Raw genomic sequence first — 55,403 nt, 5'->3', positions numbered from 1 at the left:
GTGGAACCGGAGGTACAGGTGAAACGGGTGGAAGTGATTTAGTAACAGTTACACAAGATGCAGTGAATAACTTATCTGATGATACTGCGATACAACCAATTTCAGTTTTACTCAATAACTTAATTAATCCGAATACTGGAACTTTATCTGGTGTCACAAGCATTCTTGCTCAATTAACAGAAACAGATCAGCCGATCACTGGTGCTTTAACTGAATTGGTAGATAGCCTTACTGCCGCAAGTAATAATGGAACAGAAAACTTGGGTGGACTCATTCATGCTTTAAATTCAATTATTGCATTTCTTGGTAGTGGAAGCCCATCAGATCTTGAGGGTATTAAAGAGTCGGTCAATAGTTTATTAAATGCTGAAAACGCTGCGGATACGTTAAGTGGTATTTTAGAGACTACAGTTGATGGTGTTGATCAAACAGTAGGCGAATTACTACAAGGTGCTTTAGGTAGTAATATTCAAGTAGTCGATCTGAGTGAACTACTAGATCAAACACAGCTTACTTCGCTTGTAGAACAGATACTTACAGGTGTAGGCGACTTACTTACTGGTTTACTAGGTCCTTTAGGCTTAGATTCAACAAAACTTACTGATGCTTTATTTGAAACACTTAAAGACGTATTAACTGGCAATGAAGTTATAGAAAATGGCTTAGGTCATGTGACGGGTGAACTTGATAAGACTGTAGATGGTTTATTAGATAATACGACAGATTTAGTTACACAGTTATTAGGGAAGCTTGGGTTAGGAGAAATCGCAACTGGATTACTAGGTCCTTTGACCAATAGTTTATTAGAACCACTCATTGATTCCGTTTTAGGTTTGGTGGATCAAGGAGGAAGTATTCTATTACCACCTGCACCAGAAGATGGCGAAGGAAATAGCACGACTGGATTAGTCAATATTGTCGCAGATATTGTTAGAGACTTAACTGGATCAGAGACAACACTTTCGCCAGTTAGTGATTTGCTTGATAATTTAATTAGTAATAATGGTCCAGTTGGAAATATCTTGGCCTCATTGAATGCATTAACCGCAGAAGATGGTGGTGCTTTGGGCATTTTAACTGAATTGGTTCAAGCATTTTATAATGCAGAGCTTCCAGTTGGAACAAATCTCGAAGATCTTGTGCAAGGACTTGGTGGTATTCTTAATGGTCTATTGGATGGAGTTGTAAAACCAATCGTAAGTGATTTAGGTTCAGAAATTAGTCAATTTATTCCAAATGTACTGACCCTACAACTTGAACATGATACAGGTATCAGCAAAACAGATGGAATCACATCTGATGGAACTGTATTAGTCAAAGGCCTACATGAAGGTCAAGCTTGGGAATATAGTATTGATGGTGGAAATACTTGGACAACAGGTACAGGAAGCAGCTTTGAATTAGCACCAAATACTTATGCTCAAGGTAACGTTTTGGCACGTGTTTCCAGTACCGGTGAAACACAAGTCAATATCTCGACTGCGCTTAAACCAGTGACAATTGATCAAAGTAATCCAGATGCACTAACGGCTGCGTTATCTACCGATACAAGTATTGCTGGTGATCGTATTAGTCAGGATGGCACAATCAATGTTACTGGCTTGGAAGAGGGAGCAAAACTTCAATACAGTCTTGATAGCGGTGCGACATGGAAAACTGTAGTTAGTGGCATTAGTTTTACTTTAGTAGAAGGTACATATGCTAATGGAACTGTTCAGGTTCGTCAGGTTGATACGGCAGGTAATGTGGGCAATGCCACAAATCTTGGTCTAATCATCATTGATAAGACCGTACCGAATACGCCTGAGGTTATTAGTTTTAGTCCTGATGGCACAACTTTATATGGTCATGTAGCGGGTGAGGTTGCTGGAACGACGGTTAATGTTTTTGTAGAAGGGAATACTACTCCTATTGGTACGGGTATAACTGATGCAAATGGTAATTTCACTATTTCATTAGAAGAAGGTAAATACACAGATTTAGACTTTAAACTTCAGGCAGAAGATATCGCTGGAAATGTGAGTGCTTTAGGAGATGGCAGTGGAAACTATGGACTGGTGACAGTTCTACAAAATATCGTAGCTAACTTGACTGACAGTACGATGATTGAACCTGTTTCAACCTTATTAAATAATCTAGTTGATCCTGAAACAGGAACTTTTTCTGGCATTACAGGTATAGTCGAAGCACTCACTCTAACCAATCAACCTTTACTTGGTGCCTTAACAGAAGTCGTCAATGCTCTAACAGATGCTGATACAGGTGGTGACGCAAACTTTGGAGTCGTTATTAATGCCTTAAATACATTGATAGGATTCTTGGGTACGTCTGATACAGGTTTATTGGATAATGCGAATAATGCATTGGAAAGTTTGTTGAGCGGAACAAATGCCGAAAGCATTCTCGGAAACATTCTTTCAAATCCTTTAGAAGTAAATGGGGAAGTGAGCCTAGGTGATTTTTTAAATGGTTCAGTCGGAACTAATATTAACTTGGTTGGTCTTGATGGCTTGGTTAATTCAACTTTATTAACTAATACGATATCAGGTTTAACCACTGGAGTAGATGCTCTCCTTTCACCTATTACTGGTATTTTATCTGAAACTTTAGGACTAAATATCAGTCTTACTGCAATTACGAATGCAGTAACTGGTTCTATCAATAGTTTGCTTGAAAATGAAAATGGTATTGCAAATGGTGTAGCTCATCAGCTTGGTGAATTGGATCAAACAGTAAAAGGTCTTCTTGGCAATAACGCTTTACTAAATAATGTATTAGATAATCTAGGATTATCAAATATTTCTGGTTTACTTCAAAATGTATTGAATCAACCTCTTTTGGGACCACTTAATCCATATACTTTAGCAACGAATGCCATAAATACTGTAGTAAATGGCATTGTAAAACCTCTTGTAAATGATGTATTGGATATCGTAAATGGCGATGGAATCTTAAAAGATCCTATACCTACCGATGGTGATGGTGCTAGTACACTTGGTTTATTGGATGTACTTTCTGATATTGTGCATGACCTTGCGGGTGAAGGTTCATTACAGCCGATAAGTACATTAGTCGATAACATTATTCGTAATGATGGAGTGACAGGTGATTTGCTTTCTGCAATTAATGGATTGACTGATGTGGAAAGTGGTCAGTTGGGTATTTTAACCGAACTGGTCAAAGCATTGTATACGGCGGAGCAGCTTCCAGAAAATGCAAGTCTTGAAAATCTTGTTCAGGGAGTAGGTGGTCTTCTCAATGGTCTATTAGATGATGTGGTTAAACCAATTGTTGATGGACTAGGAAGTGAAATTAAATTACCAGATTTATCTGGTGCTAGTACTTTGATTAGTGGGCTTACAAATGAAGTATTCGCAGGCGGAGCTGGAGAAGATACACTCCTCTTTAAGGTATTAAATAACACCTTAAGTGATGCGGGTAATGGTCATGACATCTGGAGTGATTTCCATGTAGGAAAAGTCGGTGTAGATGTCAATGCAGATAAAATTGATATAGGTGCATTACTTGTTGATTATCATGGTGATGGTTCAGCAGCTTCATTAACTGGATATCTGAATGTTAAGACCGTAGAAGATCAACAATCGGGTTTAAGTACTATTATCACTATTGACCGCGATGGTGCAGGCAGTGATGCCTATCATTCGGTAGAGTTGTTAACGCTTAAAAATGTAGATACAACGTTGGATGATTTGCTGAATAATGGTCAAATTATTCTTTAAATAGCTGAAAAGAGAGCTTTCGGGCTCTCTTTTTTTATTTGATTTATATGAAAATATTATAAATTTTAAGAGATGTATTTCATTATAATTTTAAAGCAAGAAGGGATTTTAAATATGACTTCAATTTGTTTAAACATGATTGTTAAAAATGAAGGAGAAATTATTCAGGAAACATTAGAAAATATTTGTAACTTTATAGAAATAGATTATTGGGTGGTTTGTGATACAGGCTCTACAGATGACACTGTAGAAAAGATACAAAATTTCTTTGATAAGAAAAATATTAAAGGTGAAATGATTTACGAACCTTGGAAAGATTTTAGTTATAACAGAAATATTGCATTAAAACATTGTGTCGGAAAAAGTGACTATATTTTAGTTTTTGATGCAGATGATTTTTTTGAAGGATCATTTAAGCTTCCAGAGAAATTAAATAAAGATTGTTATCTCATGAATATCTCAAGTGAAAATAGATCTTTACATTATCAAAGAAAACTTTTACTTAAAAATAATCAAAAATTTTATTGGCGTGGTGTTTTACATGAATTTATTGATCAACATGGAGAAATTTCAGTCGGTTCAATTAATGGCGAATATCATATTATTTCGGGCAGAAAAGGAAATCGAAGTAAGCAAGAGAACAAATATTTACGTGATGCAGAAGTCTTAAGTAAAGCTTTTTATGAAGATAAAGATGAGGATTTAAAACCACGTTATGCTTTTTATTGTGCCCAGTCTTATCGTGATGCTGAACAATTGGATCATGCAATTCATTGGTATGCCAAAAGAGCTGAAATGAAAGAGGGCTGGAAAGACGAGATTTATACAAGTTATGAACAAATGGGACTTTTGTACGAACGTAAAAAAATGGATATGCAAGCTTTGTATGCTTGGCAATGTGGTGTGTCAATCGATCCAGAAAGAGCTGAATGTTGGTATCATTTGGCAAGATTAAATAATTGGCGAGGAAATTATCATTTGGCATATTGTTATGCAAAAGAGGCAGTAAAACTTAAAATTCCTTCAGGAAATCGATTATTTGTTAACTTGCCTGTTTATCAATATTGGTGCGATTACGAATTATGTTTAAATGCCTATAAGTTAAAAGATTATATTAGTAGTTATGCAACATATAAAAAATTAATTGAAAATGGTCCAGATGATTTGATAAAACGCTTATTACATCACCTTGAACATTATAAAGATATGCTGAATGTTGAGAGTTTAGAAAATATTGTGAAAATTTATCAAAGATTTAGAAGTTTAAATGAAGAAAAAATATTAATAGATATCCTTAATATAAAATTAGAATTTTAAAAAGAATAATATGAAGCTCATTAGAGTGAGCTTCATAATCAAAAATATCAATTTAAATTCGAAGTTATCTTTTTCAAGATACCTAAAATCACATCAAACTCACTTTGAAGTGGCGTACTTTTACGAGTGATCAATGCAAGTGTACGACTTGGAGCATCTTGAAGTGGTTTGATTACTAACTCATCATTACCCTTTAACATATGCGTTTCAATCGCGATCGCAGGCAATAAAGTAAAGCCTAAGTTTGAAGACACCATTTCAATTAGGGTAGGTAAGGAGCTAGCTTTAAGGCGATTATCATTTTTACGCTCCCCAATCGGGCAGGCACTTAATGCATGATCACGTAAACAATGACCTTCTTCCAAAAGCATTAAACGTGATAAATCCAAATCATCTAGAGATTGAGCATTTAAAGAATGTTTATCATGTCTATTACAGATGAGATATAAGTTTTCTTTAGCAACCTCAGAAACTTTTAAACCTCGTGTATCAAATGGCAGTGCCAGTACTACCATATCCAGATTGCCGTGCTCAAGACGTTCTACAATCTTTTCACTTTGTGCTTCATGTAAGTGTAATTGAATTTTAGGAAGCTGCTTATGAACCTCTTCCAGAAGCGGTGTTAAAATGAATGGCGCAATGGTTGGGATAATTCCCAAATGAAGATCACCTGTGAGAGGCTCACTCATCTCTCGGCTTAAACGCATCAAATCCTGTGCATCTGCCAATAAGACACGGGCTCGCGCAACCACCTGTTCGCCAAGCGGAGTTAAACGTACATTTTGGCGGTCACGTTCAACCAATACGCCACCAAGCAAACGCTCAAGTTCCATAATCCCACCCGACAAAGTCGATTGAGTAACGAACGAACGGCGTGCTGCTTCTGTAAAGTGCAACGTTTCCGACAGCGTAACTAAGTAAGATAGCTGTCTTAATGATGGTAATGCAGCCATAGTGTCCTAATGTGATGATCTAAAGTGGTTTGCAAATAAACCGCTAAGTTGAGGAATAAAGTGAGCAGGGATATCATGCCCCATTCCTTCAATTAATTCAAACTTAGCACCAGGGATTGCTTTCGCAACAGCCTTGCCGTGGCTTGGTGGAAGTAATCGATCTCTAGAACCATGTACCACAAAAGTAGGTTGTGAGATCTGTTTATCCAGTTGTAACAATGAGCCTGTACATAATATTGCTAAAAACTGTTGAAGTACACCCGCAGGATGATAATTCCGTTGATACAGTTTACGCGCAGTTTGCATCGCTTCCATTTGATTGACATAACCAGGCGAGCCAATAATGTCATACAGTTTTAAACTATGACTAATAATACCATCTTCATCATTGGATTTGGGTTTACCAATAAGACTAAACAGTTGTTTTGGGAATGGGGGCGGAAGTAAGGCCTGATTATTACTGGTAAATAGTAATCCTAATTTTTTTACTTTGTCTGGGTATTTTGCCGCAACAATCTGGGCAATCATACCGCCCATAGATGCGCCAATCACATAAACTTTACCTAGACCCATTTCATCAATCAGCATCGAAACATCTTCGGCCATATCATAAAGCGTATAAGGTGCTCCCTGATTGCCTAAGCCGAGTGCAAAACGTCCCATCAGCTTAATCGTATTTAATCGCTTGCCTTTATGGCGAATTTTTGAGGAAAGACCGATATCACGATTATCAAAGCGAACAATGTGAAATCCCTGATCAATCAGGGATTTACAAAAAAAATCTGGCCAAAACAGCATTTGTGCGCCTAGACCCATAATGAGAACAATAGTGGGGTGTTCAGGATTTCCACCCACTTCGACGTGAAGTTCAAGCCCATTACTTAGCTTAACTTTGGTCTCATGCATAAATGAGGTATAAGGTGAAACTTTAAATTCCAATGCACTGTTCATTTTTATTTTCATTCCCCAAAAGGCATTTAATACATGTTAAATGCCTAAGATTATTTAAACCTTAAACTTGAGCAGGAATCAAGTCTGGAACGAGTTTTGTTAAGGTTAAGCGTTGTTTTGCTGCTGTTGGGCCAAGTAATACGAAACCTCTTAAAGTGCCTTCGTTATCAGCTGCTTTGGCAAGCATTCCATCTTCAAGTTCTTCTGTTTCCCAGTTAACTTCGACATCTATAGGCGCAGGAAGCACAGTAAGTGGTGCAGCGGGTGTTTTAACTGCAACAGGCATGGCAGGATAATGTACATGAGTGGTTTGACCACTTAATGTTTTAGCCAGTGCGCGGGCTTGTTGCATAATTGGCATGACATAAGGTAATAACGTTCCGTTCACTTCTGCACAGTCGCCAATTGCAAAAATATCAGCTTGAGTGGTTTCGAGTAAACTATTGGTAATCACTCCACGACTGGTGTGAATATCTGCCGTTTTTGCCAATGAAATATTGGGTTGTAAGCCAATTGCGGAAAGTACAATATCCGCTATTAAGGTCTGACCATTGGCGAGCGTAACAGCATAGTCCTGTCCATTATTAACCTTTGTGACTTTTTCAACAGTGGTTGAAAGTACAAAATGAATCCCGCTTTCTTCAAGATTTTGCTGGAAAGCTTCTGCAACGTGTGCGGGAAGTAAACGACCTAAAGGTCGTGGAGACAAATCAATGACAGTAACATCATGACCTGTATTTTGAAGGTCATTGGCAAATTCACATCCAATAAGCCCCGCACCCAATATCACCACACGTTTGTCATTACATTGCGCTAGATTTTCACGGAAGGCGCGATAATCAATCAGTGAGTTTACGACATGAATATCGTCACTACCATCACCCGCAATGGCAAGACGGATCGGGTTTGCTCCAACAGCTAACACTAATTTTGAATAAGGTTGAATCTGCTGTTGCCCATTTTTTTCTGTGAGTAATTCATGACGATCTGCATGAATTTCCTTGACCCACGTATGAGTCTGAATTTGCATCTTGAGCTGAGTCGACATTTTCTCAGCGTCACCCAATGGAATTTGCTCAGGAGCTTTATTTCCAACAAGTGCATTAGATAAGGTGGGTTTGGCATAATTTACTGCATCGTCAGCACAAATCATCAGAAGTTCATGGTCTGGGTTTAATTTCCTAAACTCGCGAGCCAAAGTATAACCTGCCATGCCTGATCCGATAATGACGATAGGATGCATTGAGTATTCTCCATTCACAGTAAATTATTGATTCATTCTAAGTAAAAAAGACCATGAATTGAGCATGGTCTTAATTGATCAAATTAAACTTCGATCATTTCAAAATCAGCTTTTGAAACGCCGCAATCTGGGCACGTCCAGTCATCTGGAATATCTTCCCATTTTGTCCCCGGTGCAATGCCGTCTTGTGGCCAGCCTTCTGACTCGTCATAAATCCAACCACACACGATGCATTGATATTTTTTCATTTGATTCTCCAACCCGATAAGTTCGCTTCAGCGGCCTGTCGTAAAACTGATCCATTCTTTGATATAGATTCTGATAATAAACACAAAGCAGTTTATTCAGTTTCTGATTTTTACGCAGTTCTACATCTAAGTAAAGCAATTAAAGGAGTTTAATCATTCAGAATAAAAGCGGAATGGCAGCTTGGGACAAAAGTGGGGTTATTTGGGCAATGATGCCAATTCATTTTTATTTAAAAATATAATTTTGTTTATTAACAATTGCTTATATATTGGTTTTATGAGTCGAATAATACATTATTCAATAATTTTTACTTTTGTTCATTTACTGGTCTTAAACATAATGACCGCGTAGAATAAATGTACAATCTGCTACTGCCAATGATTAATATGACTTCACTTCGTCAGACGTTATGGTCGCATATCCGTACGGTGCCTGATTTTCCTAAAAAAGGCATTTGTTTTTATGATTTGACTCCATTATTTGCAAAAGAGCTAGATTTGCTTACAGATGCGTTGATTGCTGCTTTGCCAGAAGATCATTTACAACGCGTTGAAAGCTTTGTTGCGGTTGAAGCGAGGGGATTTGTTTTAGCTACATTACTTGCTCAAAGATTACAAAAGGGCTTATTACTTGTGCGTAAAGCAGGTAAGTTACCACCGCCTGTAGAATGTGTCAGTTATAGTCTGGAATACGGAGCAGATCAATTGGAAATGTCTGCGCAAATTGAAGCACAAAAAGTCATTTTGGTGGATGATGTTCTGGCGACAGGTGGAACTTTAAAAGCAGTCAATCAACTGAGTCAAAAATGTGGACATCAGGTTTTGGGTGCAGTTGTTTTACTCGATTTACCAGATTTACATGCAGATTTGGGCTTGGTTGTTTGGCATGTTTTAGATAATAAATTTTAAAAAGTATCTTCAAAAATCAAATGCATAGAAAAGAGAATAGGAAATGAAAGTTTTCTTATTCTCTGTTGGCTAAGTTTTCAATTTATTTAAAATACTGTTTCTGGATATGTTGAATCAGATGATTGATCTTTTCGGGCTGTTCAAGACGATGGTGGCCACCTTCAACCGCATCGATCAGCATATAATTTTCCAGTTGTGATTGGACTGCTCGCATATCAATAACTTCATCGCCTAGCTCAAGATAAGCCAATCTTGGAATATCATTATCCAGATCTTCAGGCAAAATTGGGGGATAGTCATCACGAAAATGAGGGGTTAAACTTGGGTTGGCGACAATTGTTGCCAATTGATACTGGCTAGAGAGTTTAAGTGCCCAGTAGCCGCCTAAACTATGTCCAATCAAAATATCAGGTCGAATGCTTTGAATAATGTTCTGATAAAAACTTGCAACGGTATCGTAGTTTAAGTTGCGATAATCTACATCAATACAAAACTTGTTTGTACTTTGAATGGCATGAAACTTGGTTGATTCACGAGAGGAGTCCAAGCCATGCAAAAATAATATTTTCAATTGATTTTGCAACATTTTTAATTTAAACCAGTATCCAGAATAAACTGGTCATCCATGTCCACAGCTATTCATTTTAAAAGCACTTCAATGTTTAATTATCTTACTGTGAAGTACGGAAATTGAATCTTAGATTTTGGTCTAAGGGGGCTTGTCTAATAGATTAAAAATTTAGGATTCACATGAATTTCAACGATACAGCAGAAGAAATCATACGAAAATCTGATGACTTCTGCTAAACTCTACGACTTCATTTTTTTACTTAATCGAGGCAGAGATGACGCAACAAAACGCTCAATCGACTTCTGAACCCATTATTTCCGAAAACGATTTAATTGCACAGCGTCATGCCAAGTTAAAACAAATCCAGGACAATGCAAAAGTAAGTGGTCAAAGCCCGTGGCCAAATACATTTAAGCGTGAACATTACGCTGCTGATTTACAAGAACAATTTAAAGATCAAGACAAAGCACAGATCGAAGCTGCCGAACATATTTATGTTAAAGTTGCTGGTCGTGTGATGCTCAATCGTGGATCATTTATGGTGATTCAAGATATGACAGGTCGTATTCAGCTTTATGTCGATCGTAAAGGGCTACCAGCAGAAACTTTAGAAACCATCAAAAGTTTAGACCTCGGTGATATTATTGCAGCCGAAGGATATATTGGTCGTTCAGGCAAAGGCGATTTATATGTTCACTTGGAAGGTTTTGAGTTACTCACAAAGTCTTTACGTCCGTTACCTGATAAATTTCATGGTTTAACCGATACCGAAGCCAAATATCGTAAACGTTATTTGGATTTGATCGTCAATGAAGAAACACGTAAGACCTTTGAAATTCGCGCTAAAGTCGTTGCAGGGATTCGTGCATTTTTGACCAATGAACGTTTTATGGAAGTGGAAACTCCAATGATGCATATCATTCCGGGCGGAGCTTCAGCACGTCCATTTGAGACACATCATAATGCACTGGATATGCCTTTATTCTTACGTATCGCACCTGAGCTTTACTTAAAACGTTTGGTTGTAGGTGGTTTTGAACGTGTATTTGAGATTAACCGTAACTTCCGTAATGAAGGGGTATCGACACGTCATAATCCTGAATTTACCATGATTGAATTTTATCAGGCCTATGCAGACTATAAAGACCTGATGCAGCTCACTGAAAATATGCTGGAAAAATTGGCTCTGGATATTTTAGGAAGCACAGACGTTCCGTATCAAGATGAAGTATTTAGCTTTAAAGGGCCGTTTAAAAAGATTTCCATGTTCGATGCAATTTTGGAGCATAATCCAGAATTCACGCCTGAAAATGTGAATGACCGTGAATTTTTGGCTAAATTCACTCAAGATGTTTTAAAAGAACAAGTTAAACCTGGTTTTGGTTTAGGCAAATTACAAACGATTGTGTTTGAAGAAACCGTCGAAACCAAATTACGTCAGCCAACATTTATCACTGAATATCCTGCCGAAACTTCACCACTTGCACGTCGTAATGATGACAATCCACATATCACGGATCGTTTTGAGTTTTTCATCGGTGGTCGTGAACTTGCTAATGGTTTCTCAGAGTTAAATGACCCGATTGATCAAGCAGAACGTTTTCAGGCACAGGTTGCAGAAAAAGATGCAGGTGATGATGAAGCTATGCACTATGACGCAGACTTTGTCGAAGCACTAGAATATGGTTTACCGCCGACAGCGGGTGAAGGTATCGGAATTGACCGTCTTGTGATGTTGTTTGCTGATGCGCCAAGTATTCGCGATGTGATTTTATTCCCGCATATGCGTCGTAAAGATTAATCAAAACGATATTATTCAAATAAAACCACTTTAAAGTGGTTTTATTTTGTCTGTTAATATGTATACAACGTAAATGTTACGTTTAAAGATTGCAAACTTTTGATAAAAAATTTAAGGTGTGGCAGAGAAATAAACTTGAGAAAGACACACTAATGTTTTCGAGAAAAACACTGTTATTGGCAATATTGACCGCAAGCTCTTCTTCTTTATTCGCACAAGGTCTTGTTCTGAATGACCAAAATTTAAGAACTGATCTAAATTGGCTCAATCAACAAGGCGTAATCCAGATAAGTACGTCGACTTGGCCCTTAAGTGGTGATGAAATTGAGCGAGCACTTTCTCAAGCCAATATCTCTAATCCAACTCAAGAAAAAGTAATTAACTCAGTTCGAGCTGCATTAAAAGCAGATAATCATCCAGTAAAAGTTGGCTTATTTGCAGAAACTGACCAAAAAAATATTCCTCAAGCATTTGGTGATAAACAAAAATCACAATATCAGGGTGCATTGGAATTTAATGCGGGTGGTGAAAACTGGGATGCTAAAATTCGTGTAAACGCTGAAAAAGATCCACTGATTGATAGTGGACATGATGTCAATGTTGAAGGTTCTTATCTTGCTGGAAAACTATGGAACCAATGGGTTGTTGCAGGGCAGATTCCGACATGGTGGGGACCTGGGCACGATGGCAGCCTGATTCGTGGAGATGCAAGTCGTCCCGTGTATGGTGTGACGATGCAACGTGCAGTGCAGAATGCCTTTGAAACAAAATGGTTATCCTGGATCGGGCCGTGGCAATATCAGTTGTTTGCAGGACAGCTAGATGACTATAAAGCAATTCCTGATGCAAAATTATTAGGTTTACGTATTATAGCACAACCATTGCCTTATCTTGAATTAGGTGCTTCCCGTACATTGCAATGGGGTGGTGAGGGGCGTTCTGAAAGCTGGGACTCTTTATGGAATGCCATTAAGGGCAACGATAATGTCTATGATGGCGATGATGATCGCTCAAATCAGATTGCTGGATTTGATGGTCGTTTAAATTTACAACCCCTTCTAAATGTACCAGTCGGCATTTATGGTCAATATGTCGGAGAAGATGAGGCGGGTAAATTACCTTCCAAGAAAATGTATTTAGTAGGTGTTGATTATTCTTCTATTTATAAGAATATGCCTTATCAACTTTATGCAGAATGGGCAGATACCCGCACAAATGGAGATGTAAAAGGCATTTCATACAATCATTACATTTATACAGATGGTTATTATCAGCATGGCTATCCTTTAGCACACGCGATGGGTGGTGATGGACAGATGGTATCGGTGGGTGGTGACATCCGTGTTGATATCATGAATCGTATTAGTGGGCGTGTTTTATATGCTAAAGTGAACCAATCTAGCTTGGACATTAATCAGGCATTTCCTGAAAAAGATGAAATTAAAGCATTGGATTTAACATGGTCGCATTATTTGAAACCAGATATTCCATTAAAAATTAATGGTTGGGTGAGTGATTCTGATATCAATGGAAATGATGCGGGTGCATCCGTTGGTATTGAAATTCCATTGGATTTAAAAACATTTGGTTTTTAATGTTCTTTCGGTTTTATTAAAAGTGAGCCTGCGATTGCAGGCTCACTTTTTAGGGTAATTCAATTATTTTTTTAACGCTTGAGTATAACGTTCATTAACTTTATTCCAGTTCACTACACTCCAAAATGCTTTGATATAGTCAGCACGTCGGTTTTGATATTTCAAGTAATAGGCATGTTCCCAAACATCTAAAGCCAACAAAGGTGTGCCTTTAGTTTCTGCAATATCCATTAATGGATTATCCTGATTTGGTGTTGAAGTGATTGCAAGCTTGCCATCAGCTGTAACAATCAACCATGCCCAACCTGAACCAAAACGACCTGAAGCAGCTTCATTGAATTTCTGTTTAAAGGTGTCTAAAGAACCAAAGTCTTTATTGATCTGTTTGAGTAAATTAGCGCTGGGTTGACCTGTCTTATTGCTGGGTGCGAGGCTATCCCAAAAGAAAGTATGGTTAAAATGCCCGCCACCGTTGTTACGAACCGCTGTATTATATTTAGAAATCTGTTTCTGTAATTGAACAAGATCCGTTTTATCCAGTTCTGGATAAGTTTTGATTTGTGCATTCAGATTATCAACATAGGCCTTATGGTGTTTGCCATAATGAATTTCCATTGTTTGCTGGTCAATAGCGGGTTCTAAAGCATTACTGGCATAAGGTAAGGGGGCTTGTTTGTACTCCGCCAATGCTGACATGCTGATTACTGAAGTTGTCAGTAAAAATAACGTCGTTTTAAATGCACGTGTCATTGAATTGTCCTTAAATTTTCAAAAATTTTTCAGAACAACATATTAGCCTGATTGTTATGGAGAATGATTCTTGGTTACATTTATATAATAAATTTAGTCTAAGCCGTGCTTAAAATTAAATTTAATTTTAAGCTTTATATTTTTCTTTTAACTCGAAAATGACATTAATCTAGGATTTTTCATTGTCTGGCTAGATTTAAATAATAAATTGAATGTGTATCATTTTTTTTTAAATATTGTGTTTAGTGGTTTTTTTGAGCTCTAAATATTTCTAAACTTTAAATATTGCAGGGTATTTTTATACATTTGAGTATTTGATGAACAGATGGTAAATAAAGGTGTTGACGCTCATCGTGGTTCTATAGATAATGCGCACACAGTTTATGGCTATGTAGCTCAGTTGGTTAGAGCACCGCACTCATAATGCGGGGGTCACAGGTTCAAGTCCCGTCATAGCCACCATTTTTCAAGATCATGTACCTTACGTGATCTTTTTTTTTATTTGCATATTTCATTTAACATACTTTGTAAAAATCAAGTTCATCGTTTTAGTTTTCTAATTCATAACGAACTTATGCATTTTCATTACTTCATTTTAGGATGTTATGACATGAATAAGTCACTATTACTTTTTATAACTACGTTTATATTTGTACCCACTGCTGTATATGCAAGTGATTTAAGTTGGGGTGATCCTGATGAAAATCTGGGGGAAATCAAACTTTCAGGTGCAATACGAACTCATTTTTCTAGTAAGGATTATCAGGAAAAAGCCAATGAGGGTCAAAATAATCTTTGGCGTTTAGCGGATATTCGTTTGGTGCTAGATTATGAAAATCCAGATTGGCTGGCTTCGATAGATGGACGCTGCTATCGATATGATCAACTTTGTGATGCGGTTTTTTTACGTCACGCATGGCTTGGCTATAAATTTGATGATGAACAACGTTTGAATTTGGGATTGCAACCGATTGATTTTGGTTTAGGGGAGTTTTGGGGCAGTAGTTATTATGAAACGCTCATGAACACGGCAGGTTTTGAAGATATTTCAAATCTAGGAATTCAATATCAATTATCTCATCAAAATTATCATTTAAGTTTAGGTTTTTATCCGCGTGATGGGGGAAATTATAAAGGCACATCTAAAGACTCAAGTCGTTATAGCGCGAATTTTGTTGCAGCAGATGATTTGGATGAAGGTACTCATCTTAAAGAAAAAAATATGTGGATTGGGCGATTATCCAAAAAGTTTTCTTTAAATGATAGCAAAAAAATGTCGACTGAACTTGGAACATCTTTCTGGTATTCGGATATTGAAAATAAAAGAACCCAACACAATGGTCATCGTAATACATGGAATATTTTTGCAACGACCAATTATGGTGATTGGCAATGGATGAGCCTATATGGCGAGCAAAAAATTAAAAATAGGGATGATTTTTTTCCAGAATATTCTACTTTAGGTGCTTTTGACTTCCCTTATCAACTTGCCAATAAAGGTCAGTATCTGGTCAATGAAATAAACTATACTTTTCAAAAACCATATTTTCATTTGGAAAATATCAAGCCTTATTTGTCGCATAGTCGTTTTTTTAAAGATGAATCAGGTTATAAAGATTCCGAGCGATTAATTGGTGGTGTTGGCTTTAATTACAAGGCAATCGGCGTACAAGCTGAATATATCATGAGTCGTAATGACCCGATGAATGGCGGAGACGCTGAAAGTTTGGCACATGGGAATCAAAGTCAAAATGGTTGGGATAAAATGTTTTATCTGGCGGTTGGTTACTATTTTTGATTATCGGGTTTTAAGCTCAATACATACTAGAAAATGTATTGAGCTTAAAGATTAGGTCGATTTTAAATGTTTAGAAATCACATTGAGCGTCTCTGAACGAAGGTAAAATGGTTTCAGTAAATTAAAGATTAAAGGCTCTAACAAATTTTGTTCATCTAATGCTTGAATCGCTTTCGGATAAAACCGTAATGCCTCTGTTTGTATATCGAGTTCAGTCAGACCAACACCAAACAATAAATCTTGTAGTGTTTCATCTTCATAAAACCGATAGAACACTTCAACGCCATGCAAAATCAGGTTTTGCATCAAAGGGGATTGACGTAATTCTTTCCAATATTCATAAATTAAAACGAAAAATTCTTCAATATCAATTGGTTTTAGGTGAGAAATGTACTGATAAATGGTTTTTTCTTTGACATCATCCCAAATATCGCGAATCAAAATTTCTAGATCTTCATTGGTGAGAATACTTAACTCTGCAAGCTGTTGTTGAATAAACTCAGCCAGATAATCTTCAAGTTTCTGCTCAATACGCTGCTGCTGAATGTTAGAAAAGTTGAGTAGTTTGCGCTTCCATTCAGCTCCATTTTGTTCAGACAACTGACTTTTTAGCTTAAAAGATGTGAATAATGCGGGAAGCTTATTTTGTAAAATAGTCGTGGCAATAAAGTGACATAACTGCCGAATTGCAGGGCTACTTTTTAGAAACTGATTCAAATAAACCCGTACATTATCTAACTCTAAAAATTTGGATAACCAGATTTCAAATTGTTGATCAGAAACCAGATCATTTACAATTGAGGTGGATTGAAGCATGTACAGATAAATCTGTTGAGAAATTTCACCAATGAACTCTAGTAAACCCGCACCAAGTTGCATTTCAAGCGCATAGCGTTTGACTACATCTTGTAATTGTTCAAGGCTAACCACCTGACCTAGTGTTAAGTATTGAGACGTATTAAAAATGAGATGCGTAATATGTTTTAGATATTCTGGTGAATGTGCACCAGTAAGCTGCTGTTTAAAATAACTCACTTGCTCAAGCAAAAGTGCTTGAGCAAGTTGTTCGCTAGGCGATAATGTCTGATCCGTGACAATTTGATCCTTAGATGTCATCTGGTCTCCAACCATTTACAATAGGGTAGCGGCGTTCGCGACTAAAAGCACGTGAGCTGATACGCGGTCCAATCGAACCCTGACGACGTTTATATTCATTTCGATCGACTAAACGAATGACTTTTTCAACCACAGCTTTATCGAAACCTTTGGCAATAATATCGGCCTGACTTTGATCTTCTTCAATATAGGCATAAAGAATAGCATCCAAAATATCATAAGCAGGTAATGAGTCCTGATCTTTTTGGTCTGGACGTAATTCTGCCGATGGCGGTCGAGTGATCACACGCTCAGGAATTACAGGTGTATCACTTAAGCTATTACGATATTTCGCCAATTCAAATACGATAGTTTTATAGACATCTTTGAGGACTGCAAAACCACCGACCATGTCGCCGTAAAGTGTGCAATAACCGACTGCCAGTTCAGATTTATTGCCTGTAGAAAGTACTAGATTGCCAAATTTATTGGATAATCCCATCAATAAGGTACCACGCGCACGGGCTTGTAGATTTTCCTCAGTGGCATCGGCTGGGCTGTTGCCAAAGAAAGGATAAAGCGTTTGCATAAAGCTATTCACGATATTGTGAATTTCAGCAATCCCAAACGTTACACCCATACGTTGTGCTTGTTCAGAGGCATCTTCTACACTGATTTGGGCAGTGTATGTATAAGGCATCATGACGGCTTGTACTTTATCTGGACCTAATGCATCAACAGCAATTGCAAGCGTTAATGCAGAATCGATTCCACCAGATAAGCCTAAAATCACACCAGGAAAACCTGAACGCTGAACATAGTCACGCGTAGCCATAACCAATCCCTGATAGATTTCAGCAATTGCATCAAGGTTGGGTGATGGATCTGCCACATTAAACTTTTTATCTTCAGGATTAAAATCTGTGAAATAAAGAGCTTCTTTAAAGCTAGGGGCTTTTAGTGCAAGGCTGCTGTCATGGTTGATAATAAAACTACTACCATCAAAAATTAGGTCATCCTGTCCACCGACTTGATTCACATATATCAGATTGACATTAAATTGTTTAGATAACTCAGTCAGGGTTTGAACGCGGTGTTGAGGTTTACCTACTTCATAAGGTGAAGCATTTAAAATCAAAATACTGTCAACGTTAAGCTGTGCAACCTGTTTAACGGTATTGAGTGACCAGATATCTTCACAAATCAGTACGCCAAATTTATGACCTAGATATTCAAAAACGAGATGCTGATGACCTTCATTAAAATAACGTTTTTCATCAAAAACGCCGTAATTCGGCAGATTATGTTTATTATAAATTCCAAGTACTTGACCGTCTTTCATTACAGCAGCAGAATTATAACGCTGACCTTCTTCAGTCAAATGTACAAAACCAAATACCATGACGATATCTTTGATTTCAGCAAGCTGTTTAAAGGCTTTATCGATACGTTTGGCAAGCGCTGGACGCAACAATAAGTCTTCAGATGGATAACCGATCACTGAAAGTTCTGGGAAAATAATTAAATCAGCATTTTGTTTTTTTGCTTCAAGTGCTTGCTCAATCATTTTTTGAGCATTCGCATCTATATTGCCAATATGCGGTGAAAATTGGGCAAGGGCAATTTTAAAACTTTTCATCCAAACCTAATCCTAGATTAAATATATAGATATACACAACATGTTGATTTATCATTTTTTTTGTTCAACTCTGTGTATGAGGTAACAAAATAAAGTTAACGTATAACGTAAAAGCGCAAGGTGGATAATATATACCAATCCAATGTTTTTCGGCGTAAAAAATGACAAGTTTTTGCATATTATTATGGAATACTTACAAATTGACATTTTTTATGCAATTCATCATAGCATTATATTAAGCTCAAGATGATTTGTTTAGAAATAATATGATATACGGTTTAAACAAGTACTTAGTGCTAAAGAAACGTTTACTGACCAAAGCCGAAAAGCAATTGGCGGTCAGTATATTTGGCACATCACTGCAACTTGAAGGCATTCAGATTGTAGCGCATCGAATGGTTTTAAAACATTTTGCGATAAGCCCCAATGGAAATATTTACTTTAATCTAGCTAACTGGAGTGAAGATTTTGCGCAGGAAACAATTTTAAAGCAGTCATGGTTTATTCATGAACTGGTTCATGTCTGGCAGGTACAACAAGGAATCAAACTAATTCGTAAAGCGATTTTTGATCGGCAATATCGTTATGTATTGGAGCAAGGTAAGCAATTTTTCCATTATGGTGTCGAGCAGCAAGCCCAAATGGTGCAAGACTATTTTATTCGCTTGCATACGGGAAAAAACTGTCAGGATCTAGCAGAATGTATTCCTTTTCTTCCTCATTCAAGCCGTCATGATCTTTGACATTGTTAAGTCATGATCTTTGACATTGTTAAAATACTTGCAAAAACACATAAGAAAAATTAATTCATATTGAATAAGACAGAGGTTAAATCGCAGCAATGATTTAACCTCTGTGAGCTGGTTTAAACTGGGAAAATTTAAACCAAAATAAATGCTGTTAAGAGAAACAATTTCAATTACTGAGCAGGAGATGGTTGTGTAGGTTGACCCTGTCCTTGTGCTTCGGCTGCATTTTCAGAAGTGGGTTGTGCAGAGGTTGGTTGACCAGCAGCAGATTCAGGAGCAGCAGTAGGAGATTCCTGAGTAGATACCACTACTTTTTCCTGTTCTTTTGCATGATCTGCTTTAGCAGCAAAAGTCGTTGCAGCAGTTAAAGCAAATGTCGAAGCAAGTAAAATTTTAACGAGTTTCATTGGAGGCATCCTTTATTTAATTTAAATTAATTAAAAGCAAAATTGAATCACTTAAAATAAGCGACTAAATAACTTTGCTTGAACATCATGCTAGAAGCTCTGTTGACAAGCGGCAATCAATGAAACAATGCGTAACCTACTGGATTACATAAAAACACAATTCATCATAAACTGTATTTTTATTGTAAAAATCACTTAATTTAATTCTATATAAAATGTATGGATTTATTTCATGGTGCTTAAAAAATGCTCTCTACAATTACTTGGTTTTACATAAAAGCGGCAGAGCGTAGGTCTTTATGATTGGATATTCCATTTGATTTTAATTTTTTTGCGTTTTTTTAAATATTAAATGTGCTGTTGATCACACCCTTACTTTTTAAAAATTATTTATGGGGCGGCTGTGTATTTTAATACTTCATAATAAGATAGATTCAGTTGCCAGATTAAATTGAATAAATTTTATTTGCTCCCTTGATTGATAAGTTGAGTTTAACGTGAAAATCATTAATGCTAAAAGTGTTCCTACACATATCATTTCAGGCTTTTTGGGTGCGGGAAAAACCACATTGTTGCAGTATTTACTTCAACAAAAACCTGAACATGAAGTTTGGGCAGTCCTTATGAATGAGTTTGGTCAAATTGGCGTTGATCAACAGCTTTTACCTCAGCAACAAGGCTTTGAAATCAAAGAACTGCTTGGTGGATGCATGTGCTGTAGCAGTCAATTACCTTTGCATATTGCATTGGCTCGTTTGCTTTCAGAATCGAAACCTGATCGTTTATTTATAGAACCAACAGGATTGGGACATCCCGCACAGTTAATGGAACAATTGACAGAACCTCACTGGCAAAGCAGTCTGAACATGCGGGCATTGGTGACAGTCGTCGATGGTAGTCGCTTGCACCAAACTGATTGGGTAAAACAAAATTTGTATGAAGATCAGATCAAGGCTGCTGAAATTGTTGTTATATCACATGTTGATGTCATGACCTTTGAAGATGATCAAGCATTGTTGCAACTTCAGCAAGAATATGAGGTTTACCAACAAAATTGGTTAAAAGTCGCGCATGGCGAGCTTGAGTTAAAGCAGATTGATCTGGCACATGTCGCGCATGAACGTAAAATTCAACCTTTACTTATACAACAAAGACAGCACTCGACAGAGGAAACAACACCTGAAATTAAAGAGTTGCCTTATCATTATGTAGAGCATGCGCAAGGTTACATTGTTGCAGGCTGGAAGTTCCCGCGTCGTTGGGTTTTTAATTTTGAACAATTGTTAGATATGTTATGTGATCAGCACGATTGGTTACGCATAAAAGCCATTTTTAATACCAATCAAGGATGGATGTATTTTAATTGCAATCCGCATCAATTTAATTATAAGTCTGGTGATGAAAATATTGATAATCGGATTGAAATGATTAGTCAGCATGAACACAACTGGCTCAAACTTGAAACTGAGTTACTAGCAGCTAGGATGGAAACCTGATTAGGTTTCTATCCTGTTTTAAGGCTATTCTGAGCTTATTTTAATTAATGTGATTGTTGATCCAGCACTGCTTTGGCTTTTGCATGGTCAATATCTTTTTCCCAATGGGCAATGACCACTGTAGCGACACAGTTGCCAATTAGGTTGGTACATGCGCGTACAATACCAATAAACCAATCTACTGAGAGCAAAAGCACTAGACCAATCGCAGGTAAACTTGGAATCACAGATAAAGTTGCAGCTAAAATGACTAAGGCTGAACCCGGGATACCATGTGCGCCTTTAGATGTGACCAATGAAACCAGCAAAATCGCAAGTAGGTTATGCATGGATAGATCGATATTACACGCTTGTGCGATAAAGATAACGCCTAATGTTAAATAGATCGAAAATCCATCCAGATTAAAAGAATAACCCGTTGGAATGACCAAACCCACTGTTGAGTCTTTAATCCCAAGCGCTTTTAACTTTTTCATGATTTGTGGCAAAACTGAATCAGAAGAAGCGGTACCGAGAACAATAGATAATTCATCTTTAAAGTAATTTAAAAATTTGAAAATATTCAAACCCGTTAATTTAAGAATAAAACCTAAAATTCCCACGACAAAGATTATACAAGTGAGATAAAACAAAATTACCAGATAGCCCAGTTGCATGAGCGAATCCAGTCCGAACTTTGCAGTGGTATAAGCAACTGAGCCTAAAACTCCTAAAGGTGCAAGACGAATAATCAGTCCCATCATCTTAAACAAAACCTCGGAAAAGGCTTCAATAGCTGGGCAGACGATGGCTGAGAACTGCTTGGGAATGAGTAGTAGGCTAATACCAAATAAAATCGCAATTAATAAAACTTGTAGGATGTCTCCATCTGTAAATGCTCCAAATAATGTTTTGGGAATAATATGCAAAATAAAATCTGAACCAGAACTGATGGCATGCGCACGTTCTGTGTAGGTGCTGAGATCTTTGCTATCGAGTGTGCTGATATCAATATTCATTCCAACGCCTGGTTTGAATATATAAGCCACTGCTATACCCAAGACTAGCGCGATAGTAGTGACGATTTCAAAATACAAAATGGTTTTTGCACCAACTTTCCCCATTTTTTTGATATCACTTGCACCATAAATACCCAATACCACTACACAAAATACAATTGGTGCGATGAGCATTTTTATCAGAGAAATAAAACCATCACCCAACGGTTTTAAATTTAAAGAGAAATCATGGAAACTTATGCCAATCACGATACCTAAAATTAACGCGATAATGACTTGAATAAAAAGACTGGATTTAATTTTTTGCCACATCTTGCATGTTCATCATTGAGAAATCCTCCGAACAGTGCAAAAAGCTCGCCAGTTTTAGGTTTTGCAATAAAAAATACCGAAGTGATATCTATAATAAATGATTGGAAATTTGAACAGACCCATACGATGACTTCAATCTGAGCTATAAAATCAGTTATGCTAGCGCCCATCAAAAATGGACAGTTTCATTATGGCGCTCAAAGCAACGATTTATAAAGCAGATTTAAATATTGCAGATATGGATCAGCATCAATATGGTGATTATCAGCTTACATTGGCTTTGCATCCATCTGAAACCTTAGAGCGTTTAATGGTTCGTATTGTGGCTTTTGCGCGTTATGCAGATGAACAGCTTGAATTTACCAAAGATCTATTTGAAACCGATGAACCAGCTTTATGGAAGAAAGATTTAACAGGTCAACTTGAGCAGTGGATTGAAGTTGGCTTGCCTTCTGAAGATAAAGTGAAAAAAGCAGCCGCACGGTGTAAACATGTTGCAGTCATTGCCTATGGCTCACAAGTAGAAGATTGGTGGAAAAGAAATAGTAAAATAAAAACCCTTGAGAAAGTTGAAGTTTGGCAAATTTCTGCGGATAGTTCTGCACAGCTTGAACAACTATGCCAACGTACCATGCAGCTTCAACTAAATGTTATGGATGGCGAGTGGACTCTTATTGGTGATCAGACGCAAGTTGTGATTCAGTGGACGCAACTACAAGGTCTAGCATCTCATTATTGAAAATAAGCGATTTGAACTGGAGAATTTGTCATGACTAAAGAACTTGAAATTATTGATCTAAAAGTGGGCGAGGGGAAAGAAGCAGTCAAAGGTGCTTTAATTACTACTCATTATACAGGTTGGCTTGAAGACGGAACCAAATTTGATTCTTCGCTGGATCGTGGGAATTACTTTGAATGTGTCATTGGAACTGGCCGTGTAATTAAAGGTTGGGATCAGGGCATTATGGGAATGAAAGTCGGTGGAAAACGTAAATTAATCGTTCCTTCGCATCTGGCTTATGGCGAACGAAAAATGGGTAAGATTATTCCTGCAAACTCAAATCTGATTTTTGAGATTGAATTGTTTGATGTAAAAACACGTGACAATTGAGCAATCAAACGAGATTACGCATCGAATTTTTATAATATTGAAGATTTGATGCGTAGTTTTAAGCGATGTTAGGCTTTCTTGATTTTTTATTTGAATCATTGTTGAATTTGTTACTTAAAAAATAACTTTTGACATTTAGACGACACTATTTTTTGTATTGTTCATCTTGTTAAAACCGCGACATTTAAATCTACATTACAGAATCAAATTTAATTGATCTTTTTAAGCACGATATTGATTAATATCAACAAAAAGAGAATCACATTTTAGAAAAGTATTTTTCATCGTTTTTTATATTTTAAATTGAATATTTCAATAAATTTACTACAATTTTGTGTGATTTAATTGACCTTTATTTATGTAAAATTAGATCAATAGGCAAAACCTATTTTAGAACTAAGTGTATAGACTTAGAGTTATTGTAATACCAAGATAAAAGCAACAATAAGAGACGAAGACTATGAATGACTATACAGACTTAACTGCCACAGAGCTTTTAAAAGAATTGCATCATTTTTTTATGATTGATACTAATCAAGAGGAGTATTCAGGATTATGGGTACAAGAAAAGGTCAATTTCGATAAGCATTATTGGTTAGACGAGGGCTATAAAGTTGAATTGATTAAAGAGACATTATCTATGCATCCGCATCAATCTGCTGATTATCGCATTACATTATTACAAGATGCTGAACGGATCACTTTATTGGATTATGATGGTGTCAATAAAAAAATAAAAATCTTCCGCCGTGGGCATTGGATTAATCGTTTATATAAGTATTTATATCAAAAAGAACGTTACTATCTAGAGCAAATGGCTGAAAATCCTAATTTTGCCACGATTGAGTATTAAAAATTTTATAATGAATCATTCTTAAGAAAAATTTAGTTTAATCATTAGACTTTATTGTAATTTACATATGAAAAAGGTGGCTTTTTTGCCATCTTTTTTTATGCGAAAATATAAATCGAATCAACTCTTTTTGAGTATTTTTTGTACTAAAACAATTGTTTGAATATTCATATAAAGGAGTTTTTTATTTTTGAAATATGACTGTAAAGTTAAGAAAAACCTACAAAAAATTTTAAGTTTCTTTTCAGATTTGATTAGTATAACTGACACTGTTAAAAGCCTGATGGATTTCTGTCAAAAGCAATGGATTGTGGTCAGTAGAAAAGACATTTTCGACGAGACAAAACCTTCAGAAAATAACCCGAATTGAAAGATGATATTTCTATGCCAACACGCTTTCCCTTGCAAACTTTAACTTTGAGCATTTCATTACTGTTCAGTTCTATCGGAATAAGTTATGCCCATGCAGAAACATCGGCAGCCACTGATCTTCCTACAGCAGCGGAGATACCAGCTGTGACTGATCCTCATACAGGCGAAGCACCAGAAGAAGAGCCACAGATTGATGTGTCGACTTTAACGATTATTGGTTATCACGAAATTACATCTAAAGATGCTGTTATTCCAGATTATGCTGTAACTCCGCAGCGTTTTGAATTGCATCTAGATTGGCTTATTAAAAATGGTTATCACTTTATTAGTGTTGATCAACTGATTAAAGCCAACGAAGGTAAACTCAAATTACCACCAAAGCCAGTTTTACTAACGGTAGATGATGGTTATCAATCTTTCTATCAATATGCATATCCGATTTTAAAAGCACGTAAAATACCTGCTGTATTGGCTGTGGTCGGTAAATGGCTAGAAGTTAAACCTAATAAAATGGTGCAATTCGGTGACGAAAAACTTGAACGCAGCAAATTATTAAGTTGGAAAGAAATTAAAGAAATGCAGGACAGTGGTTTAATCGAAATAGGTAGCCACAGTTATGATTTGCATCATGGTGTAACGGGTAACCCACAAGGTAACTCTGAACCCGCAGCAACCACGCGTATTTATGATGATAAAACTAAAACTTATGAGTCTGATCGCGCTTATGAAAAACGCATCAGTGATGATTTAAAGAAAAATATCGAAACCTTTAAGGCGAATGGCATTCGTGCGCCACGTGTGATGGTTTGGCCATATGGTCGCTATAATATGGAAACTGTGCGTATTGCTAAAAAACTCGGTATGCCAATTACCATTACACTTGATGATGGGCCTGATCATGTGACCAAATCTTTAGGTCATTTAAGTCGTATTCTGGTGATGAAAGGTGAAAGTACCGACGACTTAGCGCAGGATATTTTAACTCGTCAAATGAATTTGAACGATAATAACCGTCCGCAAAAAATCATGCATATCGATCTAGATTATATTTATGATCCTGATCCAGCACAGATTGAACGTAATCTGGGGCATGTACTTGATCGGATTCGTGCTGCTGGCGTAAATACAGTGTATTTGCAGGCCTTTTCCGACCCAGATGCCAACGGTTCTGCGGATATGGTGTATTTCCCAAATCGTTATCTTCCAATGCGTGCCGATTTGTTTAATCGCGTAGCTTGGCAAATTTCGACGCGTACTTCGGTCAACCGTGTTTATGCGTGGATGCCTCTGATGGCATGGGAATTGCCAAAAAATAATCTAGCATCTAAAAAACTGGTGGTGACCCAACAGCCTAAAGACAGTGACCACTTGAACATGGGATACATTCGTTTAAGCCCATATTCACCAGAAGCACGTAAAGTGATTGAAGGAATTTATACCGACTTGGCAAAATATTCCACATTTGATGGTATACTATTCCATGATGATACCACTTTATCTGATTATGAAGATGCCAGTCCAGATGCATTGAAAGCCTATGCAAAAGCAGGCCTGCCTACTGATCTGGATAAAATTCGGAATGATGATGCTTTGTTATCTAAATGGACTGATTTTAAAATCAAGACGATTGATAACTTTGCAATGAAGCTTGCTTCAGATGTGCGTTATTATCAGCCTTATTTACTGACTGCGCGCAATATGTACGCGCAAGTTGCTTTATCTCCTTATGCAGAAAACTGGTATTCGCAGTCTCTGGAGCAGTCACTAAAACGTTATGATTTTACTGCAATTATGGCCATGCCTTACATGGAACAAGCAGAGAATCCGACCAAGTTCTATCAGGATATTGTAAAACGTGTAAAACAATATCCAAACGGAATCAAGAAAACTGTATTTGAATTACAGGCGACTAACTGGCGTACTAATCAACCTGTGCCATCGCAGGAGCTTGTCGATACGATTCGTTCCCTGTACAGCCAGGGTGCTATGCACGTTGGATATTATCCAGATGATCCTTTTAAAGATCATCCTGATACCCAAATGTTGCATGATGTATTTGCGACTAAACCTTCAAAGTTAGTCCCGTAGTAGGAATTGACCATGTCAACAACCTTACAGCATTTATGGCATTCAGCACTGAACTTCGTGTTCTATTATCCGCTGTTTATGTCGTATTTGTGGATGATGGGTGCGCTGATCTTTTATTGGAAAGAGCGTAAAGAGCCCCCATATCAGCAACCAGCGGAATTAGATGTTTATCCTATGGTTGCTGTACTGATTCCCTGCTTTAATGAAGGGGATAATGCAGAAGAAACGATTAGCCATGCTTTAGGTCTGGATTATCCTAATTTTGAAGTGATTGCCATCAATGATGGAAGCTCAGATAATACGGCACAGGTATTAGATCGGTTGGCTGAACAGCATGAAAAATTACGTGTAGTTCATTTGGCACAAAATCAGGGTAAAGCTGTCGCATTACAGGCAGGCAGTTTGTTGACTCAAGCTGAGTTTCTGATTGGGATTGATGGTGATGCATTACTAGATCCTCATGCAGCCAAATGGATGATTCGTCATTTTCTGCAAGATCGAACTGTGGCAGCTGTAACTGGTAATCCGCGTATTCGTACCCGTTCAACTTTATTGGGTCGAATTCAGGTCGGTGAGTTTTCTTCAATTGTCGGCATGATCAAACGTGCGCAGCGTAGCTTTGGACGTTTGTTTACGGTTTCTGGTGTCGTTACAGCATTTCGTAAGAGTGCTGTGCATGAAGTTGGATATTGGTCACCCAATATGCTAACTGAAGATATTGATATTACTTGGAAACTACAACGTGCTGGTTGGGATATCCGTTTTGAACCGAATGCGTTGGTCTGGATTTTAATGCCTGAAACCTTAAATGGTCTATGGAAACAGCGTTTACGTTGGGCAATGGGAGGCGCACAGGTTTTAGTTAAAAATCTGGATGTGTTCTTTAAGCCAAAACTGAATTTTTTATGGCCTTTGTTGTTTGAGTTATGTTTGACACTGGTCTGGTCATATTTAATGTTAATTATGGCAATTCTCTGGTTACTGCATTTTGTGGTGCCGCTTGGAGATTTGTCTGGAATCAGCTCGCCATTTTTACCTTATGGCAGCGGAATATTATTAGGTGCGACGTGTTTACTTCAATTTGCTTTAAGCAAATGGATGGACAGTCGTTATGAACCTAATCTTGGTAAAAATTACTACTGGATGATTTGGTATCCGTTTGTATTTTGGTTAATCACCATTACTGCTACAATCGTGGCCTTTCCTAAAGTCCTCCTTCGTGGTGATGAAAAACGCGCGCGCTGGGTCAGTCCTGACCGTGGCATGCGCATGTAGATATTAAGCATGTTTTCGAGAAAATTTCATGAAATCTAACAATTTGATTATCGACGTGCGCCATCAATTGCCATGGCACAGACGCTATGTATCAAATACTTCAACCATGATGATGTGGGGCGCGTGGTTACTGTTATGGCGCCCGTTTATTCTGGTCTGGGCTTTAGTTGAGCTAGAAAAAAGTCATTTAATCCATCAGATTTTCCATGCCTTTAGTCTAGGATTAGAGCATGGTATTACTTCTCTCATTGCCTGTGCAGTTGCACTATTGCTATGGAGTAATTATATTCCTGCAAAAAGTGTTAAGCGATTGCACGAAAAAGATGTGGCAGATTATGCGCGTTATTTTGAACTGGATGAAACCCAGATTCATCAAGGGCGTATGCAGAAAATTAGTGTGGTACATCACGATGAGACTGGTCGGATCACACATATCGATTAAGTGATTGAGTCAATTATATTAAAATGCACAATGCCAGTTTGTTTAAGAGCAAACTGGCATTTACATTGGTCAAGTATGATTACATAGATACTGCATAAGTCGAGCGCAGTGAAACATAAGCTGTGAGTGATTTTTCTATAATAGCCCGAATGCCAATGATGGCCGATCATTCGCCAGTCTACTTTATTAAATGGAATTTATCAGGATCATGCAACTTAAAGATGAAGATTTCTCATAATGGATAAGTTTACCAAACTCAATGCAGTTGAAAGCATTCGCGGGTTGGCTTGTCTCGCTGTGGTATTTTCGCATCTCAGCTTAAGTTTTTATCCTTATTTACATCATTTTGATGAACACGATGTTGCACGTAATGCATGGGTACATTTTATTCATCATTCACCTTTTGCATTTTGGTACTCAGGCACAGCCGCCGTTTATGTTTTTTTTGTTTTAAGCGGCTTTATTTTGTCCTATGTAGTTTGTAATAGCCGCAATATGCAAATGAAGCTGCAATCGATGATGGTAAAACGTTATCCACGTTTAGCCATTCCTGCTTTAGGTTCATGTATTTTACTTTGGGCGGCGTTACAGTTTAGTGACATCGATAGTTCTCAAGTGCAGTATTGGCTAAAGGTTTTAGCGACACAAGATATTGGTTTTGCTCAGGCGGTCTATGAAGGCACCATTGGCTCATTTCTGTTTGCAGAATCTAGCCTAAACTGGGTGTTATGGACCATGCAAGTTGAATTATTGGGTTCATTTTTGCTATTTGGGCTATTGTATATTTACAGTCTGGATAAACGCCTATTTTTGCCTCTTGTTTTACTTTTTCCGACCACGTCTATTTTCTTTCAGAGTCAGGAGCTATATTTAGGATTATTGTGTTTTTTGATTGGGTCACTTATATATTTTTATGGTCAAGTCATTCGTTCATCAATATTCGCTATTTTTTTATTAGCACTTGGTCTTTATTTGGCAGGCGTACACAATAATAGTTCGGCTTATTATTGGATTTACTCTTTAGTCGGAGAACGAACTTATGAATACTGTAATTTTGTCGCAGGCATTCTGATTGTATATAGTATTTTGATGAATCCAATGTTATCGAAAAAGCTAGATAATCGAGTTTGCGTCTATTTGGGCAAATTATCATTTTCAATTTATTTATTACATTTGCTTTTAATGTATTGCGTATGTCTACCAGTCTTTAATTATTTTATGGCTTTAGGTTGGGGTTATGATTCTGCTGCGATTTGTTCAATTTTGATATTTTTTATCGCATTGATCATCTGTGCTGATCTATATAGTCGTTATGTCGATACTTTAGCGATTAATTTGAGCAATCGTTTATCCGACTGGGTTTTAAAATAATTCATTTAGTGAATAGAAATCATTTGCGTATAGTCAGAAACATTTCATAATAGCGCTTTCCCTTTTGATGTATAGAACATGTCTCCACTTGAGATTGTTGCAGTGATAATTAGCGTGATTGGTGTTGGTCTCACCATTAAACGCAATATGTGGTGCTGGTGGTTTAACTTTTTGGCTTTTGTTTTATATGCTTATTTATTTTTCACTTTTAAGCTATACGGCGAAACCATCCTGCAATTTTTCTTTATGGTGGTGAACTTTTATGGTTTTTATCACTGGCTCAAAGGCAAGCAGGTCGATCACGACATTCGAATTGAACCAATTGCTATACAACTGGTGATTTTGCAAATGGCAATTGCCGCAGTAGGCGGCATCATTTTCGGATTGAGTTTAAAGTATTTCACCGATGCTGCTGTACCCATGCTAGATTCTCAACTGGCTGCGTTTAGTCTACTCGCAACGTATTGGACAAGTCGTAAGCATATTGCAACATGGATATTATGGGTATTTGTCGATATTGTTTATGTCGGGATGTTTATTTACAAAGACTTATATCTGACCGCAGGTTTATACGCTGCATTTGTCATTATGGCTGCCTTTGGTTGGTGGCAATGGGAGCAGGTTAAGCGTAAACAACAGACAAAATTAGTGATATGACAATACTTGATCTGGAACAATACAAACAGGAATGTTTTGATCAATTAGCCACGAAAATTTGCCAATCCCCTGAGTATTATCTGGATTTTGATTCTGTGTCCGATGTCTATAAGGCAAAATGGCTTGATGATTTTCCTGTAGGAACAACATGGGCTGTTTCTGGCTTAGACGATGGTGCAGAAGACTTTTGTATTTCGATTCAATATAAAACCCCATACAAAATAAAAAGATTAAGTATCGAAATGAAGCAAGGACATTACAAGATCGATATGAATATATAAAGCATCGATGATAATTGCGAATTAAGATAGATAACATTGAATATTAGAGATGAAATCAGATGACGGATAAACTGGTAATCATGTTTCATGGAGTTGGCAGTAATGGTCGTGATCTATTGCCGATTGCACAATATTGGCAACGTCAAATTGATGGCTTGAGTATTGCATCTCCAAATGCACCTTTTCCATTTATGCATAGCCATGAAGTTTTTGAATGGTTTAGTCTGACAGGCATTACCGAAGAAAATCGCTTTGAGCGTATCGAACAGGCACGAGAATATTTCGATCAAACAGTTCAGCGGATACTGGATGAGCAAGGCTTTGTTGATCGGCTTCATCACGTTATTTTCTGTGGATTCTCACAGGGAACAATTATGTCTTTAGATGCGGTTGCTTCTGGTCGCTGGCCCATCGCAGGGGTGATTGGTTTTTCTGGACGCTTAGCTTCACCCATAGAGGGCAATGCGAACCAGACTGCCAAAATTAGCTTAATGCATGGCGAAGCAGATGAAGTGATACCTGTCTATGAAAGTCAGGATGCCTTTAAAGCTTTACGTGAAGCAGGTTTTAATGTCGAACTGGAAACCTATAAAGATCTTGGACATTCTGTGAATGAGCTTGAGCTTAAACGTGGTTTGGAATTTCTCAAATCTCTTTAAAAAATCAAAGCTCGTAAATTTAACGTTTACGAGCTTTATTAAAGATCGATAGCTTTGTTGCCTTTTCTAAATTTGCTATCAAATACTGGAATGCTTGATAGATGATTCAAATTTCTTTTTAAATACCATTGCTGTCACACATGCCATCATTGCGAGTGCGAATATATAGTACATCGAGCCTATCTTACTGTAATGGCTTAATATCTGAATGAAAGGCAGGGTTAAACCACCCACAATGGCATAAGACACATTATAAGAAAATGAAATACCTGAAAAACGAATAGGTGCGGGGAACATTTTCACCATACTGCATGACACCATGCCGACAGTACCTGAACATAAACCCAGCAACATATATAATATGAAAATGGTGATGTGACTGGCATGACCAAGGCTGTTATAGAAAATGGCGGCAATAATTGCCAGTGCAGTGGCACCAATTATCATCACTTTGGCACAACCAAAACGATCAGCCAATGTTCCTGCTAAAATACAGCCAAGCATTTGCATGATAATCGCCGCACTTTGCATTTCAAATGCACTGGCACGATCATATCCGAAAGCTGTAGTGAGTAGATTAGGCATCGCCAAAATGATGACTACAACACAAGCGGTTAGAAACCACGTAAATAACATACCAATGACAACTGCTGCTTGATGCTTTAGCAAGACCTGTTTGACTGGTAACTCCTTGGATAATTCTTTACGTGCTTGCATGGCTTTAAATACGGGTGTTTCTTTTAAATAACTGCGTAAATACAACGCAAATAATCCAAAAATCCCACCTGCGATAAATGCAATTCGCCATGCCCAAGCATGAATTTCAGTTTCACTAAACTGTATTGATATCCATAAAGACATCAATGCACCCAGTAAAATTCCTAAGGATAATCCTGCGGTTAATAGACCGTTAGCAAGCCCAATGCGCTGCTCAGGCACATGTTCAGAAACGAATGTCCATGCCGCAGGGATCTCGCCACCAATTGCAATTCCTTGTACTACACGCATCAACAATAACAACAGCGGCGCCAAATAACCAATGGTTTCAAAGGTAGGCAGAATGCCAATGATTAAAGTGGGCAATGCCATTAATAAAATAGAGAGCGAGAAAAGTCGTTTACGCCCGACTAAATCACCAAAATGTGCCATGATCACACCGCCAAGAGGACGGAAAAAATAACCCGCTGCAAAAATTCCATAGGTATTTAGCATCGCCCAAAATGGACTTAAACTGCTCGGAAAAAATAAATCTGAAATGATCTTGGCGTAAAAGACATAGATGACAAAATCGTAAAATTCTAAAGCTCCGCCGAGAGATGAAAGTGCAAGTGTACGTTTATCCTGACGGGAAAGATGTGGGGTAGCATCCATGCTGCAATGATTCAAAAATAAAATAAGTGGCTCGATATTACTTGAAATTTAACTTAAAAGGAAATCCGACAGATTCAAAATTAACTTAAGCAAAGGAAAGCCATTTTTTATTTTAAATATAAGTCAGATTGAGAGTTTTTATAATTAAAATCATATACGTATAAAATAGGGAATGATTGAAAGTAATATGCCAATGACAGTGATGAGCGTTGCATTTTCAATAAAATACGGGAAAATCATCAGTACTAGACCGCACACTAAAGGCACGATGACTTTTTGCTTTTTTCCATACATAAAATAGCCTAAGCCAATGCAACTAAAGACCAATCCTAATAAAAGTTGTGCAGTATTCATGTGCTTAATTTCTACGATTTTTTATCAGTCTTAGCATAAAAATAAAATCTGAATCGTAGATTAAAGCATCAGACTTAATTTTATTTAGAGGGGAAACTTTGGGTGAGCGTGATCATCAGAAAAGTCATAGATTCATAAAATTGTGATGTGCTGCTAAGATAATAAAAGTAGATCAAGATTGTCCCATGACGAGGTATAAATGCCAATCAAACTTATTGCAGTTGATATGGATGGAACCTTTTTAAATTCAGAGAAGAAATACAACAGCTCACGTTTTTTTAAACAGTATAAGCAACTTAAACAGCGCGGTATTCATTTTGTCGCAGCCAGTGGGAATCCGCTTTATACCCTAAAAGCTTATTTCCCAGAGATTGCGCACGAAATGGCTTTTGTAGCAGAAAATGGCGCTTATGTGGTCGATGGAACAGAAACTTTAAATTATGATTATTTTAATTCAGATGTATTGCAGCAAATTTTGGGTGACTTAAAACACGATTATGCGCAAAACTTAATTCTATGTGGTAAAGACAGTGCCTACATAGAAAAAAGTGTCAGTGAAAAAACACAGCAAAAATTAAAAATTTATTTTAAAAATTTGAGACAAGTTGATGATCTGAGTCAAATCGATGATCAAATTTGTAAAGTGACGCTAACGACTGCGCAACAGGACAATCAGCAAATTTTGAATGATCTTGAGCAAAAGCCCTATATGCGCGAGAAACTAGCCAAAATGGTTTCAAGTGGTTTTGGTTTTATTGATCTCATTATTCCAAATCGACATAAGGCCTATGGATTACAGCTTTTGCAACATAAATGGGGCATTACCCATCAGGATGTATTAGCAATTGGCGATAACTACAACGATCTAGAAATGATTCAAATGGCTGGTTATGGTTTTGCGATGCAAAATGCAGTACCTGAACTGAAACAAGTTGCCAAATATATTGCTCCAAGCAATGAGCATGAGGGTGTACTGGATGTTTTAGATTTGGTTTTAAATGCTCAGCCATTTCAAATTTATAGTAAAGAAGATGTATATCTGGAAAATATTTGATTTCAATATACAAAGTTGCTGTATGTCGTAATAAGTGATTTGGGTCTGATATTTATTCATTCTATTGATGATTGTTGAGCGAACAAAACGCTTTAGTTAAATATTGAAAAACCTTTTATCAAATTGATTTTGAGTTTCGACTTGTCAACCTGATAATTCAATCGCAAAATATCAATGAAATACATATAGGTCTATGAGATGAACACCTTTTTACCTGTTGCAAAACGTGGTGAAGCAATCTTGAAACTTGAGGCGGCACCAGTTGCCGATTCGGAATTAAATAGTGAGTGGCTCAAGCAGTTAGCCGCTGCCATGCACAATACGATGCTAGAACGTAATGGCGTTGGAATTGCAGCACCACAGGTCTATATTTCTAAAAGAATCATTATTGTTGCGTCACGTCCAAATCCACGTTATCCCGATGCACCAGAAATGGATGCAGTGGTGATGGTGAACCCTGAAATTTTAGAATTTTCTAATGAAACATGTTTAGGAGAAGAAGGCTGTTTAAGTGTTCCAAATGAACGTGGTGAGGTAGAGCGAGCCTATTCGGTCAAAGTACGTTATCAGTCGATACAGGGAGAATATTTTGAGATGAATTATGATGGCTTTCCTGCACGAATCGTACAGCATGAAGTCGATCATTTAGATGGTATTTTATTTATCGAACGGCTAAGTTGAGTATATTTTTATAAGCTTTCAAAATAAAAATTGTATTGCGGTGACAGTCTATTTTAAACATTCTGAAAAATAATAAATGTGCCAATAATCATTACAAAAAACATAAATTTAGCATTATCAAGACCCTGTACTATAAATTCAAATTGAAAATAAAGACCAGAAAGGGCGGATTTGATGAAAACTCCATTACCAGATTATCTAGAACATGTACTTGATGAATGTGATGGTGATGATAGCGGACATCTGGCTGATTATATTCCAGAGTTGGCAAATGCAAATCCAGATCGGCTAGCTTTAGCGATGTCTACAGTCGATGGAGAGATCTATTCAGTTGGAGATGATGAAATTGAATTTACCATCCAGTCGATGTCAAAACCCTTTACGTATGCCTATGTGTTACAGCAACTTGGCATCGATGAAGTTTTGCAAAAAGTTGGTGTCGAACCTTCAGGCGAAGCCTTTAATGAGATTTCATTGGGCACAGATCGACGTCCTAAAAACCCAATGATTAATTCGGGTGCAATTACTACACATTCCCTTATTCCTATAAAAGAAGGCGTGGATAGTGCAGAGATTTTACGTTTATTTATGAGTGAGCTAGCAGGGCGAGAGCTACGTTTTGATGAGTCCGTATATCAATCAGAAATTAAAACTGCCTACCGTAATCTTTCAATCGGTTATATGTTAAGAACAGTCGGAATTTTAGAAACTGATCCTGTTGATATTGTGAATGGCTATATTCGCCAATGCTCAATATTGGTCACGGTAAAAGATTTGGTACGTATGGGAAGCGTGCTTGCCAATGGTGGAGTCGACTCCAAAACGGGCAAACGTTTATTGAACCGTTCAGTGGTAAGACAAGTGCTTAGTGTGATGATGAGTTGTGGCATGTATGATGCCGCAGGTGACTGGCTGACCACAGTGGGTATCCCTGCCAAAAGTGGTGTGGCGGGTGGAATTTTGGGTGTTCTACCGGGTCAAGTGAGTATCGCAGCCTTTTCACCCAAACTGGATGAACATGGTAATAGTGTGCGCGGGATTGATGTGATGGAACGGCTTAGCCGTGATATGGGGCTGCATTTAATGGAAGGAACGCCTTCAGCACAAACCATTGTACAAAGTCATTATCGCACTGGAAAAGATGCATCATTAAGTGTTTATGTGTTACGTGGAGTTTTGAAGTTTACCGAAGCAGAAATGTTATTGCGTATTTTTCAACATGAACCTATCGATCAAAGTACGATCATTATAGATTTAACCCAGATTTCACTTATTCATGATGTCGGAAAACGTATGTTTCTTGAAGGCATTGACCGTTTGATTGATGATGGTCATAGTTTACTGCTGGTCGATCCTGAACAGCGACTGGATCATGCCCGAACGCATAAAGATCGGGTTTTACATGTTTATCAAGATTTGGACGATTTAATACAACAACAAAAAGATATTTCAAATGAGGCTGACTAGCTTTATATCGTTCCCGTTTTAAACTGCTGAGGGGTTTTTCCTAAATGCCGTTTAAACATGGCACTAAATGCACTTGCACTGGCATAACCAAGGGACTCGGAAATTTGATAAATTGCATAACCATCTGCAATTTTGCTTAAAGCCAGCGCGATATGCATTTGTTGGATCCATGCCCGATATGAAAGTCCAGTTTCTTTTTGAAACATACGCATGAGTGTACGGGAACTGGTGCCGATTTCATCTGCCCATGTATTTAAATCTTTTAACTGATCTGGCGCTTGTAAAAGTGCTTTGCAAATCCCAATCAGGCGTTTGTCTTTGGGCCACGGAATTTGAATTGCCAACGAATTGGCATGTTGGATTTCATTAAAAATAACCATTTGCAAGGCATGTAAAACTGGTTGTGATATTTCTATTTGTTGTTTTTTAAGTTGATCCAATTCATTAAAACGAATCAATAATTCGTGCAATAAGTTACTGACTCGAATCAAAAAGCAATTTTTGCCCATTGCATAGGCAGCTTGTTCTTCAATTAACGCCGTATTTAATTTTACCTGACTTAAAAAAGTCACACTATGCTCAACACGAGGAGGAATCCAAAGCGCACAGCGAGGTGGTAAAATCCAGAGTTGATGATCGGTATAGACCTGAATGCTTCCCATTGATGCGTATAATAACTGTGCCCGAAAATGCGCATGAGCATACGTTGTGTCCTTATAAGCGTGTTCTGATGACAAGCCAATAATCAGATCAGGTTCAAAAGTAGATGAAGACATAACCAGATAATTTTGTCACTTAAGCGATATATATTGGAACATAGCGCTATAAGCGACACATTACAATATCCATCTAAATCAAAAAAAGTGTGGAGTTTTCGGAATGACATCTTCAATTCCGTTAAAGGAAAATATCAGAGAGCAGGCGAGTTCCCATGTACAGCCACAGCAAATGATAATTAAAGTGGTGGGTGCTGTTGCAATTGCACATCTACTCAATGACTTGATTCAGGCAGTACTTCCTGCGATTTACCCAATGTTGAAAGCCAATTTTGCCCTCAGTTTTACTCAAGTGGGCTTAATTTCATTGGTTTATCAGGTCACAGCATCTCTGTTACAACCATGGATTGGACTATATACCGATAAACATCCGAAGCCCTATTTACTGCCAATGGGAATGTGTGTGACTTTTCTAGGAATTTTGCTGCTCGCATTTTCGCCTACTTTTACTGTATTGTTGATCGCATCAGCCTTGATTGGGGTTGGTTCATCGACCTTCCACCCAGAGGCTTCACGTGTTGCACGTATGGCATCGGGCGGACGTTTTGGTACAGCACAATCTACGTTTCAAGTGGGTGGAAATACGGGAACTGCAATTGGCCCTTTATTGGCAGCCTTAATTATTGTGCCCTTTGGACAACATGCAGTGGCTTGGTTGGTGGTCTTTGCATTATTGGCGATTTGGATATTAACACGTGTGAGCCAATGGACAATTCGCCATGCCAAAACTCAAGCTGTTTCGCGTATTGTCAATGCCAGTAGTAAATTACATGGTCGTCAATTAACGCTAGCAATTGGCACGATTTGTTTATTGATGTTTGCTAAATTTACCTATATTGCCAGTATCAGTAACTATTTTACTTTTTATCTGATCCATAAATTTCATGTGAGCTTACAAACTGCACAACTGCATTTATTTGCATTCTTGGCAGCCGTAGCCGTGGGAACATTTGCAGGTGGGCCAATTGGCGACAAGATCGGGCGTAAAGCGGTGATCTGGGTGTCTTTTGCAGGCATGGCACCGTTTGCACTGATGATGCCATATGCTGATTTATTCTGGACGACGATTCTTTCAATCATTGCTGGTTTGGTGTTGTCTTCAGCTTTTGCGGCAATGGTAGTTTATGCTCAAGAAGCAGTTCCAGGACGTGTAGGCATGATTTCAGGACTCATGTTTGGTTTGATGTTTGGTGTGAGTGGGATTGCCGCAGCAGGGCTTGGACATTTGGCGGATATCAATGGAATTGAATGGGTATTTAAACTATGTTCGTATTTGCCATTGCTTGGTTTGGCAACCTTCTTTTTACCAAAGACTCATGTGAAATCAATGTGATTGATCAAAATTATCCCCTGTAAAAGGGGATAATTTAATTCTGTAAAATTAGAAAAATATTTACGACTCATTTAAAGTCAGTCTATGTTCTTGGATTTTTCTTCGTTTCAGCAGATTCATGTATAATTTGATGATTGCGTAACATTATAGGTTAAATCATGAAATCTGAATTCTATCAGGGAAAAATTAAACAATACGATGCAACAAAAGGTTTTGGATTTATTGGTGGCTTAGAGCAGGATATTTTTTTCCATATTTCGGATTTTCCGCTTGAAGGGGGTGAGCCTAAACGCAATGAACGCGTCAAATTCATGGTTGTTGAAAATAACGGTAAATATAAAGCTGTAAAAATTGAAAGAGTCATCGACCAATCTGCCAAAGCTAAAAAAACTAGAGCGATGGAAGCGAATAAGTCGATTACCAATGCCTTGCTAGATGGTTTTAGGAAGTAGAGATTAAATCAAAAAATATGAGATAACTTATTTATTTTTAAATCATTTAGATATTGAGAAGAAATATGAGTGAAAGTGTGTTGAATAAGGTTGAATTAATGATTGAAACCATTAATAAAATCCACGCTGATTTTTCACGAGATTATTTTGAAACAGGGCGTATTGACAAGATTAATTTGTCTAAAACCATTGCTCGTATACCATATCAACATATTTCAAAATACCGTTTAAATTTACATGAAAGTATTAATGATTATTTAATTAAGAATAAAAAAGGCTTTTTATTGCAGTATTACTATCGTGTCAAAACTTTAGAAAGTATTGATGATAAGATTAATCGGTATTCATTAAATACAGATCAATATCCAGTGAATAACTGGTTAAATGATATTTTTGGTGCAAGAATTATTTTAAATACACAAGAAGTTGAAAAAATTAGTGAATTGCTAGATGGATGGCAAGAAAAATTTGGTTTAAAAAATTGGTATTTTCGAGATAAAAGTGGCTATCGAGGTTTGCATACCGATTTTAAAAATAAATCAAATTTTTATTTCCCTTGGGAGTTACAAGTTTGGGAAGAAAAAAATGAACTGACCAATATTGAAAATTATGAGAAATATAAACGGACGTTTGTTTGAAAATTAATGAATGATGAAACCTTATAATAAAAATTTAAAGCTCCCATCTCGTGATTTACGTAAAAATATGACTGATGCAGAGCAAGTCTTATGGCAAAGTATAAGACGTAAACAGATTTCAGGATTGCAGTTTTACCGACAAAAGCCACTTCTTAATTTTATTGTGGATTTTTATTGCCCCGTAGCAGATCTAGTTATTGAATGTGATGGTGGGCAACATTATACAGTAGAAGGATTGGCGGCTGATCGGGCGAGAGATCAAGCTTTAAGTGAGTTAGGACTTATGGTTCTCAGATTTAGTAATCACCAGATTTTGACGGAGACTGACGCTGTTGTAGCACAAATTTATTGTGTGGTTCGGCAGAGATTGGAATCCCCCTAAATCCCCCTTTTCAAAGGGGGACTTTACTGCAAATTGAATATAGATATTAGATTCATGATACTCCCTCCTTTTTAAAGGAGGGTTAGGGAGGATTTATTGAAAAGAATAGATTGATTTAGTTTTTTTGTAATATATTGAATTTGCTATTTAAAATAAATTAAAGGTGGTTATTTAAATGTTGATTTGTAAAATGTGTATTGAAGAGAAATTACCACCTTATGAATATAGAAAAAATGATTTTGAGCCTAGCTTTTGTGAAGAATGCCAGAGTGAAACTCAACATTTAGATTATGAAATTTTTAAAAATAAATTATTCGATGTGATATCTACTAGCTATAAATTTTTAAGTGATCTACCTTATAGATCTGGCTGGTTTTATGAAGGACATCAGGAAGATGGAGTAAGTGATTTTTATAATCTTATTGAATGTCTTGAGCTAGATGAAGAACTAACAGAAAAATTAGCTGAGGATGGTGATAAGCATTTTGGTAATGAGTTATTGATACTGTATGACGACTCCTTAGAAGAGTATGAAGGGTGTAATAAAGAATTTGAGTGGGAATGCATTCAAAAAAGCTTTAAACATGAATTTAGATTTTTTAATACCAAACTAAAGGATTTTTTAGATCATACATTTGAATACTTGCTAGTTAACCAAAATATCAATCAATCACTTTTTAATATTATCCCAGTAAATACTATTTTATATCGTGGTAGAAGTTTTGATAGCCTTAAAGATCTAATGAAAGAAGTTAATAAGGATAATTTAACAATTAAAGTGGAAACAGAAAATGAAATAATAGCAAAAAATATTAGGGATAAATTTGGGTTAGTACCTTCATTCTTAGCTAGTGATCAACGAATGACACCTTTTGGGATATCTGCTCTTTATTTATCTACAGATAAAATGGCATGTGTCGCTGAAATTAGAGCTTTAGTTGGACAATATGTTGGTATTGCACAATTTTCTAATAGAATAGAACTGAAATTATTAAATCTAAATAAATTAGCAAAGGGTTTTTATCCTCATTATTTAGATGAAAACTATTTAGAAAAACTAGATGTTTATGTATTTTTCAAAAAACTCATAGCAAGTGTATCTAAGCCAAAACTTGAAAGTGGAAAATTTGATTATTTGATAAGCCAATACTTTTTTGAATACTTGAGAGTGAAATTCGGAGATCAGATTCAGGGGATATTTTTGAAATCAGTTCAATTACCCACAGCAGATAATATCATCTTATTTCCTGAGGTGACAGATGAAGGAATTGATAGTTCTTTTTCAGCAGGAAATAATAACATTTATTTTTCATGGAATAAGGAATCAAGGTCTGGTTTATGTATTTCACAAGTTAAATCAATAGTAATTACAACTGAGATTGAATATATATCTCATCCACGAATGACAGAATCAACTGACTGGATTTAATCCCTCCCAATCTTCCTTTAAAAAAGGGAGGAGCTGCCACGTAATTTATTAGATACGTGCAAGTCCCCCTTTGTTAAAGGGGGATCGAGGGGGATTTAAACAATCGAATCATCCAAATTGGGTGCTAACCAACGCTTCGCTTCATCCAGTGTCCAACCTTTACGTTTGGCATAATCCTCAAGCTGATCTTGAGCAATTTTGCCCACATTAAAGTATTCACTTTGAGGATGCGAATAATAGAAACCACTGACACTTGATGGCGGCATCATTGCAAAATGTTCAGTTAGCTTCGTTCCAATTTTCTTCTCAGAACCTAACCAATCAAACAACACTGCTTTTTCAGAATGTTCTGGGCAAGCAGGGTAGCCAGGCGCAGGACGAATACCAACATACTTTTCTTTGATCAGCGCTTCATTGTCCAAAGTTTCATCGGCCTTATAGCCCCAAAACTCTTTTCGAATACGTTCATGCAAATGCTCGGCAAATGCTTCAGCAAAACGATCCGCCAAAGACTGAACCAAGATGGCAGAATAATCATCACCTTTGGCTTTATATTCATTGGCTAATTCTTCAGCACCAAAGATCGACACGGTAAAACCGCCTAAATAATCTTGCTGATTGGTTGTCGGCTTAATATAGTCGGCTAAAGATAAATTCGGCTTGCCTGTGACTTTGTCAGATTGCTGACGAACATGCTCGAAAGTATGAGTGACACTTTGGCCATTTTCATCAAACACGCTGACACTATCTGCACCTGTACGCTGAGCAGGGTATAAACCAAACACCGCACGTGCATCGAAACGTTGATTATCGATAATGTCTTTAAGCATGGCTTGCGCTTGATTGTATAAATCGGTTGCAGCTTCTCCAACGACCTCATCTTGTAAAATTTTCGGGAATTTCCCTGCCAAACTCCATGAGATGAAGAACGGTGTCCAGTCAAAATACGGGACTAACGTTTCAAGTGGATAATTTTTAATGACTTGCGTACCTAAAGCGTTTGGCTTTGGTGGTACATAGTGATCATCAATCTTGAAGCCATTCTCAACCGATTCGGCATAAGAAAGTTTTGCGGCTTTTGGTTGCTTATTGGCTAGACGTTCACGAATCTTGGCATACTCAGCACGATGTTCGGTAATAAAGTTACCACGCATTTCTTTAGAAAGTAGGGTCGTCGCAACACCAACTGCACGTGATGCATCGGCAACATAAATCACGGCATCATTTTGATATTGAGGATCAATTTTTACCGCAGTATGTGCCTTAGACGTGGTCGCGCCGCCAATCAATAATGGAATATTAAAGCCTTTACGCTGCATTTCTTTGGCGACAAAGACCATTTCATCGAGACTTGGTGTAATTAAACCAGACAAACCGATAATGTCGCATTTCTCATCAATTGCGGTTTGTAGGATTTTTTCAGCAGGAACCATGACCCCTAAATCCACAATATCGTAGCCGTTACAGCCTAAAACCACGCCTACGATATTTTTACCAATATCATGTACGTCGCCTTTTACAGTCGCCATGAGAACACGACCTTTGGACTGTGCATTACCTTTTTCAGCTTCAATGTACGGATTCAGCCAAGCAACAGCTTGTTTCATAACACGTGCAGATTTGACTACTTGTGGCAGGAACATTTTACCCGAACCAAATAAGTCACCCACTACATTCATACCATCCATCAATGCGCCTTCAATCACATCGAGTGGGCGTTTAGCTTTTAAACGTGCTTCTTCAGTATCTTCATCAATATAAGTGGTGATACCTTTTACCAACGCATATTCTAGACGTTTTTCAACCGACTCATTTCGCCATTCAAGGTTTTCAGCTTCACGTTGTGCGCCACTATGACCACGGTATTTTTCAGCAACTTCAAGTAGTTTCTCTGTAGCTTCCTGACCGCTTGTGCCTTGATTTTGATTCAGAACAACATCTTCAACGGCTTCTTTGAGTTCTTTTGGAATATCGTCATAAATCGCCATTTGGCCAGCGTTCACAATCCCCATAGTCATGCCTTGTTTGATGGCATGGTAAAGGAAGACAGAGTGAATCGCTTCACGTACAGGTTCATTACCACGGAACGAGAATGAAACGTTGGAAACACCACCAGAAATCATGGCATGTGGTAAGTTCTGTTTGATCCAGCCCGTCGCCTCAATAAAGTCAACACCGTAGTTATTATGTTCTTCGATCCCTGTTGCAACCGCAAATACGTTCGGATCAAAAATAATATCTTCAGCGGGGTAGCCTACTTCATTGACCAAAATGTCATAAGAGCGTTTACAAATTTCACGTTTACGTGCAGCGGTATCGGCCTGACCTGTTTCATCAAAAGCCATGACAATAATTGCAGCACCATATTGACGGCATAAACGTGCTTTTTCGACAAACTCGTTATAACCCTCTTTTAAAGAGATTGAGTTGACGACAGGCTTGCCTTGTACGCATTTTAAACCCGCTTCAATGATTTCCCATTTAGATGAGTCAATCATGATCGGTACGCGAGAAATATCAGGCTCAGACGCAACTAGATTCAAAAAATGCACCATGGCATTTTGCGAATCAAGCATCCCTTCATCCATATTGATATCAATAACTTGTGCACCAGCTTCAACTTGTTGCTGTGCAACATCAAGTGCTTCTGCAAAATTTTCTTCGCGAATTAAACGCAGGAATTTTTTTGAACCTGTTACGTTGGTACGTTCACCGACATTGACGAATAATGAATCATCATAAATGTTAAAGGGTTCTAAACCACTTAAGCGGCAAGCAGGTCGCGTTTCAGGAATTTGACGCGGTTTGATTTCTTTAACAGCATTGGCAATGGCACGGATATGGTCGGGCGTGGTTCCGCAGCAACCGCCTGTGATATTGATCAAACCACTTTGTGCAAACTCTTTTAAGAATGCTGCGGTTTGCTCAGGTGTTTCATCATATTCGCCAAATGCATTGGGTAAACCTGCATTTGGATGTGCGGAAACAAAAGTATCAGCTACATCGCTAATAGTTTTGACGTGTGGACGCATTGCATCTGCACCCAAAGCACAGTTAAAACCAATCGACAATAAATCACCATGACGCACTGAGTTCCAAAATGCTTCGGCAGTCTGACCTGTTAGAGTACGACCTGAGGCATCGGTAATGGTGCCTGAAATCATCAGCGGAAGTTCACGACCAATTTGCTTAAACACTTCTTTGACTGCAAAAATTGCAGCTTTACAGTTCAATGTATCGAATACAGTTTCAATCAAAAGAATATCCGCACCACCTTCGATGAGTGCATGTGTCGCTTCTATATAATTTTCTTTCAGTTCATCAAAGGTAATGTTACGAAATGCGGGGTCATTTACATTCGGCGAAATTGAACAGGTGCGAGATGTTGGCCCAAGCACACCTGCAACAAAACGCGGTTTATCTGGTGTCGAATATTTATCACAGGCCGCTCGCGCTAATCGTGCTGCTTCACGGTTAATCTCTGGGACAAGATCTTCCATGTGATAGTCTGACATGGACACACGTGTACCATTGAAGCTATTGGTTTCAATAATATCTGCACCTGCTTCAAGGTAAGCTTCATGAATACCCTGAATAATTTGCGGCTGAGTGAGTACCAGTAAATCGTTATTGCCTTTAAGGTCAGATGCCCAGTCAGCAAAGCGTTCACCACGATAATCTTCTTCTTCTAATTTATGGCGTTGAATCATGGTTCCCATCGCACCATCAATAATGAGAATACGTTGAGCAAGAAGTGATTTCAGGGTGGCAAGCGTGGACATAAGAACCCCAGATGAATTTTAAAAGGCGCATTATTGTAACAGAATCCCCAACAATAAGTGGGGTTGATTGATTGTTGAAACGACTAAAAACAGTTTCAGACATTGATGAATGAGATGGGGATGTTTTCATCAAAATGCAATATTCATGTTTCAAAATAGAATGAGCAAAAAATGAGAGCACCTGAAATGTGACTGGCTGTCATATTTCATAATATTTGCTTCAAAATACAACAATTGAATGTCATTATTGTTTTTGTGGTTTAAGTTTTTGTATTTATTGAAATTAAGTAAAATAATTGGCACAAAACAACCCTAATCATTGCCATTAATGAAGTCAAACGTCTAAAAAATGACTTCATTAGACCCCTATTTGTCATATAATTGTCATAATTTAATTTAAGAATATGGGGATTTTCACGATCCTCTTGAACCGTCTACATGAATTCAAATCTTCCCCCCGTTTCGGATTCAAATCATGTCGAAGTTGGACATGTTCAATCGACGAATGTACATGTACCTACACCGCAGTTTTTTATGCCGGTGTTTCTTACGGTTATTATTGCAACCCTGATTTATATTGCTGTTCAGGTGAATGCTGATTTGGCACACGTACCAGCACTGAGTCTATATTCCATGATATTGCTGGCAACGGCACTTTTTATTGCGTTAGGCTTTGAGTTTGTAAACGGTTTCCATGACACGGCCAATGCTGTAGCAACAGTAATTTATACCAATGCATTGCCTGCACCTGTTGCCGTAATGTGGGCAGGTTTCTGTAATTTTCTTGGTGTAATGGTTGCCAGTGGTGCTGTTGCTTACGGTATTATTGCGTTATTACCTGTTGAATTAATTATGAATGTCAGCAGTGGCGCAGGCTTTGCCATGGTCTTCGCTTTATTGATTGCTGCGATTATCTGGAATTTGGGAACTTGGTTTCTGGGTATTCCTGCTTCTAGCTCACATACTTTAATTGGTTCAATTTTAGGTGTGGGTATTATGAATCATCTGTTAAATGCAGCAACAGGTGGGGCCAGTGGCATCGATATGGATCAGGTGATTAAAGTCGGTAAAGCTTTACTTTTTTCACCTTTAATTGGCTTTGCTTTTGCTGCACTGCTATTTTTATTAGTTAAAAAAGTATTCAAACGCCAACTTGAACTTTTCCAACCACCAGAAGGTAATAAACCACCGCCACCTATTATTCGTGCTATTTTGATTTTCACCTGTACAGGTGTGAGTTTTGCACACGGTTCTAATGATGGGCAAAAAGGGATGGGCCTCATCATGCTGGTGTTGATTGGTTTGGTTCCTATGGCTTATTCATTGAATAAAGGCCTAGATGCTCAGCAGCTTCAAACTTTTAAACAGCTTTCAAGTCAAACCTCTACTGTTCTTGTTGCACAAAATACCGATCTGCAAGACGAAAAAGCACGTCTCATTCTGACAAAATATATTCAAACCAAGCAGCAAACTCCAGATGTTGTTCCTGCATTGGCAAGTCTGACAGATCATTTAGGTCAACGTGTTGGTAGCTATACGAGCTTGAAAGATATTCCTGAAGATGCGATTGGCAATATTCGTAACGACATGTATTTAAGTACCACGACATTTAAACGTTTGGATAAAGCAGAAGCGCTTCCAGCAATGTCAGCAGATCAGCAAAAAGTGGTGAAACAGTACCGTGATAGTCTGGATTCTTTCCTACAATATATTCCAACTTGGGTCAAAGTTGCTGTGGCATTGGCACTTGGTCTAGGAACGATGGTGGGTTGGAAGCGTATTGTGGTCACAGTCGGAGAGCGTATTGGTAAGCACCACATGACTTATGGTCAGGGAATGTCTGCTGAATTGGTTGCGATGAGCACAATCGCAGCGGCAGATGGCTTAGGTATGCCAGTATCTACAACACATGTACTTAATAGTGCAGTGGCAGGTACAATGGTCGCAAATAAATCTGGATTAAACTTTAATACCGTTAAAACGATTTTATCGGCTTGGGTATTTACTTTACCTGCAACTATTTGTTTATCAGGTGGACTTTACTGGTTATTTCTTCAATTTGTTGGATAAATGTCAAATTTATATCCATAGAGTCAAAAGGTCACATCAGTGGCCTTTTTTATCATTATTTTTTTATAAATAAGTTTTTTCTGTCCTGTATTTTGGTTCTTATCCAAACAAATTTAGCTTAAACCCTCGGTAAAAGCAGAATTTAGTGGGCTTACTACAGCCATAGAAAAAGCCTATCAATAATTGATCAATGTCACATATATTATTGGGGCAACAAGTGTCGGAAAGATGCCAGAAGATGACATGCAAAAGTATTTATAATTAAGAATATAAGTGTTTAAAAAATAAATTTCTATGACTGCTTTTTTTTGAGATATCAAACAGCTTAATTTATTGTTTCAATCTGCTCAAGTTCAAATAGCGCATCACTTAGAGCCTGTTGTTGCTTTAAAAGCATGCGCATATCTTGTTTTTGCTGGGCTTGGGCGAGTTCCGCTTTTAGCTTTTCAACTTTCTGTTTAGTTTTGACCTGCATTTTAATTTGAGATGAAATATCGTCCTGACAAAAGCGATCGATACTTGCAATAGTACGTTTTAAATCTGCAACTCGATAGCGGCTCGCATATTTTTCAGCATGGCTGAGTTGATGAGCGAGTTGTTGTTTTTTAATTTCACAATCTTGTGCTGCATAAGTAGGAAAAATAAATATAAATACCATAACAGCCGTTAAAACAACGACTGTCTTTTTGACATGATTCATCAGGATAAACCGTATGATTTAAAAGATAGTTAAACTTTGAATATAATGATGCACTGATTATGCAAAAATCAGTCAGCTTATTTCCAAAGCTCAATCTATCAACTCTTATCCGATAAATATTGGCATTTGAGACCGTTATATTTATCTTTTTTTCAACGGAATCTTCTCGTTAATAAAACCATAAATTGCTGCAAAAGGCAGGGCAGTTCTCGCCAGATAAGCAACGCGCCATAATCCACCATGATTTGCTCCTTCCATCATCAACTCTAAAGGGTGTTCAAGTTGATTTTCTGGATTAGCAACAGATTGGTCATTTCTCAAGTCGTGTACCCAGAGTGCAGCCATAATTGCATTGGTGGTTTCTGGGCTAAAAGCTTCTACATCAAACAAATCGGCACCATTAAATGCTGCTTTTAATAGTGGGTTCTTGGTGACTGAGTGTGTAGTGGTGGACGGTGCAATATTGATACTGACACGTTGTCCGTCATGACGTGCTAAAGTTGCACGCCACTGTTGAATACGTTTTGCTAATGCATAGTTTGGCCCTTGTTCAATCACCAAGCAGTCTGCAATCCCATATTCTTTACCGTTATCGGAACGAATAAGATCTTGATTATTGGCTTTAAAAAAATGCTTGAGTGAGAGTGTCGATATTCCTTTGGTCAGCAATTTTTGCAGTGTAGAACGATCTAAAGATTTTTGATGCGCAGCAGAAACGACCTCTTTAGGCACAGCATAGACATCAGTCGGTGTACACATAAACATTAAGCTGGTATTGGCCTTACGTTCACTGACCAAACTCATAATGGTATCCATTGCCATTGAAACACGGACATGTTTTTCACCATCGAGATAGGCAATGGCAGCTAAATCCAAACTTTGCTCAAATTTGATCAGCCACTCAGCAATTTCAGGTAATTGTGTCAGCAGGTTTGCACCGAGCTTATCTTTAAGGTCATAAGATGGAGTCGTATCATTGATGGGTTCCAGACTTGGGGCGTAGAGCGTGGCATTGCCTTTTTGAATGGTGTTTAAAATCTTGTCCCAGACTTTTGCATTTGGTAAATCAAGTGCAACAATATTAGCTTTCCATTTCGCTAACCATGTCAGTGGACCTGCTTCAGATGCAGCACCAAAAAGCACCATAGTACGATCAGACAAATCAAACCATTCTGGATGCGCATTCACTTCTCTTAACGCTTGGGCATGACTTGGCTCAATAATACCGCGCTGTTCCCAATTTGAAATTTGCTCAAGCAGCGCTTGTCCCTGTAGTTTTTGACCTTGATAGGGCACATACCATTCAGGTTGTTCCTGACTTTCACCTTTTAATATGACGGTGTTAAATTCAGCTATATTAGGTACTTGAATGACGTCTTTAAGCAAATACTGTTCACCATTACGATAAAACTCAAAGCTATGGTGTGCTTTATGCAAGCCTTGTTTTGCAATGGTAATCGGGTTTGCTGTTTTTTCGATACCTTGCTCAACCAGTGCCTTAAAATAGATCGGATAGTTTTTGCGCCAGTCTTTTTCTTTTGCAGCCTGTTGAGAAATTTTATGATCCACTAAAGACAATGCTTCCGAGACAATCGCTTTGCCTGTTTGTGAAGTGCTTGGCTTCTGAGTTGCAGGATTGACTGGGAACTGCAAACCTTCAATTGGACTGGACATGCAAAAAAACTCACTTTAAATAGCATTAATATACAGATGTAAACATTATCTATGCCAACTTGCTTTAAAGGTTGGCATTAACTACCAAAATTGCAAGAAAGCGTTAAATCTGGTGTCTGGTCGTAAATTAAAATACTTAGGTTTTTTCTTATTCTCTCATGATGGTACGAAATCCGACATGACTACTTGCTAAATCAAGCTCTTGCGGATGACGACTACTGTTACGAAAACGTGCGCAATAGTTATCTGCACATAAATATGAACCGCCTTTAATCACAAAGTTCTGGCTGGGCATATTCATTTGACGTAGATGTTGATAATCCCCCATATGTTCATCGTGTGCGCCTTGATAAACCGAAGATGTCCATTCCCATACATTACCAATCATGTCATAGAGCTGAAAGGCATTTGCTGCAAAACACCCAACAGGTGCAACACCTTCAAAATGATCTAATTTATTGTTATGAAATGGAAACTCTCCTTGCCAATAATTGGCTTGAGGATGACGGTGATGATCCAGAGGCGCTTGGTGCAAGGGGGTATCTTGAGTTTGTCCTGCTTTGGCAGCATATTCCCACTCTATTTCAGAAGGTAAATCCCGACCTAGCCAGACAGCATAATGTTCGGCATCGTTTTTAGTGACAAAACGAACAGGTTCATTTGGCAATGCTTTTCCTGCATTCGGTCCATTAGGCTGTTGCCAAGTGTAGCCAGATTTAAGCTGCCACCATTGTTGTGGGTGTTGAGCATTAGGTAAAAATACCGCAGCCTGTTTTTGTCGTTCAGCATCAGTGATATAGCCTGTTGCTTGAACAAAGCTTGCGAACTGTGCCACGGTCACTTCAGTTTGATCAATCCAAAAGGCAGATACTTGCCTTTGTTTTTCTCCAAAATTAATTTCATCGGGATAGGCGAGATTTGAACCAAGATTCACTGTACCCGAGTCGACCCGAACCATACCTGAATGCTTGTCTGTTAACCATTTTTCAGGCAATCCTGAATAGTTTTTACATGTTGCAATTGACCCAAGTGATAATAAAGCAGGCGCGGCATCATTTGAGGTTTTATTGGTATAATGGGTTCGGTTTGTTTGACTACAGCCAGTCAGTAACAAGCTGTAGCTCAAGACTAATAGGAATGCCGCCTTCATTGAGTAAAGTATTCCTGTACGCCATTTTGTTGAGTGTATTTTTGATAGACTTTAATCAATTCTTGAACTTTATCTGGATAAGTATTTGCCAGATTTTGATTCTCACCACGATCCTGTTTTAGATTATATAATTCCCATGTTCCAGTGCCGAGATCGGCTTTGCCCTGTAATGCAATTTTCCAGTCGCCTTGTTTCGCATATTTATTACCATGTAGTTCATCGGCAAAACTGAATCCATCAGGACGAATATTAGTCGCTTTATTTTCCAGAATAGCTTTCCATGAAATACCGCTTGGTGTATTGATATTACGACCTTTATATTGACCTTGCGGAACAGAGATATTGGCATAATCCAGTACGGTCGGAAATACATCTAATACCGATGCAAAACTGCTATGTATAGGCTGTAGTTTATTTTGGTGCGGCAGTTTTACGATTGCAGGAGCAGTGGTTGCACCTTCACCTGCGGTATTTTTCCAAAGATGAAAGGGTGCAGCACTGACTTCAGCCCAACGAGGTCCAATAAAAGTATAAGAATTATCTGTTCCCAAACCAGCCAATGAATTATCAACTTGAGCACCAGCATTTGCACTACCTGATGATCCTTCTGCACCATTATCAGACACAAAGAAGATCAGAGTATTGTCGTATAAACCATTGGCTTTTAAATATTGAATCAAACGACCAATGTTGGCATCCAGATTTTCGACCATGCCTGCATAGATTTCCATATTGCGTGCTTCAAGAGCCTTACGTTCTGGACTGAGTTCATTCCATCTACCTGACTTCGCAGGCGCATTTGCAGTTGCAATAGGTTCGGCGGGAACAAAATTGGCTGGAATAATACCTAATTGCTTTTGTTTCGCGATGCGTGAATTACGAATCGCGTCATAACCCACATCATAGATTCCTTTATATTTATTACGATATTCTTCTGGCGCTTGAATCGGCCAGTGAGGTGCTGTATATGCTGCATAGGCAAAAAATGGTTTACCAGAGTTTTTGCCTGACTCTAAATATTCAAGTAGCTTGTCTGTGTAATAATTGGTTGAAAAGAAATTATCTGGCAAAGAAGACAGTGGAACGACTTGACCATCTTCGGTGTAGGTTGCATTGCGATTATAGCCTGTTGGGGTGCGTTTAAAGTGCAAGTCAAAACCTTGTAACAAGGTAAATGAATGATCAAAACCGCGCGCTTGCGCATTGGTTTCAGGTGTTAACCCCAAATGCCACTTTCCACTGATATATGTTCGATAGCCATTGTCTCTTAGTACTTCGGCAATCGATAGTGAACGTTCATTTAAGTAACCTTCGTAACCTGGTTGACCTTTAAGATGGCTTGGTGTGAGTTCAGCCATCGCTCCAATACCTGCTAAATGATGATCTGTTCCTGAAATCAACTGTGATCGAGTTGGAGAACAAGTTGGAGCAGTGTGATAATCACTCAATAAACGACCTTCATTGGCTAAAGCATCCAGATTCGGCGTGTGAATTTCTCCGCCAAAAGCCCCTATATCTGAATAACCCAGATCATCTGCCATAATGAACAATATATTTGGTTTTTTTGTTTCAGTTACAGATGTTGATGTAGCAGATGTGTCGTTATTGTCGTGGCATGCGCTTAAAGATAAACTTAAAAAAATAAAGCTTAAGCTCAATACAAGTGTTTGTTTTTTCATGATTAAAGTATTGCTGTCAAATTTAACAAAGCTTAACCATGTCGGGTGGGTTTTTTAAATAATTAGTTGAGTAAACATATGCATAAATAATGCTGAACACATTTTGATATAACTAAATTCCACGCCATAAAAAAGCCCCGAAGGGCTTTATTAAAGAATAATATCCAAGTTAAAAAGGCAGATGGCTGAGCTTGTTAATAAAGTGTGCAATAAGTCGAGGCTCTAGAATAATCGTCATGACCACGCCATAAGCTGCACCCCATAAGTGCGCACTATGATTGATATTACTGTTGCCGCGTTTACCCGACCAAATACTATATCCAACATATAAAATTGCAAAAATGATGGCAGGCACAGGAATAAAAAACACGAGAATCAATTTCCATGGTTCAAACAATATATAGGCAAAAAGTACCGCTGAAACTGCACCAGATGCCCCTAAACTTGCCCAATTGGTATCATTTTTGTGCTTAAGATAACTTGGAAAAATGGCAAAAATTAGACCACCCAGATAAAACAGGACAAAGCCTAGATCAAAAAAATATTGACGATAAAAACTTTCAATCACACGACCAAAGAAAAACAGGGTAATCATATTAAATAATAAATGCGTGCCATCAGCATGTACAAAACCATGCGTAATAAAACGATCATATTGACCACGTTGCATCGCGGGTGGCCAAAAAATCAGACGGTTCATAAGCGCCTGATTGGAAAAGGCAAGGAGCGAAACAATGACAGTAATTGCAATAAGCGTAATCGTATGATTGAAAGGTAAATGAAACATAGTCAATTTTATAAAAATATTAAACTTAACTGTCATAATGCCATTAAAAACAAGGTAAGACACATTTCCTGTGAATAATTCCGACAATTTTGGTTGATTTTTTTTAATTCTCCCGCATCTTCAGTTAAAATAAGCACTTCAGCTTGAGGATGATGATTATGTCGACTGAGAACACCAACACTGTGGTTGCAGAAGAAATTCCCAACCTTTTGATTACTCCAACTGCACAAGAGTATTTAAGTGATCTGTTGGACAAACAAAATACACCAGGAATTGGCGTTCGTATTTTTGTTGAACATCCAGGTACTCCACGTGCTGAATGTTGTATGGCATATAGCGCGCCTGATGAAGTGGTGCCGACTGACTATAAACAAGATTATGCGGCATTTCCTGCTTATATCGACCAGCCATCTATTCCTTATTTATTAGATGCCGTGATTGACTACAACAAAGACCGTTTTGGTGGTCAATTGACTTTCCGTGCGCCAAACTCAAAAGTGCCACGTGTTGGACCTGATGCATCGATTGAAGAGCGTATTACTTATATTCTTCAGTCAGAAATTAATCCAGGTTTAGAAGGGCATGGGGGTAATTGTGCTCTAGTCGAAGTACAAAATGATCCTGAAAAAGGTTTAACTGCTGTACTTAAATTTGGTGGCGGTTGTCAGGGTTGTTCAGCAATTGATGTAACTCTTAAACAAGGTGTCGAAACTACTTTACGTCAACATATACCTGAATTACAGCGTGTCGTAGACCAAACTGACCATTCACAGGCAGAAGGTGCATATTTCAAATAATCTTTTGAAATATATAAAAATACCTCTAATTCGTTAGAGGTTTTTTTTGGGTCTAAAATCGGATTTATAAATAAAATAGATTAAAATAATGATAATTATTATCATTAGTATTGTTTTTTATATATGAATTGTTACAATGCAATCGTTTTTTTAAGCTTCTTTTAATATTTCTTAAAATAGGGGATGAAAATGTCTCAACCTATATTACGTACAGTTCTCTCGGCTGCAATTGCAGCGACACTTTTTTCAATGGTTCATGCAGCAGAAGATGACACTGTAAATGCTGAACAAAATACAACACGTAGTGATTCAACAAAGTTAGAAAAAATTGTTTTAACCGCTAGTGGTCAGGCAGTCGACTTAAAGGAGGCTCCTGCATCTATTTCTGTGATTACTGCTGAGGAAATAGAAAAACGTCCAGTATCAAGTCTGGCCGATTTATTAAAACGTGTGCCAGGTGTAACAGGTGGTTTAAGTACAAATGGAGACGGATCAAAAATAAAATTACGTGGTTTACCAGATAATTACACACTAATATTGATTGATGGTAAGCGAATTGGCTCATCACGTGATACCAATTATCGTCCAGATTTAGGAAGACAAGATTTAAACTGGATTACACCTGATATGATTGAACGTATTGAAGTGGTACGGGGACCAATGTCATCTCTTTATGGTTCAGATGCAATGGGTGGTGTAATCAATATTATTACTAAAAAGATTCAGGATCACTGGACAGGTAGTGCAACTTATAATTATACCCAGCCAACTACTTCTGGAGATAAAGGTCGTACCTTCCAAACGGGTGCTGTAGTGAGTGGGCCATTGGCAGACAATGTAGGATTACGTTTGAATGCTAGTCAGATTCGTCGTGAATCTGATAAAGGTTACACAATAACTAGCCCTCCTAGAGGTGGTGATGCAAATTTAAATAATGTCGAAGGTACAACAGGTTACGTTAATAATAACTTTGGTAGCCAATTAAACTTTAGACTTAATGATCAACACGATTTATCGCTTGAAGCTACCTATGGGATTGAAAAAAATTTAAAAGCCAAAGGAGTGACTACCCAAAATGGAGCAACAGGAGCTATTACTGGTCAAAATACGAATCAGAGTTGGGGAGCTGATAAATTAGAGAAACAG

The 55,403-nt window shown here is 37.7% G+C and carries 48 protein-coding genes and 1 tRNA gene (1 of these 49 cut by a window edge); 30 read left to right on the top strand and 19 right to left on the bottom strand.

What is annotated here, in order from left to right:
* Both A7A69_RS06335 and A7A69_RS06330 read left to right on the top strand, forming a co-directional pair.
* The coding region (locus tag A7A69_RS06335) for a beta strand repeat-containing protein (RefSeq protein WP_171500788.1) at window positions 1-3,740 on the top strand (3,740 nt) is incomplete at its 5' end.
* Window positions 3,741-3,854: 114 nt separating this feature from the next.
* A complete protein-coding gene (locus tag A7A69_RS06330) occupies window positions 3,855-5,057 on the top strand; it encodes a glycosyltransferase (protein WP_152876625.1) in 1,203 nt (400 codons plus the stop codon).
* Between the two features lie 47 nt (window positions 5,058-5,104).
* Here the strand turns inward: A7A69_RS06330 and oxyR are convergent, their stop codons facing one another.
* The 4 genes from oxyR to rubA form a co-directional block, all read right to left on the bottom strand.
* Window positions 5,105-6,010 (bottom strand): LysR family transcriptional regulator OxyR, encoded by a 906-nt coding sequence (gene oxyR / locus A7A69_RS06325; protein WP_120369303.1) that lies wholly within the window; start codon window positions 6,008-6,010, stop codon window positions 5,105-5,107.
* Window positions 6,011-6,016: 6 nt separating this feature from the next.
* The gene (gene estB / locus A7A69_RS06320; protein ID WP_120369304.1) at window positions 6,017-6,961 is read right to left on the bottom strand and encodes an esterase EstB; all 945 of its coding nucleotides are present in this window, start codon (window positions 6,959-6,961) and stop codon (window positions 6,017-6,019) included.
* Window positions 6,962-7,022: 61 nt separating this feature from the next.
* The gene (rubB, locus tag A7A69_RS06315) at window positions 7,023-8,204 is read right to left on the bottom strand and encodes a rubredoxin reductase RubB (RefSeq protein WP_151982087.1); all 1,182 of its coding nucleotides are present in this window, start codon (window positions 8,202-8,204) and stop codon (window positions 7,023-7,025) included.
* Window positions 8,205-8,287: 83 nt separating this feature from the next.
* Complete coding sequence (rubA, locus tag A7A69_RS06310) at window positions 8,288-8,452, bottom strand: rubredoxin RubA (RefSeq protein ID WP_120369306.1); 165 nt, start codon at window positions 8,450-8,452, stop codon at window positions 8,288-8,290.
* Between the two features lie 387 nt (window positions 8,453-8,839).
* On the opposite strand from rubA, the gene A7A69_RS06305 reads away from it, so the two are divergent.
* The gene (locus A7A69_RS06305) at window positions 8,840-9,361 is read left to right on the top strand and encodes an adenine phosphoribosyltransferase (RefSeq protein WP_152876624.1); all 522 of its coding nucleotides are present in this window, start codon (window positions 8,840-8,842) and stop codon (window positions 9,359-9,361) included.
* Window positions 9,362-9,443: 82 nt separating this feature from the next.
* On the opposite strand, the gene A7A69_RS06300 is transcribed toward A7A69_RS06305, so the two are convergent.
* Window positions 9,444-9,947: a YqiA/YcfP family alpha/beta fold hydrolase gene (locus tag A7A69_RS06300; RefSeq protein WP_152876623.1), complete on the bottom strand. Its 504-nt coding sequence runs from the start codon at window positions 9,945-9,947 to the stop codon at window positions 9,444-9,446.
* A 259-nt stretch (window positions 9,948-10,206) separates the two neighbouring features.
* Here A7A69_RS06300 and lysS point away from each other — a divergent pair, with 259 nt between their 5' ends.
* Entirely contained in the window at window positions 10,207-11,733 is a 1,527-nt protein-coding gene (gene lysS, locus A7A69_RS06295) for a lysine--tRNA ligase (protein ID WP_151982083.1), read from the top strand.
* Window positions 11,734-11,885: 152 nt separating this feature from the next.
* Entirely contained in the window at window positions 11,886-13,328 is a 1,443-nt protein-coding gene (locus A7A69_RS06290) for a capsule assembly Wzi family protein (protein WP_152876622.1), read from the top strand.
* 63 nt (window positions 13,329-13,391) lie between these two features.
* Here A7A69_RS06290 and A7A69_RS06285 read toward each other — a convergent pair whose 3' ends face one another.
* Complete coding sequence (locus A7A69_RS06285; RefSeq protein WP_151982081.1) at window positions 13,392-14,078, bottom strand: superoxide dismutase; 687 nt, start codon at window positions 14,076-14,078, stop codon at window positions 13,392-13,394.
* 385 nt (window positions 14,079-14,463) lie between these two features.
* On the opposite strand from A7A69_RS06285, the gene A7A69_RS06280 reads away from it, so the two are divergent.
* A tRNA-Met gene (locus tag A7A69_RS06280) sits at window positions 14,464-14,540 on the top strand.
* 148 nt (window positions 14,541-14,688) lie between these two features.
* On the top strand, window positions 14,689-15,876 hold the full coding sequence (locus A7A69_RS06275) for a porin (protein WP_152876621.1): 1,188 nt from the start codon (window positions 14,689-14,691) through the stop codon (window positions 15,874-15,876).
* A gap of 51 nt (window positions 15,877-15,927) precedes the next feature.
* On the opposite strand, the gene A7A69_RS06270 is transcribed toward A7A69_RS06275, so the two are convergent.
* Together A7A69_RS06270 and A7A69_RS06265 are read right to left on the bottom strand one after the other, a co-directional pair.
* Window positions 15,928-16,992, bottom strand: coding sequence for a hypothetical protein (locus A7A69_RS06270; protein ID WP_152876620.1), 1,065 nt, complete (start codon window positions 16,990-16,992; stop codon window positions 15,928-15,930).
* A complete protein-coding gene (locus A7A69_RS06265) occupies window positions 16,982-18,610 on the bottom strand; it encodes an NAD+ synthase (protein WP_151982075.1) in 1,629 nt (542 codons plus the stop codon). Before A7A69_RS06265 ends, A7A69_RS06270 begins: the two co-directional genes overlap by 11 nt.
* Before the next feature lie 266 nt (window positions 18,611-18,876).
* Here A7A69_RS06265 and A7A69_RS06260 point away from each other — a divergent pair, with 266 nt between their 5' ends.
* Complete coding sequence (locus A7A69_RS06260) at window positions 18,877-19,353, top strand: type IV secretion protein Rhs (RefSeq protein WP_152876619.1); 477 nt, start codon at window positions 18,877-18,879, stop codon at window positions 19,351-19,353.
* Window positions 19,354-19,529: 176 nt separating this feature from the next.
* On the opposite strand, the gene A7A69_RS06255 is transcribed toward A7A69_RS06260, so the two are convergent.
* Window positions 19,530-19,766, bottom strand: coding sequence for a hypothetical protein (locus tag A7A69_RS06255; protein WP_120369316.1), 237 nt, complete (start codon window positions 19,764-19,766; stop codon window positions 19,530-19,532).
* A 497-nt stretch (window positions 19,767-20,263) separates the two neighbouring features.
* Between A7A69_RS06255 and A7A69_RS06250 the strand changes: the two genes are divergently transcribed.
* Window positions 20,264-21,262: a GTP-binding protein gene (locus A7A69_RS06250; protein ID WP_187349180.1), complete on the top strand. Its 999-nt coding sequence runs from the start codon at window positions 20,264-20,266 to the stop codon at window positions 21,260-21,262.
* A 44-nt stretch (window positions 21,263-21,306) separates the two neighbouring features.
* Here A7A69_RS06250 and dctA read toward each other — a convergent pair whose 3' ends face one another.
* Entirely contained in the window at window positions 21,307-22,572 is a 1,266-nt protein-coding gene (gene dctA, locus A7A69_RS06245) for a C4-dicarboxylate transporter DctA (protein WP_151982069.1), read from the bottom strand.
* Window positions 22,573-22,762: 190 nt separating this feature from the next.
* On the opposite strand from dctA, the gene A7A69_RS06240 reads away from it, so the two are divergent.
* The 10 genes from A7A69_RS06240 to A7A69_RS06190 all read left to right on the top strand — a co-directional run bounded on the left by A7A69_RS06240 (window position 22,763) and on the right by A7A69_RS06190 (window position 31,681).
* Entirely contained in the window at window positions 22,763-23,311 is a 549-nt protein-coding gene (locus A7A69_RS06240) for a YaeQ family protein (protein ID WP_120369319.1), read from the top strand.
* A 30-nt stretch (window positions 23,312-23,341) separates the two neighbouring features.
* Window positions 23,342-23,683 (top strand): FKBP-type peptidyl-prolyl cis-trans isomerase, encoded by a 342-nt coding sequence (locus tag A7A69_RS06235; RefSeq protein WP_152876618.1) that lies wholly within the window; start codon window positions 23,342-23,344, stop codon window positions 23,681-23,683.
* 460 nt (window positions 23,684-24,143) lie between these two features.
* Window positions 24,144-24,536 (top strand): hypothetical protein, encoded by a 393-nt coding sequence (locus A7A69_RS06230; protein WP_120369321.1) that lies wholly within the window; start codon window positions 24,144-24,146, stop codon window positions 24,534-24,536.
* A 384-nt stretch (window positions 24,537-24,920) separates the two neighbouring features.
* Entirely contained in the window at window positions 24,921-26,996 is a 2,076-nt protein-coding gene (gene pgaB / locus A7A69_RS06220) for a poly-beta-1,6-N-acetyl-D-glucosamine N-deacetylase PgaB (protein ID WP_152876617.1), read from the top strand.
* A 12-nt stretch (window positions 26,997-27,008) separates the two neighbouring features.
* A complete protein-coding gene (gene pgaC, locus A7A69_RS06215) occupies window positions 27,009-28,271 on the top strand; it encodes a poly-beta-1,6-N-acetyl-D-glucosamine synthase (RefSeq protein ID WP_120369323.1) in 1,263 nt (420 codons plus the stop codon).
* Between the two features lie 28 nt (window positions 28,272-28,299).
* Window positions 28,300-28,713, top strand: coding sequence for a poly-beta-1,6-N-acetyl-D-glucosamine biosynthesis protein PgaD (pgaD, locus tag A7A69_RS06210; RefSeq protein ID WP_120369324.1), 414 nt, complete (start codon window positions 28,300-28,302; stop codon window positions 28,711-28,713).
* Between the two features lie 237 nt (window positions 28,714-28,950).
* Window positions 28,951-30,084: an acyltransferase family protein gene (locus A7A69_RS06205; RefSeq protein WP_152876616.1), complete on the top strand. Its 1,134-nt coding sequence runs from the start codon at window positions 28,951-28,953 to the stop codon at window positions 30,082-30,084.
* Window positions 30,085-30,162: 78 nt separating this feature from the next.
* Window positions 30,163-30,741, top strand: coding sequence for a nicotinamide riboside transporter PnuC (gene pnuC / locus A7A69_RS06200; protein WP_120369326.1), 579 nt, complete (start codon window positions 30,163-30,165; stop codon window positions 30,739-30,741).
* Window positions 30,738-31,022, top strand: coding sequence for a hypothetical protein (locus A7A69_RS06195; protein WP_152876615.1), 285 nt, complete (start codon window positions 30,738-30,740; stop codon window positions 31,020-31,022). Before pnuC ends, A7A69_RS06195 begins: the two co-directional genes overlap by 4 nt.
* Before the next feature lie 59 nt (window positions 31,023-31,081).
* Entirely contained in the window at window positions 31,082-31,681 is a 600-nt protein-coding gene (locus tag A7A69_RS06190; RefSeq protein WP_152876614.1) for an alpha/beta hydrolase, read from the top strand.
* Window positions 31,682-31,759: 78 nt separating this feature from the next.
* On the opposite strand, the gene A7A69_RS06185 is transcribed toward A7A69_RS06190, so the two are convergent.
* Window positions 31,760-33,052 carry an MFS transporter gene (locus tag A7A69_RS06185; RefSeq protein ID WP_152876613.1) on the bottom strand — a complete coding sequence of 431 codons (1,293 nt, stop codon included), beginning with the start codon at window positions 33,050-33,052 and terminating at the stop codon, window positions 31,760-31,762.
* A gap of 150 nt (window positions 33,053-33,202) precedes the next feature.
* Window positions 33,203-33,406 (bottom strand): amino acid transport protein, encoded by a 204-nt coding sequence (locus A7A69_RS06180; protein ID WP_152876612.1) that lies wholly within the window; start codon window positions 33,404-33,406, stop codon window positions 33,203-33,205.
* Between the two features lie 199 nt (window positions 33,407-33,605).
* Between A7A69_RS06180 and A7A69_RS06175 the strand changes: the two genes are divergently transcribed.
* From A7A69_RS06175 to A7A69_RS06165, 3 genes are all read left to right on the top strand, one after another.
* Complete coding sequence (locus A7A69_RS06175; protein ID WP_152876611.1) at window positions 33,606-34,460, top strand: Cof-type HAD-IIB family hydrolase; 855 nt, start codon at window positions 33,606-33,608, stop codon at window positions 34,458-34,460.
* A gap of 198 nt (window positions 34,461-34,658) precedes the next feature.
* Complete coding sequence (gene def / locus A7A69_RS06170; protein ID WP_151982055.1) at window positions 34,659-35,141, top strand: peptide deformylase; 483 nt, start codon at window positions 34,659-34,661, stop codon at window positions 35,139-35,141.
* A gap of 174 nt (window positions 35,142-35,315) precedes the next feature.
* The gene (locus tag A7A69_RS06165) at window positions 35,316-36,608 is read left to right on the top strand and encodes a glutaminase (RefSeq protein ID WP_151982053.1); all 1,293 of its coding nucleotides are present in this window, start codon (window positions 35,316-35,318) and stop codon (window positions 36,606-36,608) included.
* Between the two features lie 2 nt (window positions 36,609-36,610).
* Here A7A69_RS06165 and A7A69_RS06160 read toward each other — a convergent pair whose 3' ends face one another.
* Window positions 36,611-37,384, bottom strand: a complete 774-nt coding sequence (locus A7A69_RS06160; RefSeq protein ID WP_152876610.1) for an AraC family transcriptional regulator — start codon at window positions 37,382-37,384, stop codon at window positions 36,611-36,613.
* 103 nt (window positions 37,385-37,487) lie between these two features.
* Between A7A69_RS06160 and A7A69_RS06155 the strand changes: the two genes are divergently transcribed.
* The 5 genes from A7A69_RS06155 (at window position 37,488) to A7A69_RS06135 (ending at window position 41,618) form a co-directional block, all read left to right on the top strand.
* Window positions 37,488-38,717, top strand: a complete 1,230-nt coding sequence (locus A7A69_RS06155) for an MFS transporter (protein ID WP_120369335.1) — start codon at window positions 37,488-37,490, stop codon at window positions 38,715-38,717.
* 158 nt (window positions 38,718-38,875) lie between these two features.
* Window positions 38,876-39,169: a cold shock domain-containing protein gene (locus tag A7A69_RS06150; RefSeq protein WP_152876609.1), complete on the top strand. Its 294-nt coding sequence runs from the start codon at window positions 38,876-38,878 to the stop codon at window positions 39,167-39,169.
* A 65-nt stretch (window positions 39,170-39,234) separates the two neighbouring features.
* Complete coding sequence (locus tag A7A69_RS06145) at window positions 39,235-39,807, top strand: RelA/SpoT domain-containing protein (RefSeq protein WP_152876608.1); 573 nt, start codon at window positions 39,235-39,237, stop codon at window positions 39,805-39,807.
* A gap of 13 nt (window positions 39,808-39,820) precedes the next feature.
* Window positions 39,821-40,189 carry an endonuclease domain-containing protein gene (locus A7A69_RS06140; RefSeq protein WP_152876696.1) on the top strand — a complete coding sequence of 123 codons (369 nt, stop codon included), beginning with the start codon at window positions 39,821-39,823 and terminating at the stop codon, window positions 40,187-40,189.
* A gap of 175 nt (window positions 40,190-40,364) precedes the next feature.
* Window positions 40,365-41,618: an RES domain-containing protein gene (locus A7A69_RS06135; RefSeq protein WP_152876607.1), complete on the top strand. Its 1,254-nt coding sequence runs from the start codon at window positions 40,365-40,367 to the stop codon at window positions 41,616-41,618.
* A 95-nt stretch (window positions 41,619-41,713) separates the two neighbouring features.
* Here the strand turns inward: A7A69_RS06135 and metH are convergent, their stop codons facing one another.
* Window positions 41,714-45,400, bottom strand: a complete 3,687-nt coding sequence (metH, locus tag A7A69_RS06130) for a methionine synthase (RefSeq protein WP_152876606.1) — start codon at window positions 45,398-45,400, stop codon at window positions 41,714-41,716.
* Window positions 45,401-45,838: 438 nt separating this feature from the next.
* On the opposite strand from metH, the gene A7A69_RS06125 reads away from it, so the two are divergent.
* Complete coding sequence (locus A7A69_RS06125) at window positions 45,839-47,470, top strand: inorganic phosphate transporter (protein WP_151982496.1); 1,632 nt, start codon at window positions 45,839-45,841, stop codon at window positions 47,468-47,470.
* 325 nt (window positions 47,471-47,795) lie between these two features.
* Here A7A69_RS06125 and A7A69_RS06120 read toward each other — a convergent pair whose 3' ends face one another.
* The 5 genes from A7A69_RS06120 to A7A69_RS06100 form a co-directional block, all read right to left on the bottom strand.
* Complete coding sequence (locus A7A69_RS06120; RefSeq protein ID WP_152876605.1) at window positions 47,796-48,170, bottom strand: DUF1090 family protein; 375 nt, start codon at window positions 48,168-48,170, stop codon at window positions 47,796-47,798.
* 141 nt (window positions 48,171-48,311) lie between these two features.
* Window positions 48,312-49,844, bottom strand: coding sequence for a hypothetical protein (locus A7A69_RS06115; protein WP_152876604.1), 1,533 nt, complete (start codon window positions 49,842-49,844; stop codon window positions 48,312-48,314).
* Between the two features lie 148 nt (window positions 49,845-49,992).
* Window positions 49,993-50,994 carry an SUMF1/EgtB/PvdO family nonheme iron enzyme gene (locus tag A7A69_RS06110; protein ID WP_152876603.1) on the bottom strand — a complete coding sequence of 334 codons (1,002 nt, stop codon included), beginning with the start codon at window positions 50,992-50,994 and terminating at the stop codon, window positions 49,993-49,995.
* Window positions 50,991-52,673 carry an arylsulfatase gene (locus tag A7A69_RS06105; RefSeq protein WP_152876602.1) on the bottom strand — a complete coding sequence of 561 codons (1,683 nt, stop codon included), beginning with the start codon at window positions 52,671-52,673 and terminating at the stop codon, window positions 50,991-50,993. Before A7A69_RS06105 ends, A7A69_RS06110 begins: the two co-directional genes overlap by 4 nt.
* 169 nt (window positions 52,674-52,842) lie before the next feature.
* Window positions 52,843-53,460 carry a rhomboid family intramembrane serine protease gene (locus tag A7A69_RS06100; RefSeq protein ID WP_120369344.1) on the bottom strand — a complete coding sequence of 206 codons (618 nt, stop codon included), beginning with the start codon at window positions 53,458-53,460 and terminating at the stop codon, window positions 52,843-52,845.
* A 158-nt stretch (window positions 53,461-53,618) separates the two neighbouring features.
* On the opposite strand from A7A69_RS06100, the gene nfuA reads away from it, so the two are divergent.
* Entirely contained in the window at window positions 53,619-54,257 is a 639-nt protein-coding gene (gene nfuA / locus A7A69_RS06095; RefSeq protein WP_120369345.1) for a Fe-S biogenesis protein NfuA, read from the top strand.
* Between the two features lie 189 nt (window positions 54,258-54,446).
* Window positions 54,447-55,403, top strand: partial view of a TonB-dependent receptor domain-containing protein gene (locus A7A69_RS06090; RefSeq protein ID WP_151982506.1) — the beginning only. 1,188 nt of this gene lie beyond the right edge of the window; only the first 957 of its 2,145 coding nucleotides appear in the window; the start codon lies at window positions 54,447-54,449; its stop codon lies off the right edge, out of view.

The organism is Acinetobacter guerrae, assembly GCF_009372255.1.
Taxonomy (GTDB): domain Bacteria; phylum Pseudomonadota; class Gammaproteobacteria; order Pseudomonadales; family Moraxellaceae; genus Acinetobacter; species Acinetobacter guerrae.
This window is presented reverse-complemented; position numbering and strand designations above follow the sequence as displayed.

What these genes read in the sequence shown, in the direction of transcription:
- A7A69_RS06330 (WP_152876625.1), top strand. Translation starts at nt 3,855, where the DNA reads ATGACTTCAATTTGTTTAAACATGATTGTTAAAAATGAAGGAGAAATT.
- oxyR (WP_120369303.1), bottom strand. Translation starts at nt 6,010, where the DNA reads ATGGCTGCATTACCATCATTAAGACAGCTATCTTACTTAGTTACGCTG.
- estB (WP_120369304.1), bottom strand. Translation starts at nt 6,961, where the DNA reads ATGAACAGTGCATTGGAATTTAAAGTTTCACCTTATACCTCATTTATG.
- rubB (WP_151982087.1), bottom strand. Translation starts at nt 8,204, where the DNA reads ATGCATCCTATCGTCATTATCGGATCAGGCATGGCAGGTTATACTTTG.
- rubA (WP_120369306.1), bottom strand. Translation starts at nt 8,452, where the DNA reads ATGAAAAAATATCAATGCATCGTGTGTGGTTGGATTTATGACGAGTCA.
- A7A69_RS06305 (WP_152876624.1), top strand. Translation starts at nt 8,840, where the DNA reads ATGACTTCACTTCGTCAGACGTTATGGTCGCATATCCGTACGGTGCCT.
- A7A69_RS06300 (WP_152876623.1), bottom strand. Translation starts at nt 9,947, where the DNA reads ATGTTGCAAAATCAATTGAAAATATTATTTTTGCATGGCTTGGACTCC.
- lysS (WP_151982083.1), top strand. Translation starts at nt 10,207, where the DNA reads ATGACGCAACAAAACGCTCAATCGACTTCTGAACCCATTATTTCCGAA.
- A7A69_RS06290 (WP_152876622.1), top strand. Translation starts at nt 11,886, where the DNA reads ATGTTTTCGAGAAAAACACTGTTATTGGCAATATTGACCGCAAGCTCT.
- A7A69_RS06285 (WP_151982081.1), bottom strand. Translation starts at nt 14,078, where the DNA reads ATGACACGTGCATTTAAAACGACGTTATTTTTACTGACAACTTCAGTA.
- A7A69_RS06275 (WP_152876621.1), top strand. Translation starts at nt 14,689, where the DNA reads ATGAATAAGTCACTATTACTTTTTATAACTACGTTTATATTTGTACCC.
- A7A69_RS06270 (WP_152876620.1), bottom strand. Translation starts at nt 16,992, where the DNA reads ATGACATCTAAGGATCAAATTGTCACGGATCAGACATTATCGCCTAGC.
- A7A69_RS06265 (WP_151982075.1), bottom strand. Translation starts at nt 18,610, where the DNA reads ATGAAAAGTTTTAAAATTGCCCTTGCCCAATTTTCACCGCATATTGGC.
- A7A69_RS06260 (WP_152876619.1), top strand. Translation starts at nt 18,877, where the DNA reads ATGATATACGGTTTAAACAAGTACTTAGTGCTAAAGAAACGTTTACTG.
- A7A69_RS06255 (WP_120369316.1), bottom strand. Translation starts at nt 19,766, where the DNA reads ATGAAACTCGTTAAAATTTTACTTGCTTCGACATTTGCTTTAACTGCT.
- dctA (WP_151982069.1), bottom strand. Translation starts at nt 22,572, where the DNA reads ATGTGGCAAAAAATTAAATCCAGTCTTTTTATTCAAGTCATTATCGCG.
- A7A69_RS06240 (WP_120369319.1), top strand. Translation starts at nt 22,763, where the DNA reads ATGGCGCTCAAAGCAACGATTTATAAAGCAGATTTAAATATTGCAGAT.
- A7A69_RS06235 (WP_152876618.1), top strand. Translation starts at nt 23,342, where the DNA reads ATGACTAAAGAACTTGAAATTATTGATCTAAAAGTGGGCGAGGGGAAA.
- A7A69_RS06230 (WP_120369321.1), top strand. Translation starts at nt 24,144, where the DNA reads ATGAATGACTATACAGACTTAACTGCCACAGAGCTTTTAAAAGAATTG.
- pgaB (WP_152876617.1), top strand. Translation starts at nt 24,921, where the DNA reads ATGCCAACACGCTTTCCCTTGCAAACTTTAACTTTGAGCATTTCATTA.
- pgaC (WP_120369323.1), top strand. Translation starts at nt 27,009, where the DNA reads ATGTCAACAACCTTACAGCATTTATGGCATTCAGCACTGAACTTCGTG.
- pgaD (WP_120369324.1), top strand. Translation starts at nt 28,300, where the DNA reads ATGAAATCTAACAATTTGATTATCGACGTGCGCCATCAATTGCCATGG.
- A7A69_RS06205 (WP_152876616.1), top strand. Translation starts at nt 28,951, where the DNA reads ATGGATAAGTTTACCAAACTCAATGCAGTTGAAAGCATTCGCGGGTTG.
- pnuC (WP_120369326.1), top strand. Translation starts at nt 30,163, where the DNA reads ATGTCTCCACTTGAGATTGTTGCAGTGATAATTAGCGTGATTGGTGTT.
- A7A69_RS06195 (WP_152876615.1), top strand. Translation starts at nt 30,738, where the DNA reads ATGACAATACTTGATCTGGAACAATACAAACAGGAATGTTTTGATCAA.
- A7A69_RS06190 (WP_152876614.1), top strand. Translation starts at nt 31,082, where the DNA reads ATGACGGATAAACTGGTAATCATGTTTCATGGAGTTGGCAGTAATGGT.
- A7A69_RS06185 (WP_152876613.1), bottom strand. Translation starts at nt 33,052, where the DNA reads ATGGATGCTACCCCACATCTTTCCCGTCAGGATAAACGTACACTTGCA.
- A7A69_RS06180 (WP_152876612.1), bottom strand. Translation starts at nt 33,406, where the DNA reads ATGAATACTGCACAACTTTTATTAGGATTGGTCTTTAGTTGCATTGGC.
- A7A69_RS06175 (WP_152876611.1), top strand. Translation starts at nt 33,606, where the DNA reads ATGCCAATCAAACTTATTGCAGTTGATATGGATGGAACCTTTTTAAAT.
- def (WP_151982055.1), top strand. Translation starts at nt 34,659, where the DNA reads ATGAACACCTTTTTACCTGTTGCAAAACGTGGTGAAGCAATCTTGAAA.
- A7A69_RS06165 (WP_151982053.1), top strand. Translation starts at nt 35,316, where the DNA reads ATGAAAACTCCATTACCAGATTATCTAGAACATGTACTTGATGAATGT.
- A7A69_RS06160 (WP_152876610.1), bottom strand. Translation starts at nt 37,384, where the DNA reads ATGTCTTCATCTACTTTTGAACCTGATCTGATTATTGGCTTGTCATCA.
- A7A69_RS06155 (WP_120369335.1), top strand. Translation starts at nt 37,488, where the DNA reads ATGACATCTTCAATTCCGTTAAAGGAAAATATCAGAGAGCAGGCGAGT.
- A7A69_RS06150 (WP_152876609.1), top strand. Translation starts at nt 38,876, where the DNA reads ATGAAATCTGAATTCTATCAGGGAAAAATTAAACAATACGATGCAACA.
- A7A69_RS06145 (WP_152876608.1), top strand. Translation starts at nt 39,235, where the DNA reads ATGAGTGAAAGTGTGTTGAATAAGGTTGAATTAATGATTGAAACCATT.
- A7A69_RS06140 (WP_152876696.1), top strand. Translation starts at nt 39,821, where the DNA reads ATGAAACCTTATAATAAAAATTTAAAGCTCCCATCTCGTGATTTACGT.
- A7A69_RS06135 (WP_152876607.1), top strand. Translation starts at nt 40,365, where the DNA reads ATGTTGATTTGTAAAATGTGTATTGAAGAGAAATTACCACCTTATGAA.
- metH (WP_152876606.1), bottom strand. Translation starts at nt 45,400, where the DNA reads ATGTCCACGCTTGCCACCCTGAAATCACTTCTTGCTCAACGTATTCTC.
- A7A69_RS06125 (WP_151982496.1), top strand. Translation starts at nt 45,839, where the DNA reads ATGAATTCAAATCTTCCCCCCGTTTCGGATTCAAATCATGTCGAAGTT.
- A7A69_RS06120 (WP_152876605.1), bottom strand. Translation starts at nt 48,170, where the DNA reads ATGAATCATGTCAAAAAGACAGTCGTTGTTTTAACGGCTGTTATGGTA.
- A7A69_RS06115 (WP_152876604.1), bottom strand. Translation starts at nt 49,844, where the DNA reads ATGTCCAGTCCAATTGAAGGTTTGCAGTTCCCAGTCAATCCTGCAACT.
- A7A69_RS06110 (WP_152876603.1), bottom strand. Translation starts at nt 50,994, where the DNA reads ATGAAGGCGGCATTCCTATTAGTCTTGAGCTACAGCTTGTTACTGACT.
- A7A69_RS06105 (WP_152876602.1), bottom strand. Translation starts at nt 52,673, where the DNA reads ATGAAAAAACAAACACTTGTATTGAGCTTAAGCTTTATTTTTTTAAGT.
- A7A69_RS06100 (WP_120369344.1), bottom strand. Translation starts at nt 53,460, where the DNA reads ATGTTTCATTTACCTTTCAATCATACGATTACGCTTATTGCAATTACT.
- nfuA (WP_120369345.1), top strand. Translation starts at nt 53,619, where the DNA reads ATGTCGACTGAGAACACCAACACTGTGGTTGCAGAAGAAATTCCCAAC.